At 59.8% G+C, this 57,671-nt stretch carries 50 protein-coding genes and 1 tRNA gene (1 of these 51 only partly in view); 26 read left to right on the top strand and 25 right to left on the bottom strand.

The window, feature by feature from the left end; genetic code table 11:
* Positions 1-45: 45 nt before the first annotated feature.
* The 8 genes from AB7783_RS03345 (at position 46) to AB7783_RS03310 (ending at position 11,688) form a co-directional block, all read left to right on the top strand.
* A complete protein-coding gene (locus tag AB7783_RS03345) occupies positions 46-1,248 on the top strand; it encodes a class I SAM-dependent methyltransferase (RefSeq protein WP_441276828.1) in 1,203 nt (400 codons plus the stop codon).
* A gap of 65 nt (positions 1,249-1,313) precedes the next feature.
* Positions 1,314-2,297: a GDP-mannose 4,6-dehydratase gene (gene gmd / locus AB7783_RS03340; RefSeq protein ID WP_441276827.1), complete on the top strand. Its 984-nt coding sequence runs from the start codon at positions 1,314-1,316 to the stop codon at positions 2,295-2,297.
* A 43-nt stretch (positions 2,298-2,340) separates the two neighbouring features.
* Positions 2,341-3,309 (top strand): GDP-mannose 4,6-dehydratase, encoded by a 969-nt coding sequence (locus AB7783_RS03335; RefSeq protein ID WP_441276826.1) that lies wholly within the window; start codon positions 2,341-2,343, stop codon positions 3,307-3,309.
* A 425-nt stretch (positions 3,310-3,734) separates the two neighbouring features.
* Positions 3,735-7,505 carry a glycosyltransferase gene (locus tag AB7783_RS03330; protein ID WP_441276825.1) on the top strand — a complete coding sequence of 1,257 codons (3,771 nt, stop codon included), beginning with the start codon at positions 3,735-3,737 and terminating at the stop codon, positions 7,503-7,505.
* Positions 7,487-8,722, top strand: coding sequence for a glycosyltransferase family 4 protein (locus AB7783_RS03325; RefSeq protein WP_441276824.1), 1,236 nt, complete (start codon positions 7,487-7,489; stop codon positions 8,720-8,722). Before AB7783_RS03330 ends, AB7783_RS03325 begins: the two co-directional genes overlap by 19 nt.
* Before the next feature lie 135 nt (positions 8,723-8,857).
* Positions 8,858-10,072 carry a glycosyltransferase gene (locus AB7783_RS03320; protein ID WP_441276823.1) on the top strand — a complete coding sequence of 405 codons (1,215 nt, stop codon included), beginning with the start codon at positions 8,858-8,860 and terminating at the stop codon, positions 10,070-10,072.
* Positions 10,073-10,095: 23 nt separating this feature from the next.
* A complete protein-coding gene (locus AB7783_RS03315) occupies positions 10,096-10,914 on the top strand; it encodes an ABC transporter permease (RefSeq protein ID WP_441279633.1) in 819 nt (272 codons plus the stop codon).
* A 3-nt stretch (positions 10,915-10,917) separates the two neighbouring features.
* Positions 10,918-11,688: an ABC transporter ATP-binding protein gene (locus AB7783_RS03310; RefSeq protein WP_441276822.1), complete on the top strand. Its 771-nt coding sequence runs from the start codon at positions 10,918-10,920 to the stop codon at positions 11,686-11,688.
* A gap of 1 nt (position 11,689) precedes the next feature.
* On the opposite strand, the gene AB7783_RS03305 is transcribed toward AB7783_RS03310, so the two are convergent.
* The 4 genes from AB7783_RS03305 to rfbF form a co-directional block, all read right to left on the bottom strand.
* On the bottom strand, positions 11,690-12,448 hold the full coding sequence (locus tag AB7783_RS03305; RefSeq protein ID WP_441276821.1) for a hypothetical protein: 759 nt from the start codon (positions 12,446-12,448) through the stop codon (positions 11,690-11,692).
* A 170-nt stretch (positions 12,449-12,618) separates the two neighbouring features.
* Complete coding sequence (locus AB7783_RS03300) at positions 12,619-13,863, bottom strand: class I SAM-dependent methyltransferase (protein ID WP_441276820.1); 1,245 nt, start codon at positions 13,861-13,863, stop codon at positions 12,619-12,621.
* A 43-nt stretch (positions 13,864-13,906) separates the two neighbouring features.
* Positions 13,907-14,968, bottom strand: coding sequence for a CDP-glucose 4,6-dehydratase (gene rfbG / locus AB7783_RS03295; RefSeq protein ID WP_441276819.1), 1,062 nt, complete (start codon positions 14,966-14,968; stop codon positions 13,907-13,909).
* On the bottom strand, positions 14,965-15,735 hold the full coding sequence (gene rfbF, locus AB7783_RS03290) for a glucose-1-phosphate cytidylyltransferase (protein ID WP_441276818.1): 771 nt from the start codon (positions 15,733-15,735) through the stop codon (positions 14,965-14,967). Before rfbF ends, rfbG begins: the two co-directional genes overlap by 4 nt.
* A 227-nt stretch (positions 15,736-15,962) precedes the next feature.
* On the opposite strand from rfbF, the gene AB7783_RS03285 reads away from it, so the two are divergent.
* From AB7783_RS03285 to AB7783_RS03275, 3 genes are all read left to right on the top strand, one after another.
* Complete coding sequence (locus AB7783_RS03285; RefSeq protein ID WP_441276817.1) at positions 15,963-16,361, top strand: GtrA family protein; 399 nt, start codon at positions 15,963-15,965, stop codon at positions 16,359-16,361.
* Positions 16,354-17,295, top strand: coding sequence for a glycosyltransferase family 2 protein (locus tag AB7783_RS03280; protein WP_441276816.1), 942 nt, complete (start codon positions 16,354-16,356; stop codon positions 17,293-17,295). The genes AB7783_RS03285 and AB7783_RS03280 overlap by 8 nt, the downstream gene beginning before the upstream one ends.
* A 75-nt stretch (positions 17,296-17,370) precedes the next feature.
* Entirely contained in the window at positions 17,371-19,263 is a 1,893-nt protein-coding gene (locus tag AB7783_RS03275; protein ID WP_441276815.1) for a hypothetical protein, read from the top strand.
* Between the two features lie 8 nt (positions 19,264-19,271).
* On the opposite strand, the gene AB7783_RS03270 is transcribed toward AB7783_RS03275, so the two are convergent.
* Positions 19,272-20,189 (bottom strand): NAD-dependent epimerase/dehydratase family protein, encoded by a 918-nt coding sequence (locus tag AB7783_RS03270; protein WP_441276814.1) that lies wholly within the window; start codon positions 20,187-20,189, stop codon positions 19,272-19,274.
* 56 nt (positions 20,190-20,245) lie between these two features.
* Here AB7783_RS03270 and AB7783_RS03265 point away from each other — a divergent pair, with 56 nt between their 5' ends.
* The 3 genes from AB7783_RS03265 to AB7783_RS03255 all read left to right on the top strand — a co-directional run bounded on the left by AB7783_RS03265 (position 20,246) and on the right by AB7783_RS03255 (position 23,547).
* Complete coding sequence (locus tag AB7783_RS03265) at positions 20,246-20,827, top strand: NUDIX domain-containing protein (RefSeq protein ID WP_441276813.1); 582 nt, start codon at positions 20,246-20,248, stop codon at positions 20,825-20,827.
* 475 nt (positions 20,828-21,302) lie between these two features.
* Positions 21,303-22,496: a CaiB/BaiF CoA transferase family protein gene (locus AB7783_RS03260; protein ID WP_441276812.1), complete on the top strand. Its 1,194-nt coding sequence runs from the start codon at positions 21,303-21,305 to the stop codon at positions 22,494-22,496.
* A 121-nt stretch (positions 22,497-22,617) separates the two neighbouring features.
* A complete protein-coding gene (locus tag AB7783_RS03255; protein WP_441276811.1) occupies positions 22,618-23,547 on the top strand; it encodes a glycosyltransferase family 2 protein in 930 nt (309 codons plus the stop codon).
* Positions 23,548-23,576: 29 nt separating this feature from the next.
* On the opposite strand, the gene AB7783_RS03250 is transcribed toward AB7783_RS03255, so the two are convergent.
* The 5 genes from AB7783_RS03250 to AB7783_RS03230 form a co-directional block, all read right to left on the bottom strand.
* On the bottom strand, positions 23,577-25,094 hold the full coding sequence (locus tag AB7783_RS03250) for a tripartite tricarboxylate transporter permease (protein ID WP_441276810.1): 1,518 nt from the start codon (positions 25,092-25,094) through the stop codon (positions 23,577-23,579).
* Between the two features lie 10 nt (positions 25,095-25,104).
* Positions 25,105-25,647, bottom strand: a complete 543-nt coding sequence (locus AB7783_RS03245) for a tripartite tricarboxylate transporter TctB family protein (RefSeq protein WP_441276809.1) — start codon at positions 25,645-25,647, stop codon at positions 25,105-25,107.
* Between the two features lie 163 nt (positions 25,648-25,810).
* Positions 25,811-26,818, bottom strand: coding sequence for a tripartite tricarboxylate transporter substrate-binding protein (locus tag AB7783_RS03240; RefSeq protein WP_120290508.1), 1,008 nt, complete (start codon positions 26,816-26,818; stop codon positions 25,811-25,813).
* Positions 26,819-27,005: 187 nt separating this feature from the next.
* A complete protein-coding gene (locus AB7783_RS03235) occupies positions 27,006-27,803 on the bottom strand; it encodes an enoyl-CoA hydratase/isomerase family protein (protein WP_441276808.1) in 798 nt (265 codons plus the stop codon).
* 111 nt (positions 27,804-27,914) lie between these two features.
* Positions 27,915-29,114, bottom strand: coding sequence for a pyridoxal-phosphate-dependent aminotransferase family protein (locus tag AB7783_RS03230; RefSeq protein ID WP_441276807.1), 1,200 nt, complete (start codon positions 29,112-29,114; stop codon positions 27,915-27,917).
* Between the two features lie 232 nt (positions 29,115-29,346).
* Here AB7783_RS03230 and AB7783_RS03225 point away from each other — a divergent pair, with 232 nt between their 5' ends.
* From AB7783_RS03225 to AB7783_RS03195, 7 genes are all read left to right on the top strand, one after another.
* Entirely contained in the window at positions 29,347-32,316 is a 2,970-nt protein-coding gene (locus AB7783_RS03225) for an FAD-binding and (Fe-S)-binding domain-containing protein (RefSeq protein ID WP_441276806.1), read from the top strand.
* Positions 32,317-32,328: 12 nt separating this feature from the next.
* Entirely contained in the window at positions 32,329-32,760 is a 432-nt protein-coding gene (locus AB7783_RS03220) for a GlcG/HbpS family heme-binding protein (protein WP_439089043.1), read from the top strand.
* Positions 32,761-32,767: 7 nt separating this feature from the next.
* A complete protein-coding gene (locus AB7783_RS03215; protein ID WP_441276805.1) occupies positions 32,768-33,733 on the top strand; it encodes a metallophosphoesterase in 966 nt (321 codons plus the stop codon).
* A gap of 113 nt (positions 33,734-33,846) precedes the next feature.
* Positions 33,847-34,860 carry a UDP-glucose 4-epimerase GalE gene (gene galE / locus AB7783_RS03210; protein ID WP_441276804.1) on the top strand — a complete coding sequence of 338 codons (1,014 nt, stop codon included), beginning with the start codon at positions 33,847-33,849 and terminating at the stop codon, positions 34,858-34,860.
* Positions 34,861-34,862: 2 nt separating this feature from the next.
* The gene (locus tag AB7783_RS03205; protein WP_441276803.1) at positions 34,863-36,425 is read left to right on the top strand and encodes a hypothetical protein; all 1,563 of its coding nucleotides are present in this window, start codon (positions 34,863-34,865) and stop codon (positions 36,423-36,425) included.
* A 154-nt stretch (positions 36,426-36,579) separates the two neighbouring features.
* Positions 36,580-37,572, top strand: a complete 993-nt coding sequence (locus AB7783_RS03200) for a glycosyltransferase family 2 protein (protein WP_231077516.1) — start codon at positions 36,580-36,582, stop codon at positions 37,570-37,572.
* A gap of 14 nt (positions 37,573-37,586) precedes the next feature.
* Entirely contained in the window at positions 37,587-38,270 is a 684-nt protein-coding gene (locus AB7783_RS03195; RefSeq protein ID WP_441276802.1) for a class I SAM-dependent methyltransferase, read from the top strand.
* On the opposite strand, the gene AB7783_RS03190 is transcribed toward AB7783_RS03195, so the two are convergent.
* From AB7783_RS03190 to AB7783_RS03170, 5 genes are all read right to left on the bottom strand, one after another.
* Positions 38,271-39,662: a hypothetical protein gene (locus AB7783_RS03190; protein ID WP_441276801.1), complete on the bottom strand. Its 1,392-nt coding sequence runs from the start codon at positions 39,660-39,662 to the stop codon at positions 38,271-38,273. It lies immediately after the preceding gene.
* A 148-nt stretch (positions 39,663-39,810) separates the two neighbouring features.
* Positions 39,811-40,590, bottom strand: a complete 780-nt coding sequence (locus tag AB7783_RS03185) for an enoyl-CoA hydratase/isomerase family protein (RefSeq protein ID WP_441276800.1) — start codon at positions 40,588-40,590, stop codon at positions 39,811-39,813.
* 45 nt (positions 40,591-40,635) lie between these two features.
* A complete protein-coding gene (locus AB7783_RS03180) occupies positions 40,636-41,286 on the bottom strand; it encodes a glutathione S-transferase family protein (protein WP_441276799.1) in 651 nt (216 codons plus the stop codon).
* 240 nt (positions 41,287-41,526) lie between these two features.
* Positions 41,527-41,730: a hypothetical protein gene (locus tag AB7783_RS03175; protein WP_441276798.1), complete on the bottom strand. Its 204-nt coding sequence runs from the start codon at positions 41,728-41,730 to the stop codon at positions 41,527-41,529.
* Positions 41,718-42,818, bottom strand: coding sequence for an acyltransferase family protein (locus AB7783_RS03170; RefSeq protein WP_441276797.1), 1,101 nt, complete (start codon positions 42,816-42,818; stop codon positions 41,718-41,720). The genes AB7783_RS03175 and AB7783_RS03170 overlap by 13 nt, the downstream gene beginning before the upstream one ends.
* A 268-nt stretch (positions 42,819-43,086) precedes the next feature.
* Here AB7783_RS03170 and AB7783_RS03165 point away from each other — a divergent pair, with 268 nt between their 5' ends.
* The gene (locus tag AB7783_RS03165; protein WP_441276796.1) at positions 43,087-43,269 is read left to right on the top strand and encodes a hypothetical protein; all 183 of its coding nucleotides are present in this window, start codon (positions 43,087-43,089) and stop codon (positions 43,267-43,269) included.
* A 164-nt stretch (positions 43,270-43,433) separates the two neighbouring features.
* Here AB7783_RS03165 and AB7783_RS03160 read toward each other — a convergent pair whose 3' ends face one another.
* Positions 43,434-45,215 carry an adenylate/guanylate cyclase domain-containing protein gene (locus tag AB7783_RS03160; protein ID WP_441276795.1) on the bottom strand — a complete coding sequence of 594 codons (1,782 nt, stop codon included), beginning with the start codon at positions 45,213-45,215 and terminating at the stop codon, positions 43,434-43,436.
* Between the two features lie 265 nt (positions 45,216-45,480).
* Between AB7783_RS03160 and cysK the strand changes: the two genes are divergently transcribed.
* Positions 45,481-46,536: a cysteine synthase A gene (gene cysK, locus AB7783_RS03155; RefSeq protein WP_441276794.1), complete on the top strand. Its 1,056-nt coding sequence runs from the start codon at positions 45,481-45,483 to the stop codon at positions 46,534-46,536.
* Between the two features lie 60 nt (positions 46,537-46,596).
* Here cysK and AB7783_RS03150 read toward each other — a convergent pair whose 3' ends face one another.
* Positions 46,597-46,821 carry a hypothetical protein gene (locus AB7783_RS03150; protein ID WP_441276793.1) on the bottom strand — a complete coding sequence of 75 codons (225 nt, stop codon included), beginning with the start codon at positions 46,819-46,821 and terminating at the stop codon, positions 46,597-46,599.
* A gap of 669 nt (positions 46,822-47,490) precedes the next feature.
* Between AB7783_RS03150 and AB7783_RS03145 the strand changes: the two genes are divergently transcribed.
* Positions 47,491-47,910: a hypothetical protein gene (locus tag AB7783_RS03145; protein WP_231077534.1), complete on the top strand. Its 420-nt coding sequence runs from the start codon at positions 47,491-47,493 to the stop codon at positions 47,908-47,910.
* A gap of 341 nt (positions 47,911-48,251) precedes the next feature.
* Positions 48,252-48,488: a hypothetical protein gene (locus AB7783_RS03140; RefSeq protein WP_231077535.1), complete on the top strand. Its 237-nt coding sequence runs from the start codon at positions 48,252-48,254 to the stop codon at positions 48,486-48,488.
* 354 nt (positions 48,489-48,842) lie between these two features.
* Here the strand turns inward: AB7783_RS03140 and AB7783_RS03135 are convergent, their stop codons facing one another.
* The 8 genes from AB7783_RS03135 to AB7783_RS03100 form a co-directional block, all read right to left on the bottom strand.
* On the bottom strand, positions 48,843-49,118 hold the full coding sequence (locus tag AB7783_RS03135) for a hypothetical protein (RefSeq protein WP_093760270.1): 276 nt from the start codon (positions 49,116-49,118) through the stop codon (positions 48,843-48,845).
* A 386-nt stretch (positions 49,119-49,504) separates the two neighbouring features.
* Positions 49,505-49,580: transfer RNA gene (locus AB7783_RS03130), tRNA-Lys, on the bottom strand.
* A gap of 173 nt (positions 49,581-49,753) precedes the next feature.
* Entirely contained in the window at positions 49,754-50,407 is a 654-nt protein-coding gene (locus tag AB7783_RS03125; RefSeq protein ID WP_441276792.1) for a Spy/CpxP family protein refolding chaperone, read from the bottom strand.
* 138 nt (positions 50,408-50,545) lie between these two features.
* On the bottom strand, positions 50,546-51,871 hold the full coding sequence (locus AB7783_RS03120) for a TRAP transporter large permease (protein ID WP_068738414.1): 1,326 nt from the start codon (positions 51,869-51,871) through the stop codon (positions 50,546-50,548).
* Positions 51,868-52,443 (bottom strand): TRAP transporter small permease, encoded by a 576-nt coding sequence (locus AB7783_RS03115; protein ID WP_068738416.1) that lies wholly within the window; start codon positions 52,441-52,443, stop codon positions 51,868-51,870. Before AB7783_RS03115 ends, AB7783_RS03120 begins: the two co-directional genes overlap by 4 nt.
* A gap of 143 nt (positions 52,444-52,586) precedes the next feature.
* Positions 52,587-53,588 carry a TRAP transporter substrate-binding protein gene (locus AB7783_RS03110; RefSeq protein WP_441276791.1) on the bottom strand — a complete coding sequence of 334 codons (1,002 nt, stop codon included), beginning with the start codon at positions 53,586-53,588 and terminating at the stop codon, positions 52,587-52,589.
* Positions 53,589-53,759: 171 nt separating this feature from the next.
* Positions 53,760-54,932, bottom strand: a complete 1,173-nt coding sequence (locus AB7783_RS03105) for an IS481 family transposase (protein WP_441276790.1) — start codon at positions 54,930-54,932, stop codon at positions 53,760-53,762.
* A 263-nt stretch (positions 54,933-55,195) separates the two neighbouring features.
* Positions 55,196-56,776, bottom strand: coding sequence for a 2-isopropylmalate synthase (locus AB7783_RS03100; protein ID WP_068738420.1), 1,581 nt, complete (start codon positions 56,774-56,776; stop codon positions 55,196-55,198).
* Between the two features lie 500 nt (positions 56,777-57,276).
* Between AB7783_RS03100 and AB7783_RS03095 the strand changes: the two genes are divergently transcribed.
* A protein-coding gene (locus tag AB7783_RS03095; protein ID WP_441276789.1) for a dihydrodipicolinate synthase family protein crosses the window boundary here: on the top strand, positions 57,277-57,671 show its start. 499 nt of this gene lie beyond the right edge of the window; the window shows 395 of its 894 coding nt (coding positions 1-395); the start codon lies at positions 57,277-57,279; its stop codon lies off the right edge, out of view.

Genomic DNA, 57,671 nt, shown 5'->3' with positions numbered 1-57,671 from the left:
AAGCAAATGAATAACGTTGGATATCGCCGAATCGATCGTTGCCGATTGAGTGGCAGCACGAATCTCGTTTCGGTCCTGAATCTCGGATCGCAACAGCTCACCGGCGTCTTCCCGAAGAATCGTGACACCGAGATCACCAACGGCCCACTGGAGCTGCTGTGGTGTCCGGACAGCGGGCTGCTACAGCTGGCCCACTCCTATGACGCCAACGAAATGTATGGCGATAACTACGGCTACCGGTCCGGCCTCAATCAGTCGATGGTTGAGCACCTGACGCGCAAGATTCGCGCGCTGGAACGGCGAGCCGATCTCAAGCCGGGCATGGCTGTCCTCGACATCGGCTCGAACGACAGTACATCGCTACGCGCCTATGAGACCCAGAATTTGACCCGGATCGGCATCGACCCCACCGGAGCGAAGTTCAAGCAGTACTATCCTGACGACGTCACCCTGGTTCCCGATTTCTTCACCGCCGACAATTACCGCAAGTCGACCGACAAGCCGGCTCAGATCGTGACATCGATCGCGATGTTCTACGATCTCGAAGACCCCATCTCGTTCGCGCGGCAGATCGAGGAAGTCCTGGCGCCGGACGGCCTGTGGCACTTCGAGCAAAGCTATATGCCGTCGATGCTGCGGATGTGTTCCTACGACACGATCTGCCATGAGCACATTGAATACTATTCACTCACGGCCGTCGAAACCATCGTCAAGGCCGCGGGAATGAAGGTCGTCGATGTCCAGATGAACGCTGTCAACGGCGGCAGTTTCGCGGTCACTGCTGCGAAGCAGAGCAGCAAGGTAGCAGTAAACCGCGCGGTGATCGACTGGATGCTTCAGCAGGAGGACCGCATGGGCCTCAAGACGCCGAAGCCGTTTCGCGATTTTGAAGAACGCGTCTATCGCCATCGCGAAGACCTCATGCGCCTGCTGGATGGATTGGTCGCAGACGGAAAGAAGATCGTGGGCTATGGCGCCTCGACCAAGGGCAATGTGATCCTGCAGTTCTGCGGGATCACCGAGAAACACCTGATGGCTATCGCCGAGGTCAATCCGGACAAGTATGGCTCGTTCACGCCCGGCACCAAGATTCCGATCGTGTCGGAAGCCGACGCCAAGGCGATGAATCCCGACTACATGCTTGTGCTTCCGTGGCACTTCAAGGAAGGGATTTTACGACGTGAGAAGGAGTATCTCGACAAGGGCGGCAAGCTGATCATCCCGCTGCCCGAGATTGAGATCATCTAGGCCGCCGCTCCTGACGGCCTTCCTCGTTCACAGATACCGCCGGCATTTTCGAATTGAGCAAAAACATGAAGCGCGCACTTATTACTGGCATCACCGGACAGGACGGCGCGTATCTGTCGCAATTCCTGCTGTCGAAGGGCTATGAGGTCCACGGTATCGTGCGGCGCAGCGCGTCGGCAGACGTGATCAATTCACGACTCGTCTGGATCGGCGTGGCGGACAAGGTTCACATTCACGACGGCAATCTGACTGACCTCGCAAGCCTGATCCGCATCGCCCAGGAGGTGAAGCCGGACGAAATCTACAATCTCGGCGCTCAGTCCTTCGTCAAGTCGTCGTGGCAGCAGCCATATCTGACGGGTCTGGTCACCGGCCTTGGTGCCACCAACATGCTGGAAGCCGCCCGGATCGTTTGCCCGGAAGCCCGCTTCTACCAGGCGTCATCGTCGGAAATGTACGGCTTGATCCAAGAGCGCATCCAGTCCGAGACGACGCCGTTCTATCCGCGTTCGCCTTATGCGGCGGCGAAGCTTTACGCCCACTGGATGACGGTCAATTATCGCGAAAGCTTCGGGATGCATGCGTCCAGCGGCATCCTGTTCAACCATGAGTCACCGCTGCGCGGCATCGAATTCGTGACGCGCAAGATCACGGACGGTGTGGCGCGCATCAAGCTCGGCATGCAGAAATCAATCTCGCTCGGCAATCTCAGCGCGATGCGCGACTGGGGTCACGCCCGTGATTATGTCAGAGCAATGTGGTTGATGCTGCAGCAAGACATTGCTGATGACTATGTGATCGCGACCGGGCGCACAGCTTCCGTGAAAGAGTTCTGCGATCTGGCTTTCAATCACGTCGGTCTCGTGGCCCAGGATCATATCGTCGTCGATCCACGCTTCATGCGCCCTGCAGAAGTCGACATCCTCCATGGCAACGCAGACAAGGCAAAGAACAAACTCGGTTGGTCGTGCGAAACTCAGCTGGAGCAATTGGTAGCCGAAATGGTGGATGCGGATATCGTACGTCTGAAGAAGCGGGAGCATCTCTGATCATCCGACCGACCAACGGCGCTCCGACTCGTGAAGATTTGACATGAAAGTTCTCGTTACGGGTGGAACCGGGTTTGTCGGCGGGCATCTGATCGGTTCGCTCAGGCAGGAATTTGGAACCGATGTCGACATCTGCCTGACGTCAAAGTCCGGCGAAGCGTCATTGTCGGATCTCCCCGTCGTGCCGCTGGATGTCACCGACGAAGCCGCGGTGATGTCGGCGATTGCGCGCTTTCGCCCCGATCATATCATCCACCTGGCCGGTCTTGCGGCCGTCCCCGCGGCGAGCGCCCAGGCGAATGTTGCCTGGCAGGTTCACGTGTTCGGAACGCAGAATCTCGCAAACGCGATCCTTCGTCATGCCCCTGAATGCACGCTCGTGTTTATCGGTTCCGGCCAGGTCTATGGATCCACGGCAAGGCTTGGACTGCCGCTGACCGAACAGGCCCTGCTCGCTCCTACCAACGACTATGCCGTCACCAAGGCTGCTGCGGATCTCGCGCTCGGCGCCATGGCAGAGCGCGGTCTGCGATGCGTCCGGATGCGGCCCTTCAATCATACCGGGCCAGGTCAAAGCGAGGAGTTCGTCATTCCGAGCTTTGCCATGCAGATAGCACGGATCGAATCCAAGCAGCAGCCGCCGGTTATCCATGTCGGAAATCTGGATGCGGAACGCGATTTTCTGGACGTGCGTGACGTCACCACAGCCTATGCCTGTGTCGTTGCCCGCGCCGCATCCCTGTCTTGCGGGACGATTCTGAACATCGCATCAGGCATTCCACGCCGGGTCGGCGATGTCCTAGACCGCCTCATTCAAATCAGCGGAACAAAAATATCCATTGAACAGGACAGCTCGCGGCTGCGGGCCGTGGATACACCTCGCTTTGTCGGCGACGCGACTCGTGCCCGAGATGTTCTGGGCTGGCACCCCCGTTTTGAGTTTGATGAAACTCTGAGGCAAATTCTGGAACACGCGCGCAAGACCGTCACAGCGACGTCCAACAAGCCGTAGTACATAGCGGTTGCCACGCGCGATCCGAAACCAGCATAATAAGAACAGTTATAGTATGGGCCAGAATCAACGTCGGCCTAGCGTTCTGACGCGGTAGTCCGTCGTTGGTGCATGTCGATATCTTTGGTTGAATTGGAGCAAGATGCCTTTGGCTCATCGACTAAACTTGGGAGGTATTCTGCGTCGGTGCGCGCAAGCGGCGCGATCGCGTGCGCCCGGGCTCTTTGGACGCATCGCGTCAAACCGAATTCTTCGCGGGGTCTATCGTCGTCTGGCACATCCGGGGCTGTACCGTTCCGCTGTCTATGCCGGGCAAGCCGGTCCGCTCCCCGCACCAGACGTCGATCAAACGACTGAAGCATACAAAGCCATGGTGATTTGCCTGAACCGAGAAACAGCCATCTGGAACCCGGGAAAGCGGATCGATGCGTGAAATCGATATTCGATCGATCCGCATTGCGTTAGACTTACAGGCTTGCCAGACGGCGGGCTCTGCCCACCGGGGCGTTGGCCGATATTCACGCTCTCTTTTCCTCGAAATGGTCCGCCAAGCCGGATATCGGGAATTTCTTGGGCTTGCAGCTCCGCATCTCCCATTCGCAGTGTCATGGCCGGAAATTGCCGAAGAGCGAATGATCCGCCCACCGGTCCTGCCTGAACTGGCGGGGCGACGCAGCTTCGAGGGTGGAGAACAGGACGCACTGGATGCTGCTCTATATGCGAGCGTCGTCGCCTCGGCTCTTCCGGACATCGTTCACGTTTCGCATCTGTTCGAGGGATATAGCGACCGAGTTGCGATCCCCTTCCTCAAGAACCGCCCAATCGGTCAGGTGTTCTCGGCGACGCTTTATGACCTCATACCGATGCGGTTCAGCGATTACTACTTTCGGGATAAGCGGTTTCAAGCCTGGTACATGCAACGCGTGCAATTGCTGCGGCATGCTGACCTGCTTCTTGCGATTTCGGAATCGAGCCGTCAGGACGCAATCGAATTGCTAGGTCTCGATCCGTCCAGGGTTGTCACGATCTACGGCGGCATCTCCGACCACTTCCGACCCGTCGTCGATGCGACAACTATCCGCGCACAACTCGTGGCGCGTTACCAGATCTCTCGGCCGCGGTTCATTCTCTACACTGGCGGCGACGATCATCGAAAGAACCTGCAGGGAGCAATCAACGGCTATGCCGAGCTGCCAGCCGAAACGCGAGCTAACACACAGCTCGTGATCGTCTGCGCGCTGACGCCCGACCGAAAACTGGCTCTGGAAGCCGCTGCAAAACAGGCAGGCCTCGCCGGCGACGACATCCTGTTCCTGGGATATCTCCCCGAGGAAGATCTGGTCGGCCTCTATTCAACCTGTGATCTCTTCGTCTTCCCTTCGCTCTATGAAGGACTGGGGTTACCGGTTCTCGAAGCCATGGCCTGTGGCGCTCCTGTGATCGGCGGCAACAATTCCAGCATCAAGGAACTGATCGACCGTTCCGATGCGTTGTTCGATTCCAGCAAGCCGGCAGCCACCGCCGAGGCAATGCATCGTGTCCTCAGCACGCCCGGCCTTGCTGCAGATCTGCGTCAGTACGGCACCAAGCGGGCGGCCCGGTTCAATTGGCCGTCTGCCGCCGGGCAGGCCATCGAGGCCTTCGACGAGGCGGTTCGCCGCAAACGGCACTCGGGCATTTCGTCCGCCGCCGCGGGCTGGTTGAAGCGCGGCCGTCTTGCGGTTCTGACGCCACTGCCCCCAGCCCGCTCTGGGATCGCGGACTACAATGCGCAGTTCCTGCCATTTCTGGCCGAGCATTTCGAGGTCGATGTCTACATTGTCGGCGACAACGTTACCGGGTCAGAACTCAATGCGGCATTCCGCATTTTCGACGCTGCCGACTTCGCAGCCAATGCCAAGGCATATGACGCGATCCTCTACGAGTTCGGGAATTCGGAATTCCATGCGCATATGCTGCCGCTGCTGCAGGAATTTCCCGGTATCGTCGGTTTGCATGACGCCTATCTCAGCGGCCTGTTTGCTTACCTCGACTACCATCTGGGTGAAACGAACCGATATCCGCACGAAATGCTCGAAGCCCATGGCGGAGTCGCGCGGAAGGCGTTTGCACCGGTGGTCAAGAACCCGGATCCTGTCGGCGAGACCGTCGTCAATCTGCCCTGCACGAAGAGCGTTCTGAACCAGGCGATCGGCGTCATTTCTCACTCGCCATTCAATCTGGAGGTCGCACGCCAATTTTATCCGGAAGGTTGCCGGGCGCCTTACCGCACCATTCCGCAGATGGTAATCGTTCCGGAGGCTTGGAGTTCCGCGCGCCGCGACGCAGAGCGCGCGAAGCTAGGCTTTGAGCCTAACGACGTCGTCATCGCAACATTCGGCCACGTGGCCTGGACGAAATGTGGCGACCGTCTGCTGGACGCTGTGCTGGATTCAGACCTCGCCGGCGATTCCAGATGTCATTTGGTGTTTGTGGGAGAATTGGCGAAGGACCACTTCGGATTTGATCTTGGCGATCGGATCAAGAAGTCAAAACTTGGCGAACGCATCAAGGTCACCGGTTTTCTGTCCGACGAGGACTACGCAACGTATATGCGTATCGTCGATATCGCGGTGCAACTGCGCACCAAGAGCCGTGGCGGCACGCCGAAAGGTGTCCTCGATTGCCTGGCTTACGGCGTGCCCGTGGTCGTGAATGAAGAAGCGAGTTACCGCGACTATCCGGACAACGTGGTCGTCAAACTGAGCGCAGATCCGGACGCCGCCGAAATCGCGCAGAGCCTTCTGACGCTTCGTCAGTTGCCGCAGCAACGCCGAGAGCTTGCCGGCAGGGCCCTGGATTATGTCCGCGCTCATCACGACCCTCGTCAGTGCGCTCAGGAATACGCGGCCGCGATCAATGAATTTGTCAGCCGTAACGCCGCAGCCAGGATCGAGGGACTCGCGACCGAGATCGGCCCTTATCTGGCGGCCACTCCTCAACCGGCGCGTGCGGCAGATTCCGTGGCAAAATTCGCCAGCGCCTTTAAGGCACCAGGGTTCCTTCGCCCTCGCTTGCTGATCGACGTCAGCCATATCGCAAAAAGCGATCATGGCACTGGCATTCCGCGCGTCGTCAGAGAAACACTGCGCGCCGCATATCTGCGCGGGCACAACGATTTCGACGTGGTCGCTTTTCAACGCGAGGGCAGCGAGATCTTCCCGGCGACGTCATGGCTCGAACAGCAGGGATTGACCCTGCCGTTCGAAGGGTCTCCCGCCATCCGAAAACCCATCACATTCAGGTCCGGAGACCGTTTGCTGATGCTGGATTCGTCGTGGGCCGAGTACGATCAGTTTGCGGAGATTTTTCAGCGCGCCCGCGCTGCGCATGTCCCCATCACGACGGCGATCTATGATCTGCTGCCCATTACGCTGCCGTCAACCGACGTCGTCAGCGGCGGCAAGATCTGGTTCGAGGGATGGGTACGCAGTGCGATTGCGGCAAGCGATAATCTGCTTTGCATATCGCGCACGATTGCCGACGAGCTGATTGCCTATATGACGCAGCACGATCTTGGAGCTCCGGGTCTGCAGGTTGGCTATTGGCATCTCGGGTCATTGCCGCCGCTCTCGCCCGATCAGGCGAAGCCGGATTCGACACTGGACGCCGCTCTGCCCTACGCGCTCATGGTCGGGACAATCGAACCCCGCAAAAACCATGAACTTGCCCTCAACACATTCGAACATCTTTGGCAGAAAGGTTCGAAACTGTCGCTCGCGATCGCCGGCCGCAAGGGTTGGCTTCTCGAGGAATTCATGAACCGGCTGCGCAGCCATCCAGCGCTTGGCACGACTCTGTTTCTTTTCGAGGATTTCGACGACGCCCAGATCGCCGAACTCTATCGCAAGGCATCGGTATTTCTGTTCCTGAGCAAGGGCGAAGGGTTCGGCCTGCCGCTCGTTGAAAGTGCAAGTTATGGCACGCCCATTATCTGCTCCGACATCGCGGTGTTCCGCGAGATCGCCGACGGACACGCAACCTTCGTAAAGACCGAAGATCCAAATGCACTTGCACATGATATCGAACAGTGGCTAGCCGCATCTGCGGCCAAAACATCTCCTTGTTCGACCGGCATGAAGCGCCTGACATGGGATCAAAGCACGGAAGCGTTGATCGAGGTCGTCGTGAAAAATAATTGGTACTGGAAAAAGTGACTCCAATATCGGTCGGCTTCGAAACGGACATCTTGCGCGGCTCGATGACCGGCATCGGCAACTACTGTTTTCATCTGGTGAAAGCCCTGTTGGAACAGAAGGCAGCGCTCGAATTCTATGAATTCTCGCACATGGCATGCCGCCCCTTCGGCCCGGAAGACCTGGCACGGATCGAGCAGATGCAGGGCAAGCATGCCGACAGCCAGAAGCTGTCGCTGCGCGCGTCGCTCACCCGCAAGGCCTCGCTCGCCTTGCGGGCCAAACTGGCGCAGGCGCCGACTGCGCGCCGTCTCTATCGCGAGTTTCAAGCCATCCGGTTTCAGCGAATTCCCCAGAATATATCCCTCGACGTATTCCATGCCTTTCGCTACGTGCCATTCGCCGACCTGAACGTCCCGGTGCTTCCTGTCGTCTACGACCTCTCTTTTGTTCGGTATCCCGACGCACATCCCAAAGACCGCCTTCGCCAATTGGAAAAGCTACCAAAGGTCGTGGAACGCGCCGCGGTCGTGCATACCATTTCTGAATTCAGCAAAGCCGAGATCGTGGATGTCTATGGGTGCGCGCCAGACAAGATCGTTGTCGCACCACCCGCTGCCAGCAGCATCTTTCGGCCGCTGGGACAGGCCGCGACCGAGCAGGCGCTCGTCAGGTTTGACGTATCCTACAAGGCCTATTTCCTGGCCGTAGGCACTCTGGAGCCCCGCAAGAACCTTCGGACGCTGATCATGGCCTACGCCCAGTTGTCTCCCGCGGAACGCCGCCGAATGCCGTTGGCAATTGTTGGCAACAGTGGTTGGGGGCAGCTCGAATTGCCACCGGAAACCCCAAACCTGGTAAGCGAAGGCAGCCTGCGTTTCCTCGGGTCGGTCTCGGACACCGAACTGCGCGCGCTGTATGAGGGAGCCGTAGCCCTGTTGTTTCCGTCGATCTACGAGGGCTTCGGTATGCCGGTCGTCGAGGCCCTCGCCTGCGGCACTGAGGTCGTCCATGGTGAAAATACATGCATGGACGAGATTACCCGCGGCCATGCCATCACAGTCGCGGCGACCGACGTTCACGCCTGGGTCGCCCCGATGCGCCGACTGATGGACGAGCCAACGAAGGATGACCAACGCGCGCAAGAGCGGATCGCACTGGCCAGCGCGTTCAGTTGGAGCGGGAGCGCCGAAATCGTCGCGGGCGCGTATAAATCTACTGTAAAATCAACCACCTAATAACCTTCCCGCGACATTCTCCCTTGGCCCGAAACGGTCATATCCATTGACAATAAATGACTTTACTTAGGACCGGCGTCGGCCCAATACCCCGGTTCAAAGACAGGTAGATCGCGCGCGGACGTCGGCAACCCGATGGCCACCGGTCTTGTCATTCGAATTCCGAGGTTTCTCCGCGCCATGAGCGCCGCACTGAAAGTCCTGCACAGCTACAAGGTTTACCGACCCGACGTGGACGGTGGGATTCCGTTCGCAATGGCGACCCTGAGCAGACCATCGCCTGCGGGCACGCAAAACGAGATCCTCGTCGCGCGACTACTCGGCATGGCCCGGAAATTCGAGCTCGATGGCGTGCCGGTACGTGCCGTGTCGTCACTGGGCAATCTGTTCTCGACACCGATTGCCCCCGGTTACCCTTTCACCTTGATGGACCGCGTCAAATCCAATGACATTCTGGTCCATCATGCGCCCTTCCCTATCGTGGACGTCACGATTCCATATCTGCCCCGCGAAAAGCCGCTGATCGTTTTCTGGCACGCCGACATCGTCGGCAGGGCGTTGCTGAAGAAGTTGTTATCGCCCTCGATTGTCAGGACGCTGGCGCGTGCGGACAAGATCGTCGTCGCCGACCAATCCACGATCGATGGCTCACCATTTTTGCCACCGTTTGCGGAGAAATGCGCAATCGTTCCGTACGGAATCGATATTAACTACTGGGCAACCTGCACGGCGGAAGAACAAGCCGAAGCGGAACGCCTGCGGCATAAGCACCCGCGCATGATCATCGCGACCGGCCGCCTGGTGTCTTACAAGGGCTTCGACGTCCTTCTGGAAGCACTCCGCCACATTGACGGGCATGTCGTGTTCATCGGTGAAGGACCGCTTCGCGAGGATCTGCAGAAGGTCGCGAACGAAACCGGCGTCGCAGAGCGTGTGACATTCGCCGGCCGCGTAAGTGCAGGCCATATCAAGGCCTATCTCCACGCGGCAAAGGTATTCGCCTTCCCGTCGGTGACACGCGCAGAAGCCTTCGGCATCGTCCAGCTCGAAGCGATGGCGGCCGGCTTGCCGATCGTGAATACGTCGCTCACCACTGCGGTCCCGCATATCGCGCGGCACGACCAGGAAGCCCTGACGGTGAAGCCGCACGATTCCCGGGGGCTTGCCGAGGCCATCAGCCGTATTCTGGATGACGCAGCCCTCGCTCAAAGGCTGGGCGAAGCCGGTAAGGCTCGTGCGCGCTCGGAATACAGCCAGGAAAGATATGTTTCGCGGATGGAAGAAGTCTACGAAGATGTTCTTCGTCAGAAGTCGCGTAACAGCATGCAGGACGAGACCGGATGCCCGTAACCGATAATGTCGAGTTGGCCACGATGCAGAAGCAACCTGTTATTCGTGGGCACAACAAGTCCTGGAGCCGCGCCTGGCTCGATATCAGGACCGGCCTTTCGCTGTGGCCGCTATGGGGGCGCCTCGGCTGGAACGACATTCTGCAGCGTTATCGCCGCTCGATGCTGGGCCCGCTGTGGCTGACGGCAAGCATGGCAATCATGGTCGTTTCTCTCGGCATCCTTTATGCGGAACTATTCAAGACGCCGATCAATGACTTTCTGCCGTTTCTTTGCGTCGGACTTCTCATCTGGAATCTGATGTCTACCTTTCTGATGGAAGGCGGCACGCTGTTCACGGGCTCGGAATCCTACATCAAGCAAGTCAGGCTGCCGTACACCGTCTATGTTTTTAGATCGTGCTGGAGCAAGCTGATCATCTTCTTCCATAACTTTCTGATTTACTTCGGCGTCATTTGGTATTTCGGCATCTGGCCGGGCGCGACCGCACTGCTGGCCATTCCGGGCCTCGCTATTCTCCTCCTCAACGGCGCGCTGACAAGTCTTACCCTCGGCATGATTTCGGCACGCTTCAGGGACATTCCGCAGCTCGTCAACTCCGTCGTACAGATTGTGTTCTTCGTAACTCCGATCATGTGGAAGCCGGAACTTCTTCAACATCGGACGTATATTGCGGACGCCAATCCGTTCTTTCACCTGGTCGAGATCATCCGCGGACCTCTGCTTGGCAGCGTACCGGATCCGAAACATTATCTGGCCGCTCTCATCATCACCCTGCTCAACCTCGTCGTTGCCGGCTTGTTCTTTGCCCGCTTCCGCTCTCGCATTTCGTACTGGGTCTGATTCATGACCAATCCATCGACCGTAACCGAGCTTGTCCTTCAAGACGTCAGCGTCTCGTTTCCGATCTATCACGGCGGCTCGCGCTCGCTGAAGAAGAGCCTGATGTTTCGCGGATCCGGGGGCCATCTCGCAACCGACGCCAGCCACCGCATCACAGTCGAGGCGCTGCGCAACATTTCGATGAACATTCAGGCTGGCGACCGGGTTGCATTGATTGGCTCGAATGGCGCCGGCAAGACCACGCTGCTGCGCGTCATGGCCGGTATCTACGAGCCGGTCTCGGGGACCGTCACGAGCCGCGGGCGCATCTCCCCGATGTTCGATATCGGCCTCGGCATCGACCAAGAAATCAGCGGATACGAGAATATTCGCTTGCGCGGACTGATCCTCGGGCTGCGTCCGGACGAGATCGAAGAACGGATGCAGGACATCATCGATTTCACCGAGCTTGGTGATTACCTCGATATTCCCGTGCGCACCTATTCATCGGGCATGATGACCCGCCTCACCTTCGCCGTGGCGACCTGCTTCGCCCCCGAAATCCTCTTGATGGATGAGTGGATCATGGCAGGCGATGCCGGCTTTATTTCCAAAGCCGAGCATCGCATCCAGCGCTTCGTTGAAAAAGCGAGCATCATGGTACTTGCCTCGCACAGCCAAGCGATCTGCCGCCGGTTCTGCAACCGCGGAATCTGGATGGAAACCGGCCAAGTACGCGCGATCGGTCCGATCGACGACATCCTCGACCAATACGCCGCCCATACCGGCCAATAATTCAAGCGAGCGAGAAGGTCGAGCGAGCCTCGATGTTCTGCCACAGCAACAGAACATCGTCGTACCAGACCGGGCCTCCGCTGCCGGGTTGAAGCAGAGGGTCGATTAGCCCTTGTAGCAGACCTACGCGGCTGTCGAGCGCATTCGGCGTCGCCATGCGGGCGTCGTCCCCGAATGGGTCACGATTGCTGAACAGGCGCTTCTGTGGACCGCGCGGCGACTGAGCCTGAATCACGAACTCCGTGACATCTGATCTGCAATCGACGACGAGCCGACAGTCCGGCAGGCCCTTGCCCGCGACCGTGGCGGTCCATCGCACAATTTCCTGCTCGCTTGGCCCGAATGAACGGCTTTCGGCGACCTCCCGATAACCGAGTTCAGCGAGAACTGCGATCAGTTGAATGCCATAGAAACGGATCGCGCCGCCGCCTTCCGGATGCGATCTTTTCCAGTTTGGCAGATCGTGCCGGTAGTGGTGTGCCAGGAACTGCCACTCAATCGCGAGCACGCCGCTTTGATCTTGAGCGACGAACTCGCGAATGTCGGCCGCCCACGGCGTTCCGCAAAATGTGTAGCCGATGCGAAACGACTTTCCACTTTCACTCAACAGCTTCTGTAATCGCAGGGCTTCGTCAGGAGTCTGCGCCAATGGTTTCTCAAACATCAGCCTTGCGAGCTCAGACTGCGCAACGCAACGCGGAATCCACGCGGCCTGATCGCCGGGTCGCAGCGCGACGACAACGCCATCGGCACGCGCCAATGCCGCCGCCTCGTCCGCCGCCCATTCGATATCCTCCGAAAATCGCGCCAGCTCCGTGCGCGCCAGAAAGCGCTCACGATATCGCTCTGGAAGAACGACGCGCTGACCGCAACCGATCAACGCCGGAAGATAGCCGTAGAGCCCGAAACCGGATCCGAAGATCGCGAACGTCACCGCCGCTCCAGAAAGTCTTCCGATGCGATGATGTCGATGATTGGACCGTTGAAGCCGCGCTGACGAAGATATCCTTTGATCTCATCTGCGATATGCCAAGCCAGATTGAGCAACGGCGCATCGCCGATCAGCTCCGGCGTAAACTCGTCGTCGGAGCAAATTGGAATCCGTGTACCCGGAATGTAGTGTCCAATCTTCGCGGAGGACGGCTTCTCATAGGCGGCCGAAATATGATCGGTCGACAGATTGAGCATCTTCACGGGAATCGCGGCACGTCCGGGAAATGCCTTGACGGCAAGCGGCCCGTACCTGGCAACCTCCGCCTGGATCTGCGCGTATTTGTTGTCTTTCCAGATGGAAACCTGTGCCGCCAGCTTCGTCAGTCCGTCGCCGAATCCGCTTTCCAGGCTGTCGATCTCTGCAAGCTTCTCGCGAACAGCCGCATCGCCCGATGCTGCTCGGAGAAACACGCGAACATTGCCGCCATAACGCTTGGGAAATTCGGCCAGCACGATTTCCATGCCAAGCGACTTCGCGATGTGAACAAAAGAAGTCAGACTGTAAGTGCGTGGATGCTCGTGATAAAATGTGTCGAACTGGTTTCGTTCGAGGATCGCGCCGAGATAATGGTTCTCAATAACGATCAGCGTTTTGTCATGCGCGGCGATTTTCAACGCGCGGATCACGCCTTTCAGGTCTTCGATATGGGCAAAGACATTCGTGAACGTGATGACGTCCGGCTTTCCGTTCTTGCGCACGAACTGATCCGCAACTTCTTCGGAGAAGAAATCGTTGATGACGACGTGCCCGCGCTCCGCGGCATCGGCGGCAGCACCGGTCGGTTCGATGCCGAATGTCTTGGCGCCTTTCTCTGCGAAAAAGGACAACAGACTTCCGTCGTTACAACCGATATCGAGTACTTTCTTGTCCGATAGATTTCCCAGCGTCACTTCGCAGGCAGCGACCAGATCCTTCATGCCGTTCAGCACGTCCATCGTATGACGCGAGCGATAGTGATAAGTGGCCGGAAACAGCTCTCGCTTCGGAATCTGAAAGCGCTGGTGCGCGGTACGGCACGAGCTGCAATACAGAATATCGATCGGATACTCCTTGCAGATATAATCATTACCAACAGGAACAAGATCATCGCACATTGGGTGCAGGCCAAGATCGATGGCGGAGCTCAGGTCCGAGCTACCGCATACTTCACACGACTTAATCTCGACGATGGAACCCAGCACCCTTAATCTCCTGCATGTCGTTTTGAGGCAGCCGTCAAATCAGTCAGCGGCCGTGGATTGTCTCGTTGATCTGGCGAAGGGTCAGCGCGCGCATATCGGCGCGCTCATGAAATGAGCGATACCATTCCGACGACAGTTGCAACGCGCGATCAAATTCGATCACTGGGCGCCACGCAAGGCGCGCACGCGCCTTGCTGCAATCCAGCTTCAGATACGCGGCTTCGTGCGGATTGTCACCCTTGTCCAGGTCCCATCGGGCATCCACTCCCCAATGCGCCGCAAGTTGCCGCACAAGGGTCGAGACGGGGACCTCGCTGTCCTCATGTGGGCCGAAGTTCCAGCCTTCGGCAAATTGACGACCGTCCTGAACCAGACATTGAGCCAACGTCAGGTAACCGATCACCGGATCCATGACGTGCTGCCACGGGCGCACCGCGTCCGGGTTCCGGATCCGAACCACCTGCCCCGCCATGAATGATCGCATGATATCCGGGACGAGCCGATCGCGGGCCCAGTCGCCGCCGCCGATCACGTTGCCGGCGCGCGCACTCGCCACCAGCGCCGACGAACCATCGTGGAAGAAGCTGCGCTGATAGGCTGCCGTGACGATCTCGGCGCATCCCTTGCTGCTGCTATAGGGATCGTATCCGCCCATGGCATCCGTTTCATTGTACCCCCGCAGCGTGCCAGTGTTCTCGTAACACTTGTCACTGGTCACCACCACGATGGCACGGACTTCTGGAACCGATCGGGCCGCCTCCAGAAGGTGCACAGTGCCCATGACATTGGTTGCATAGGTCTCGACCGGCTCATCGTAAGACAGGCGCACCAGCGATTGCGCTGCCATGTGGATCACGATTTCCGGCTTCGCCGTCCGTAACGAATCGCGCAAGAGCGGAAGGTCGCGCACATCGCCGATCTGGTGCTCCACATCGCTTTTGACACCGGCGACGTTGAACAGGTCTCTTTCGCCCTCCGGCGGCAACGCAAAACCAAAAACCTGCGCGCCGAGCGAGCGCAGCAGCAGCGTCATCCACGCGCCCTTGAAGCCCGTATGCCCGGTCAGAAAGACGCGGCGGTTACGCCAGAAGCCTGGATCGATCACCAAACTCTCCACTCGGCTTTCCCGCTAGTCCACTGCGATTCGAGGAACGTGCGGTCGCGAATGGTATCCATCGGATGCCAGAAGCCATGGTGGACGTAAGCGCGCAACTCATCAGTCCGCGCCAGCGCTTCCATCGGTTCCCCTTCCCAGACCGTACTATCGCCCGCGATCAGTTTGCCGACGCTCGGTGAGAGCAGAAAGAAGCCTCCATTAATCCAGCCGCCGTCGTCAGCCGGCTTTTCCTGGAAACTCTTGACGTGATCACCCTCGATCGAAATCGCGCCGAAACGCTTGGCGGGACGCACCGCCGCCACCGTGGCCTGCTTGCCGTGAGACCTGTGAAAAGCCAATTCGGCCGCCAGATCGATATTGGCGACACCGTCGCCATACGTCATCGCAAATACTTCTTCATCGCCGACATACGGCAGCACTCTCTTCAGGCGCCCACCGGTCATCGTCTCGTCGCCCGTGTCCACGAGCGTCACGCGCCAAGGCTCCGCGGTCTCGCGATGAACTTCCATGCGATTTTCGGCCAGGTGAAAGGTCACATCGGTCATGTGCAGGAAGTAATTAGCAAAATATTCCTTGATGATGTATCCCTTGTATCCAAGGCAGACGATGAAGTCGTTGAAGCCGTAGTGGCTGTAGATCTTCATGATGTGCCAGAGAATCGGCCTTGCTCCAACTTCCACCATCGGTTTCGGCCGGACGCTCGTTTCCTCAGCCAGGCGCGTGCCGAGGCCCCCCGCAAGGATGACAACTTTCATCGAACTACTTTCGAAAATGTTAGATAAATCGGGCTTTTAGGTTAAAGTAACTGCACGTTTCCAAGCGTTTTTGTCAACTGCAGCTTGGCCGCCTATTGTCGCTTGAATTCGGCCAATCCCTCCCATACAGAGTGAATTGTAGAATAGAATGGCAGCTCAGACAGGAACACGCACTTCCTGTCGAATGACGGCTAAAACCACCTCGTGTTGACGACTGGCGACATCCAATGATCCCTGCCGACCGCAGACGGACGGCTGGTCAATTTGCCCGTTTCCTGATCGTCGGTCTGTTGAATACTGCATTCGGCTATCTGGTCTATGCCGCGGGGATATTCGCTGGACTTGCTCCGGAGCTGGCGCTGTTTGTCACCGTCGTCATCGCCGTTGGGTTCAACTATATGACGACGGGCCGCCTTGTCTTTCGCGGCAATGGCGGTGGCAAGAACTTTCTCAAATTTGCGCTCGCCTACCTCGTCATCTATGGATTTAACGTCCTCCTGCTACGCACTGTGCTTGCCTGGGGCATTCACCCGCTTGTCGCACAGGCCCTCGTTTTGCCGCCTGTCGTGATCGGCACATTTTTGGTTCTTAAGCTATTCGTGTTCCGGAGTTCGCCACGTGCGTAAAACGATCAGCCTCGTGACACCATGCTTCAACGAAGAGGACGGGATCGCCGAGTGCTATCAGGCAATCAAAGACCTGTTTGCGCGCGAACTGCCTGGTTACGATCGCGAGCACATATTTTGCGACAATGCATCGAGTGACCGCACGGCTGAGATCCTGAAGGCGATTGCGGCAGAGGATCCATCGGTCAAAATCATCGTCAATTCCCGCAACTTCGGCATTCTGCGCAATACCTATAACGGCGTCCTCAGCACCACTGGCGACGCCATCGTATTGTTCGTGCCGGCGGACCTCCAGGACCCCCCAGAACTGATCACCACCTTTGTCAAACACTGGGAAGCCGGCAACGAGGTTGTGTTCGGAATTAGAGCGGAACGCGAAGAACCCATCTTGCTGCGTACAGCGCGGCATTTCTACTACCAGTTCATCAGCCGCATGTCCTACGTGACCTATCCGGCAGACGTCGGCGACTATCAACTCGTGGACCGTAAAGTTCTGGACGCCATGAAACGCTTCGAGGATGTGCAGCCCTTCATGCGCATGATGCCGTTCGACGCAGGCTTCCGATCGGTCGGCATTCCCTACAAGTGGCAGCCCCGCAAGCACGGGATTTCGCGGAACCGGCTCTGGCAGCTTGTCGATCAGGGCCTGAACGGAATCATCAGCTTCAGCAGCGCGCCGCTGCGTATCGCGTTTTTTGCAGGTTTCGGAATCGCGTTCCTGAGCTTCGTCTACGCCTTTACTCTGCTTGTCTTGAAGCTGCTCGGCTTTGACCTTGGTCCTCAGGGAACACCGACGATCGTCATCGCGATCTTTTTCTTCGGCGGCGTTCAGATGCTGTTCCTCGGCCTGCTTGGCGAATACATCGTCGCGATCTTCAATCAGGTCAGGCGCCGCCCGATGGTCATCGAACGCGAGCGTGTCAATTTTGACTAGCGCAACGTCACTCAGCGACTAACTCCCCCATCCAAGAAACCTGCCTTCGGCACACTCGAACCTGCAACAGGACTGATGCCCGCTTCGATGCAAGATATCCGTCAGCAGATAGCCGCGGTTCGCGCACGTCTGATACAGGCAATGTACTTCATCGGCATCGATGGCCTCGTCATAGCGCTTCTGCTTGCCTGCCTGTGTTTACGAGTCTGGGGCATGGGCCCGATGCACACTGACGACGCCGTCTGGGCGCTGCATGCGCATCAACCTGCAGGAGATCCGATCGGGGACTGGGCGCGAAGCCAAGGGCGCGTGTGGGCCTTTCCCATCGGAAGCCTGATGCTCGGCGCCCTGTTCTGGGAAGGCACTCCCTTGGAGAGCATTCTGAAACTAGGAAGCTTTGCTATTTTCTTCGTCAGTTTTTTCGCGGTTGTTTCATCCTATTGGGGCCGTCGAACGGCTGGCTTCACGGGCTGCCTGTTTCTGGGCCTGTTCGCACTACGTTGGGAAGGCTCAGCGTTCACCACCTATCCGCTCTTGGTGTGGCCTTCGGCAACCCTGTGCGCATTCGCGATTTTGGCGGGGCGCTACTATTTTCTTTCAGGCGCAAAGGCCCTCCTCGCGTTAAACATTTTGTTCTTGTTCGCGGCACTGTTTAACAACGAGGGCGTGGCCGTTTTAGTTTGCGTCCTGTTCGCTTGTAGTGTCTTGGGCAATCTGGCGATCGAGAAATCGTTCCTGGAATTCAAGATCAGCGACTTCACGCGCGGCCGCTTCCGCGACCTTACACTCGTCAGCATCGGTGTTCCGGCCGTATACGTGTTGCTTGCGGTCGGCTGGATGATCACACATCCTTCCAAATACGGTGGACATTCACTAGCCGCGTTCGATGTCGACAAAACTTCCTCGACGCTGTTGAACTTTGCGCTAAGCGGCTCGCTTCTTTACGACCTGATCATTCCCTATAAAGTGGTGTATGCAGACGCCCTGACGAACACGGGCACGGCCATCGTCTACTCCATCTATGATTACGTGTACGAATTGGCCGCCTATCCAGGCACGATCCTCATTGGCGCGATGACCGTCTACGCGGCTTTTGTCACTCTGCGGCGAATGCCCGAACGAGGCTTGACGGTCTGGAGATTCATCCCGCTCATCCTGGTCGGGGGCATTATCACTTTCTTGCCTATCCTGCCGGTGGCGATGACTGAAAAATATCAGACCTTGTGTCTGGAATACGGCATCAATTCATACGTCATGACTATTCTGTCGCACTTCGGCGTCAGCATGATGATTGCCGGAATTCTGATGCCGTTTGCTCCTCCACGGGGCCTTGGACTTGTGATCGCGCTGGCACTTGCGATACTGCTTGGCGCCTTCGCTACTGTCGGCAGTAGAATGAACGACGCAATTGCAGCGGACATGCGTCCGGAAGCTGGCCGTTGGCGAGTCCTTGCATTGGCGCTCAAGACAATTGACGCCACACGGCAAACATCGCCCATCATTTTCGCACCGAGATTCAGAAGCGGGACTTGGTTTACCGTCGTACCTGGCGATTACTGGACGACCTATGTCAGAGCGAAATACAAGCGCCCGGTCCAGATTTATACAAAGCCGTCCGAAATCGCCGCCTCAAGCGAGGACATTGCCGCGCTCGACTACCAACTTCTGGATAACGAGCGACGCTTCGTTTTCTCTATCGCGCACATTACGGGGGACACAGGCAATCGACATATCGACAGCATATCCGTGACCATCGAACGTATGGATCCGTCGGTGCTCGCCAACTATGTCCTGTCGTTTCAGGATCAGGACGGCATGCTCGTGCAGAAAAGACTGGTCGACATGCCAACGGTACCAGCGGACTTTCGCATACGCTTGATGTCCAACCTGAATGCCCGCCTGGATACGGTTCGGGTCACAAAGACATCGATACTGGCTGATTCAACCACCCCGGAAAAATTGAACTGAAGTAACCGTTATCGTAAGTCGAATGCGTCTTTGAATTGTGGATGAAAGCTGCGCGGATTCCAAGCAAAGTCCCTGACCGCAGCTGCGGGATCGAACACCATGTCCTTCGCCATGCGACTGCCCATTGCGGCATTGGCATTTGGCAAGAGCGGCGCAGCCAGTGCAAACGCAGCCTTCCACAACACAGGCGGCACCGCGACAATGCGCCGGGGCTTGCCAAGTCCATCGAATATCCGCCCCACCATCTCTCGATAGGCGATGGCCTCTGGCCCCGGCAGAGCATAGACATTGTTCTTCGCAGCATCGCTGGACGCAGCGTTCAGCGCACCGATCGCGAGATCTTCGGCGTGAACCGGTTGGCGCAACCCGGCGCCTCTGCCCGCGAGCGGCATCACGCCGACTTTTTGAATCAACCTTGCCAATCGAGAGACGTTGGCGTCACGCCCCTCGTCGTAGATCATCGTCGGCCGCAGCACGGTCCAGCCGACACCCATTCGGGTGCACATGTCGATCGTCTGTTGCTCGCCCTCGGCAAGCCGCTGCAAGCCTTCGCGCTCGGCGGGAATATCGGAATTGAGCTTGGTGACGATGCTGGTCGACGTAAACAGAACGACCCGCCGCAATTCGTCGCTGAACAGACTGGGCAGCGCCTTTGCCAGCAGGAGGGAATGCGCCGTGCAATAGACCGTTGTTATGCGCGGCAGTTGCAGGGCTTCTGGATGGGTTAAGTCCCCCTGAATCCACTGAACCCCTTGTTTGTCTGCGCGCGGCGATCGCGATATAGCGAGCGGGCGTTCGCCAGCCATCACCAGCTTTGAGACGATGTGGCCGCCGACGATGCCGGAGCCGCCCAGTACGATACTTTGCATTCCAGAAATCCGATCCCACCCGCATGATAGCAGCGTTACGACATAAGCTGCGTACAACCGACAGCGCAAACGACAAGTTCTGCAGAAATTTCGGGAACCTTGAAGGATAAACGATGAAGAACAGCATAGTGGACGTGCGGATCGTCGTGGATGGATGGATGAAGGTGTTTCTGGCAGACGTGAAGTCCGCGACAGGCCAGTTGTTCACGCGACACATCGAGCATCACGGCGATGCCGTCGCGGTTCTACCCTATGATGACGAACGCCGGGTCGCTCTTGTCATCAGCCAGTTCCGGACACCGGTCGAGCACGTATCGCCGGGGGCCGACAACATTATCGAGCCGATCGCCGGGGTGAACGACGATGGCGATGCCGAGGCCTGTGCCCGGCGCGAAGCAATGGAAGAGGCAGGCGTCCGCCTGGGCACGCTGGAGAAGGTTGCGAATTGCTGGTCCATGCTGGCTGTTTCGACTGAACGGCTGGTGTTGTATCTGGCGCCATACCGCGCCGCCGACCGGGTCGCGTCCGGCGGTGGACTCGCCCACGAGAACGAGGACATCGACGTCAACGAAATGTCGCTCGCGACGCTTGCAGATCACGTCCGGACAGCGTCGACCGTCGACATGAAATTGCTGGCACTTGTGCAAGCCTTGCAGATCAGGCGCCCGGATCTTTTCACACCAAAGCCCGCGTGAAGGCCCCTCAGCCGGCATTTGCGATCGCACAGAACACTCAGCGAGTTGCCTGGCCGTGAGTCGCCGTTTCGGCAGATAGCTCGCAACCATGGTCAGTCGTGCGGGCGTCGTTGTTGCAATGCGTCGTCCGACTGAATGAACTTGCCATGCAGCACGTCGGCTGTTCGGGCCATACACGCATCGCCAGCGTGTAGCCGACCGCGAAAACGAAAAATCCCAGAAGCCAGAAGAATAGGTTGAAACATACGCGCAACTCCAAATAATGCCTTAGCATTCAACCGCTTAATTCAGGGTCAGGCGATTGCGCGAGTTCTGCGCCCAATTGCAACCGGGTGTGACATCCCGGTTACATCGATTTTTGCGCAAGGTGGCGGGGATCCACGCCCCGCCGCGACGGCAGGGGCATGACAAGCCCGCCGGTTTGCGCGAAAGGTAGTGTCTCGGCCCAACCTTGCGTCATTCCGGAGCCCTCTGAATGCCCTTCCCGCGCGCCTCGCAGGCCCTCTCCCGCTTTACCGTGCTCGACCTGACCCGGATCCGCTCCGGCCCGACGGCTGTCCGGCAGTTCGCGGATTGGGGGGCCAATGTCATCAAGATCGATGCGCTGAGCGACGACGCCGCGGGAGAACAGCCCGGCGGCCCGCGGCAGGGCTCGGACTTCCAGAACCTGCACCGCAACAAGCGGGCCATGACCCTGAACCTGAAGGACCCGCGCGGTCTCGCCGTGTTCAAACGGCTGGTCGAGAAAGCCGATGTTGTGGTCGAAAATTTCCGACCGGACGTGAAGGCCCGGCTCGGCATCGATTACGAGAGCCTGAAGGCGATCAATCCCGGCATCGTCTATGGCAGCATCTCCGGCTTCGGCCAGGATGGCCCCTATCACAAGCGGCCGGGCTTCGATCAGATCGCCCAGGGCATGGGCGGGTTGATGTCGATCACCGGGGCTCCCGGCGAAGGCCCGATGCGGGTCGGCATTCCCGTGGCCGATCTCACCGCCGGACTGTTCTGCGCGCTGGGCGTCCTTACAGCGCTGCTGGAGCGCGACGTCTCCGGCCAGGGCCAGTGGGTCCAGACCTCGCTGCTGCAAGCGCAGATCTTCATGCTGGATTTCCAGGCCGCGCGCTGGCTGATGGAGCAGGACGTGCCGAAACAGGCCGGCAACAATCACCCGACCAGCATTCCCACCGGCGTGTTCAAGACTTCTGACGGCTACATCAATATCGCCACCACCGGCGGCAAGATCTGGGAGCGCTGCGCCCAGGCGATCGGCGCCCCCGAACTGATCACCCATCCCGATTACGCCACCGGCCCCGCGCGCTCGAAGAATCGCGACGCGCTCAATGCCGCGATCAGCGCCTGCACCGAAAAGCGCACCACCGAGGATTGGGTCAACGACCTCAATGCCGCCGGCGTGCCCTGCGGTCCGATCTACTCCGTCGACCAGATGTTCGCCGATGCGCAGGTCAAGCACCTTGGCCTCGCTCAGAACGTACCCAACGACCAGAACCGCAAGATCACGCTGGTCGGTCAGCCCTTCACGCTGTCACGCACGCCTAGCCATATGGCCGCCCGGCCGCCGGAAGTCGGCGAGCAGACGGAGGAGCTCCTCGCCGAATTTGGCTTCGGTACCGAAGAGATCGCCGAATTGCGACAAGGCAAGGTGGTCTGAGGCGGCGAGCTGTCAAATACTGTGAAAATTAACGCCATAGGCTGCATTAATCGGGAGCACATCTTCGTCCGGTGCAGTCGATCGGAGATCGTGCTGCGCCTCGAACCCGCCGGAAAGCTCCATGACCGCACCGCACCGCGTCGCTATCCTGATCCCCTGCTTCAATGAAGAGGTCGCAGTCGCAACAGTCGTGAACGATTTCCACAGGGCGCTGCCCGCTGCCACGATTTATGTCTACGACAACAACTCGACAGATCGCACACGCGAAGTCGCGTCGCAGGCGGGCGCGATTGTTCGCCACGAGAACCGCCAGGGCAAGGGTCATGTTGTGCGCCGCATGTTCGGTGACATCGATGCCGATGTCTATGTTCTCGTCGATGGCGATGCGACCTACGACGCGACATCTGCACCAGCCATGATCGAAGCGCTGCTAAAAGATCGCCTCGACATGGTGGTGGGCCGCCGCATCGAACAGCAGGTTGCCGCCTATCGCCTTGGCCACCGCACCGGCAACTCACTGCTCACCGGCTTTCTGTCACTCACGTTCGGTCAGAACTTCAAGGATGTGCTGTCAGGCTATCGCGTATTCTCGAGACGCTTCGTCAAATCCTTCCCGGTGCTGTCCGATGGTTTCGAGATCGAGACCGAACTGAGCGTTCATGCGCTGCAGCTCGCACTGCCGGTCGCTGAAATCGAGACGCCGTATTTCGCGCGACCGCAGGGCTCCACCAGCAAGCTCAACACGTGGAAGGATGGCTTCCGGATCCTCGGCACCATCATGAAGCTCTATCGTTCGGAAAAGCCGCTACGCTTCTTCGGCACAGTTGGCCTGTTTTTCGGCATCGTCTCCATCGGGCTCGCGATTCCCGTCACCGTCACCTATCTGGAAACGGGGTTGGTGCCTCGGCTACCCACCGCCGTGCTCTCGACTGGCCTGATGATCGTCGGCGTGCTCTCATTTTCGTCGGGCCTTGTGCTCGACACTGTCACCCGCGGACGCCGCGAGATAAAGCTGCTGGCATATCTGGCGCAGCCGTCACTACCGGATTAGGCCTCCATCCCGCCAGGCGCGAGCACGGCTTACGTCGTCACCGGCGTCGGCCGCCAGATGCGTGTCACGGCCGTAAAGGCACGATCGATCAGTGGCCAGAACAGCAGCGTAATCGCCAGCGTGGTGATGGTGCCGACGAGGCCATTGGACCAGAACACACCGACGCTGCCGCCGGAGCCGATCATCGCGAGACGGAACGCGTCTTCAGCGCGGCTGCCAAGCACGAGCGCGAGCGTGAACGGCGCCAAGGGAATACCGATCTTCTTGAAGACATAGCCGACCACGCCGAAGCCCAGCATCAGCCAGATGTCGAACATCGCGTTCTGAATCGCATAGGCGCCGATGGCGCAAGACACCACGATCATTGGCGCCACGGCCGCAAATGGCACGCGCAGGATCGAGGCGAACACCGGCACGGTCGTCAGCACGATGACGAGACCGACCACATTGCCGAGATACATCGAGGCAATCAGCCCCCACACAAAGTCCTTGTGCTCGACGAACAACAGCGGTCCGGGATTGAGCCCCCACACCATCAGGCCGCCGAGCAGGATCGCCGCGGTGCCGGAACCGGGAATGCCGAGCGCCAGCATCGGCAGCAGCGCTGCGGTGCCCGACGCGTGCGCCGCGGTCTCCGGCGCGAATACGCCTTCGATGCGCCCCTTGCCGAAGCTTTCGGGATCCTTGGAGAAGCGCTTGGCGAGATTGTAGCCCATGAAGGACGCCGCAATAGCGCCACCCGGTGTGATGCCGAGCCAGCAGCCGATCACCGACGAACGCAGCAGCGTCACCCAGTATTTCGGCAGATCCATCCAGACCTTGAGCACCGTACGCAGGCTGATCTTGGCGGCGTGTCCGCGCAGCGCGAGGCGCTCTTCCATGGTGAGCAGGATTTCGCTGATGCCGAACAGGCCGATCACCGCGACGAGGAAGTTGATGCCGCGCAGGAGATTGTCCGAGCCGAAGGTCATGCGCAGATTGCCCGACACCGTGTCCATGCCGATGCCGGCGATCAGCAGGCCCAGCGCCATCGAGATGACGGTCTTGTGCTTGGCCTCGCGGCCGAGGCCGACGAAGGAGCAGAAGGTCAGAAGATAGACCGCAAAGAATTCCGGCGGCCCGAATTTCAGCGCGAAGGATGAGATCATCGGCGCCAGGAATGTGATCAGCATCACCGCCACCAGCGACCCGATGAAGGACGAGGTAAACGCCGCCGTAAGTGCTTCCGCAGCCTTGCCCTGCTGCGCCATCGGATAGCCGTCGAAGGTCGTGGCCACCGACCACGCCTCGCCGGGGATATTGAACAGGATCGAGGTGATGGCGCCGCCGAACAGCGCGCCCCAATAGATGCAGGACAGCATCACGATGGCCGAGGTCGGATCCATGGTGAAGGTCAGCGGCAACAGAATGGCGACGCCGTTGGGGCCGCCGAGGCCCGGCAGCACGCCGACAAAAATGCCGAGCACGAGACCGACGACCATCAGCGAGATGATCTTCCAGGTCATCAGCACGGCGAAGCCGTGCATCAACAGTCCGAACGCTTCCATTTCAGTAGTCCTAGCGACCGAGAGCCGATTCGATCGGCCCCTTCGGCATGATGACGTCGAAGGCGACATCGAAGGTGACGAACATGATCGCGGTGAACACGAAGGCGGTGAGCAGCGACTTCCACAGCGCGATCTTGCCGACCATGCGCATGAAGCCGGCGATCAGCACGAAACTCGCGACATAGATGCCGAGAAACTGCGTGGCGAGACAAAACAGTGCGGTGGGAATGAACACCAGCGCCACGCGCCGCAATTGTGCGCGGGTGACGAAAGTGTCGGAACCGCCACTGCGGGCGAAGAACGTCGTGATCAGCCCGTAAAGGCTGGCGCCGCCGAGAATGACCGAGAGATAGAACGGGAAATAGCCGGGCTGAGGCCCGGTGGAATCCCAAGCGATGCCGGTGCGCCAGTTGTCAAAGCCAAGCACGATGGCCAGTGCCAGCAGGACCAGCGAGACGATGATCTCGACGGTGCGCGTGCTGACGACGGAGGGCGAGTCGTCCTCCGGAGCGGTCGGATCTTCGACGATGATTTCGAGGTCGGTGTTGGACATGGGCAAGGTTTCTGAGGATGGAGAAAGGATGCACACTCGTACATCAAAGAAACTTGTCATCACCCGCGAAAGCGGGTGATCCAGTATGCGGAGCCGTCAGTGGCTTTCTCGCTGTCGATGTTTACTGGATGCCCCGCTTTCGCGGGGCATGACAGTCATTGGCTTACTTCGCCACGAATCCCGCTTCGGTCATCAGCGACTTGTTGAGCGCATCGTCCTCTTCGAGGAACTTGAGCATCTCCGGCCCCTTCAGGAAGATCGGCTTCAGCGCCTGCTTCTCCATGTAGTCCTTGTATTCGGCCGTCTTGGTCACCTTCTCGAACAGGTCGACATAGAAAGCCTGCTGCTCGGGCGTCACCTTGCCGGGCAGGAACATGGCGCGCAGCATCAGATACTGCACGTCGAGGCCCTCTTCCTTGCAGGTCGGGATGTCGTTCCACGACTGCGTCTCGGTGACCTTGGTCTTGTAGGAGATGCGTTCCTTGTCGAACACGCAGAGCGCGCGCACCTGGCCGGCGCGCCAGACTTCGAGATTCTCGCTGGGGTTATTGACGTTGGCTTCGGTGTGATTGCCGACCAGCTGCGTCGCCGCCTCGCCGCCCGACTTGTAGGGCAGATAGGAAAACTTGGCGCCGGTCTGCTTTTCCATGAACACGGTCAGCACATGGTCTTCACGCTTGGATCCGGTGCCGCCCATCTTGAACGGCGACGATGCAGCCTTGGCCGCCGCGATGAATTCCTTCACCGTCTTGGCGCCACCCGCATTGTCCCACAGCACGAACTGGTCCATCGCGACGACGGACACCGGTGTGAGGTCGCGCCAGTTGAACGGAATCTTGGCGGACAGCGGCAGCATGTAGATCAGCGAATAGGCGATCAGCACCTTGTTGGCGTCGCCCTCGCTGGACTTCATGTAGATCAGCGCTTCCGCACCGGATGCGCCACCCTTGAGCGACACCACCACCGGCGCCTTCATCAGATTGTTCTTCTGGATCGCAGCCTGCATCATGCGCGCCATCTGGTCGGATGCGCCACCGGCGCCCGCTGCAACCACGATTTCGACGGGCTTCGTGGGCTCCCAGGCCGTGGCCGGCGACGTGGCCAATGAGAGGATGGGCGCGCTGGCGAGCACGGCTGCAAGCGCAGCTGTGGCCCTGATCGACTTGGACATTGGTTTCTTCCCTGTAGACGCGGACGTTGGCTGCCCGCCACTTTTCGTTGGTTCTATTGTGCGGGGTATTGACCGTGACTTCAAGCATGTCCCGCGCATGCGAAGGCCGACTTTGGTCAGGGGCCGGCACCCTGTTTAGCGGCCGGGCGGCGGAATGAGGCGATCGCCCGAGACCGCCGCCCGCCCGTTATTTCCCCTGCCACTTCGGCTTGCGCTTGTTCAGGAAGGCATCCATGCCCTCGCGGAAATCCTCGCTCATATAGGCCTTGAGCACGAGATCCTTGCCCTCCTCGCGGGTCAGGGTCGGGCGCAGCCGGCGCACGGCTTCCTTGGTCACTTCGAGGGTGATCGGCGCATGGCTGGCCACCAGTTGCGCGAGTTCCAGCGCACGGCGCTGCAGCGTCTCGACATCGGGCACGATCTCGTTGATCAGACCCAACGCCAGCGCCTCATCAGCCTCGATGAGGCGGGCGGTGAAGATCATGTCCTTGGTGCGGGCCGGTCCGACCAGCGCCATCACGCGGCTGATATTGGACATCGACAGGCAGTTGCCGAGGGTGCGGGCAATCGGGAAGCCCATGCGCGTGGCAGCCGTACCGATGCGCAGGTCGCAGCAGGCGGCAATGCCGGCGCCGCCCCCGGTGCAGGCACCGGCGATCGCGGCGATGGTCGGCACCCGGCAGGTCTCCAGCGCGGTGAGCACGCGGTCGATCCTCGCTTCGTAATCGAGCGCATCCTGGGCCGTCTTGAATTCGCGGAATTGCGAGATGTCGGTGCCCGAGGCAAAAGCCTTGTCGCCGGCGCCGGTCAGGATGATCGCCTTGATCGAGCGGTCCTCATTGGCCGCCTGACAGATCTCCGCCATCCGCTCATACATCGAGAACAGCATGGCATTGCGCGCCTGCGGGCGATTGAAAGTGATCTTCGCGATCCCGTTCTCGACGGAATACAGCAGGTCTTCAGCGGCGGGCGTTGGCGCGTTCATATGATTCGTCCTCTGGTGCAGCATTCCGCCGCAACATGTTGAAAAGGCTGGAGCGATTATGCTCCAGCCTCCAGTAGATTGTTAGGCCTCAAAGACGGGAATTCGCTGGCCTCAAGCCACCGCCGCCTTGGTCATCGGCACTACGCTTTTTCCGGTCAGCACATCCATCGCTGCCATCACGCCGCCAGCGCGGTGCGGGACCTTGGCGAGTTCGAGACCCATCTCGACGCCGGACAACGTGCCCATCAGCATCAGGTCGTTGAAGTGGCCGATATGGCCGATGCGGAAGATCTTGCCCTTCCACTTGTTGAGACCAGTGCCGAGCGACATGTCGAAGTTTTCGAGCACCACCTTGCGGAACACGTCGGCGTCATGCCCGTCCGGCATCAGCACAGCGGTCAGTGCCGGCGAGTGATCATGCGACTCGATGGAAACCGTCTCGAGGCCCCAGGCCTTGACGGCGGCGCGGGCGGCGGCGCCGTGGCGCTTGTGGCGCGCGAACACGTTATCAAGCCCCTCTTCCTCCAGCATCGCCACGCCTTCCTTCAGCGCATAGAGCAGATTGGTCGCGGGCGTATAGGGCCAGGAGCCGAGCTTGTTGGCGGCGATGATCTCCTCCCAGTCCCAATAGGACCGGAACGAACTGTTGGCCTTGGAGGCCGCCAGCGCCTTGTCGGACACGGCGTTGAAGCCGAGACCCGGCGGCAGCATCAGGCCCTTCTGTGAACCGGCGACGGAGACGTCGATGCCCCAGGCGTCATGTTCATATTCGAGCGAGCCGAGGCCCGACACGGTGTCCACCATCAGCAGTGCCGGATGCTTCACGCGATCGAGCAGCTTGCGGACATCCTGCGGATGGGTGACGCAACCGGTCGAAGTCTCGTTATGCACGATCATCACGGCCTTGATGGCGTGCGACTTGTCGGCAGCGAGACGCTTCTCGATCTCGGCGAGATCGGCGCCGTGGCGCCAGTCGCCCGGCACGAAATCGATATCGAGCTTGAACTTCTCGGCGAGACCCCGCCACAGCGTGGCGAACTGGCCGGTCTCGGCCATCAGCACCTTGTCGCCCGGCGACAGCGTATTGACGATGGCGGCTTCCCAGGCGCCGGTGCCCGAGGAGGGATATATGATCACCGGCTGCTTGGTCCGGAATACACGCTGCATCGCAGCAATGACGTGGAGGCCGAGCTCGGCGAATTCGGGACCGCGATGGTCCAGCGTGGGCATATCCATCGCCCGCAGCACCCGGTCGGGTACGTTGGTCGGGCCAGGAATCTGCAGGAAATGCCTTCCGGTGTGCACGGTCATGTCTCGTCCTTCCCAGGGAGTCCATTTTTATTGAAACGCCCGGATAGCACCTTTCAAACGGCTTGTCCCGCGTCTGGTATACCAGAGCGCCGAAGAAAAACGTGGGGCAGCCATGAGGATTTCTTATCCCTCCCGTATCTCCTTGTTGCGACTGCCGGAGCGCGGCACCGCCGGGTTGCCAAGCCGGAATCCGGATGCAAGACAGGACGATAGAGGGACAAGGCGGGAATCCATGGCGAAGGCGGCAATCATTCGAAGCACGGCTGCAGACAGCGCGCTGGCCGCAAAGCTCGCGCGTGAAGTCTCCGGCGATGTGTTCTTCGACCCATTCAATCGCGGCCGTTATGCCACCGATGCCTCGTTCTACCAGATCGTACCGTTCGGTGTGGTCGTTCCGCGCACCATCGACGAGGCGCTGCGCGCGCTGGCGATCTGTCGCGACGATGGCCGTATCGTTACGCCGCGCGGCGGCGGTACCTCGCAATGCGGCCAGACCGTCAATGACGGCATCGTTATCGACCTCTCCAAGCATCTCAACAAGCTCATCTCGCTCGACGTCGAGAACCGCACCTGCATCGTCGAGCCCGGCATCGTGCTGGACGATCTCAACCGGCAGCTCAAGAAACACGGGCTGTGGTTTCCGGTCGATGTATCCACCGCCTCCCGCGCCACCATCGGCGGCATGGCCGGCAACAATTCATGCGGCGGTCGCTCGCTGCGCTACGGCACCATGCGTGACAATACTATCGCGATGGATGCTGCGCTGGCGGACGGCAACCTGCTGCATTTCGGCGAAGTAAGTTCCAGGGACGATGCGCCTGCCCTGTTTCGCGACATGCTGGCGCTCGGCGAACGCGAGGCGACCGAAATCGCGGAGCGCTTCCCGCAGGTGCAGCGCCGCGTCGGCGGTTACAATCTCGATGCGCTCACGCCGCGCAACACCGCCAACAACATGGCGCATCTCCTCGTGGGCTCCGAAGGCACCCTCGCCTTCACCACGCAGGTCGAACTCAAGCTGTGGCCGCTCATCGGCAGCAAGGCGCTCGGTGTCTGTCACTTCGGCAGCTTCTATGAAGCGATGGATGCGACCCAGCATCTGGTCAAGCTCAAGCCCATCGCCGTCGAACTGGTCGACCGCACCATGATCGCACTCGGCCGCGACATCGCGATGTTCCAGCCGATCATCAAGAGCGCGGCGCGCGGCGATCCCGATGCGCTCCTGATCGTGGAGTTCGCCGAAGCGGATCAGGCCGCCAATGCCGCCAAGCTGAAAGAGCTGGGCGCATTAATGGGCGATCTCGGCTTTGGCTGGAATAACCCGCCGCGCAAATGGGGCGGTGTGGTCGACGTCACCGAGCCAGCGCTTCAGGCTGGCATCGCCGAGTTTCGCGCGGCCGGCCTCAATGTCATGATGTCGATGAAGCAGGACGGCAAGCCGGTCTCCTTTATCGAGGACTGCGCGGTGCCGCTGCCGCATCTGGCCGACTATACCGAGCGCCTGTCCGCGATCTTCAGGAAGCACGACACCACCGGCACCATGTATGCACACGCCTCGGAAGGCTGCCTGCATGTCCGCCCGGTGCTGAACCTGAAGCTCGACAAGGACGTCAAGGCGATGCGCGCCATCGCCGAAGAAGCCTTCGCGATGGTCCGGGAATACAAGGGCTCGCATTCCGGCGAGCACGGCGACGGACTCGTGCGTTCGGAATTCCACGCCGAAATGTTCGGCGAGCGGATCATCAGCGACTTTGCCGAAGTGAAGCATCGCTTCGATCCGCAGAACGTCCTCAATCCCGGCAAGATCGTCGATCCGCCCAAGATGGATGATCGTTCGCTGTTTCGTTACACGCCGGATTATCGCGTCGGCGAGCTCAAGACTGCTCTCGACTGGTCCGCCTGGCCCGGCGCCGGCGGCGGTTTCCAGGGCGCCATCGAAATGTGCAACAACAATGGCACATGCCGGAAGTTAGAGGGCGGCGTGATGTGCCCGTCCTATCGCGCGACGCGCAACGAGAAAGACGTCACCCGCGGCCGTGCCAACACACTGCGGCTGGCAATCTCCGGCCAGCTTGGCCCGGATGCGCTGACGTCGGATGCCATGGCCGACACGATGAAACTTTGCGTGTCGTGCAAGGCCTGCCGCCATGAATGCCCAACCGGCGTCGATATGGCCAAGATGAAGATCGAGGTTCTGGCCGCGCGCGCCACGAAGCATGGTCTCACGTTGCGTGATCGCCTTGTCGGCTATCTGCCGCGCTATGCTGCCCTGGCCGCACGCGCCGCCCCGCTGGCGAATTTGCGCAACAAGAGCCCGCTGCTGCGCAACCTGCTGGAACGCTATGCGGGCATCAGCGCCAAGCGCAGCCTGCCGGAATGGCGCAGCGATGTATTTCACAGGGATACCGAAGCCGTCGGCCCCACCGATGGCCGCGAGGTCGTGCTGTTCGCCGACACCTTCAACCGCGCTTATGAGCGCGAGAACCTCGACGACGCACTGCGCGTGCTCACCGCCGGTGGCTATCGCGTGCATCTGCCGAAGCCGGTGGATCGCAGCAGTCGTGCCCTGTGCTGCGGCCGTACCTTCCTTTCGGCAGGCCTTGTCGATCAGGCCCGCGCCGAACTCGACCGTCTCGTCGCCACCTATGCGCCCTTCGCGGCACGCGGCGTCCCCATCGTCGGGCTGGAGCCGAGTTGCCTGCTGACGCTACGCGATGAATTGCTGTCGCTACGTTCCGACGATACAGCCAGGAGCGTCAGCGCGCACGCTATGCTGTTCGAGGAATTCCTGGTCCGCGAGGCCGAGGCCGGCCGGCTGCAACTGCCGCTGAAGCCGATCGCGCCGAAGGCGATAGTGCATGGCCATTGCCATCAAAAGTCATTCGGTGCGTTCAAGCCGGTCGAACAGGCCTTGCGCCTGATCCCGGATCTGAAGATCGAGACCATCGAATCCAGTTGCTGCGGCATGGCGGGCGCGTTTGGCTATGGTGCCGACACCTATGATGTCTCGATCCAGATGGCCGAAGCGTCCTTGCTACCCGCCGTGCGCAAGGCCGACGCCGATACGCTGATCATCGCCGACGGCACATCCTGCCGGCACCAGATCGCTGACGGCGCCTCCCGTCACGCGTTGCATGTCGCGCGCGTGCTGGCCATGAGCCTCGACGGCGCGACAACAAACGTCCATTCTTCCACGCTCAACTAGGAAACAACCGATATGGCCGACCTCACCCTCGATACAGCCCGCAAGATCATCGATGGCGCTCTCGCCAAGGTGATCGAGATGAAGCTCAAGCCCATGGTCATCACGGTGCTCGACGCTCGCGGCTGCGTGAAGGCCACCATCGCGCAGGATGGCACCAGCCTGATGCGCGGCGAAGTCGCCCACGGAAAAGCCTATGGCGCATTGGCCATGGGGCTCGGCTCGAGGGCTTTGCTCAAGCGTGCCGAGGAACAGCCGTTCTTCATCGATGCCGTGAATACCATGGCGCGCGGCGCGCTGATCCCGGTGCCGGGCGGCGTTCTCATTCATGACGCATCGGGCAGCCTGCTCGGTGCCATCGGCATCTCCGGCGATACATCGGACAATGACGAGATCGCAGCCGTCGCGGGCATCGAGGCGGCCGGCCTCAAGGCCTCGACCGGCTAGATCGACGTTGACTCAGCCACCGCATCCCCCGATCGACGACAGCGCGCTGCGCCCGCTGATCGACCGTATCGGGGATGCGCATGTGAAGGCACGGCTGGAGATCGAGACCCATCGCGATCACCAGCTGTTCGGCCAGGGCCGCTTGTTCTTCAATCTGGAGAACTGGCTCACCGCACCACCGATCGTCCGCACCGCGTTGCAACTCACCGGCCTCTACGGCCGCGCCCGCCGCGAGGCTAACCGCGTGTTGGTCCGCGAGAATATCGTCGCCTCACCGCGCCTGCCCGCCGCGTTCAACGGCTTCACGATCCTGCATATCAGCGATCTCCACGTCGATCTCAGCGAGGACGCACTGCGCCACCTGATCTCCTTCGTCGGCGATCTCGATTACGACATCTGTGTGCTGACCGGCGACTATCGCGGCAAGACCTATGGGCCTTATCAGCGCGCCACCGAAGGTGTCGGCGAACTGCGCGCGAGGCTGCGCGATCCCGTCTATGGCGTTCTCGGCAATCACGACAGTATCCGCATGACGCCGGCGCTGGAAGGCATGGGCATCCGCATGATGTTCAACGAATGCGAGACCATCACCCGCGGCGATGATAGCATCTACATTGCCGGCGTCGACGATCCGCATTTCTATCTCGCCGACGACATCCCGAAGGTCGCGTCGCAAATTCCGACGGACGCCTTCTCGATCCTGCTGTCGCACACGCCGGAGACCTATGCCGAGGCGGCCGAGCACGATTTCGATCTGATGCTGAGCGGCCACACCCATGGCGGCCAGCTCTGCCTGCCCGGCGGCTACGCCATCAAGCTGGAGGCCGTGTTGCCGCGCCATATGGGCAACGGCGCATGGCGCCACGAAGGCATGACCGGCTATACATCGGTCGGCGTCGGCACCAGCCTGCTCCCGGTGCGACTGAACTGCCCTCCGGAAGTGACACTGCACCGGCTGAAACGCACCGGTTGATCCATACACACGATTTACCAACCAAGGCGGCTATCGCCACGAGCGGCCATTTATTAAGCTGACAGAGCTAATCTCAGTGCTCGCCGATGTTATCCAGGCAGGACAATTCCGACATGACGGTGATGATTACGGGCGGCGCCGGCTTTATAGGCTCGCATATCTGCGTGGAGCTGATCCAAGCCGGCCGCAAGGTCGTGATCTTTGACAATTTCTGCAACAGCCATCCCGAAGTCATCAACCGCATCCGGCGGATCACCGGCACCGCTCCCGAAGTGGTCAAGGGCGACGTGCGCGACGTCGAAGCGCTGATATCGGCGCTGTCGTCGCATCGCTTCAGCGCCGTCATTCATCTCGCCGGGCTGAAGTCGGTTGCGGATTCCGTCACCAGCTCGGCCGAGTATTACGACTGCAACGTGGTCGGCACGCTGAGGCTGGCGCAGGCGATGCAGCAGGCCGGCGTGCGCAATATCGTGTTCTCGTCGTCGGCGACCGTCTATGGCGAGCCGGACGTACTGCCCTTGCGGGAGGACCACAAGCTCGCACCATTCAGCCCCTATGGCCGCACCAAATTGCAGGCCGAGGAATTACTGAGCGACATTGCACATTCCCTGCCCCCGTTGAATGTCGCAATTCTCCGCTATTTCAATCCGGTCGGCAGCCACGAAAGTGGGTTGATCGGGGAAGATCCCAACGGCGTTCCGAACAATCTCATGCCCTATATTTCGCGCGTCGCGATCGGGCGACTGCCTGTGCTTAATGTTTTTGGCAACGATTACCCGACATCGGACGGCACCGGCATACGCGACTATGTCCATGTGGTCGATCTAGCCGCCGGCCATATTGCAGCCCTCGACTGTGTCGACAAGCAGCGGGTCCTTAAGGTCAATCTGGGAACCGGCCAAGGCACCAGCGTGCTGGAGTTGATTGACGCCTATACGCGTGCGAGTGGAAAGGTGATTCCTGTCACTTTTGCACCGAGACGCCCCGGCGATATCGCCAGCTACTATGCAAGCGCAGAGCTTGCAGCAGACGTTCTCGGATGGCACGCAAAGCGCGGCATTGCAGAGATGTGTCGTGACGCCTGGAATTGGCAGCGGAACAATCCCAACGGCTATCTCGACCAGTGAACATGATCACGCGAAATTCGAAGACCATGTCTGCGTGGACGCAGGCGGATCCCAATCGGTCTACAGGAATCATCGTTTTCGCACTGCTGACTGTGGCCTCGCTTCTTCCCACATTGCTGACTCCGATTCCGGCGATGGTCGATTATCCCAATCACCTCGCCCGCATGTATCTTCTGGCCCAGAATGGGGATCCAGGAGCCAATCCGTACTATGAAGTCCGCTGGGCGCTGTATCCCAATCTTGGGATGGATTTGCTTGTCCCACGGCTCGCGCAGTGGGTCGGCGTCGAGAGCGCGACCCGGTTGTTTCTGCTCTGCAGCCAAATATTGATTATTGGCGGCGCACTAGCCCTCGAACGAGTCGTGAAGGGCCGAGTTCAGATTGGCGGCTTCGTTGCGCTCTTGTTCGTCTACTGCCTACCCTTCAGCTGGGGTTTTCTGAATTTCGAATTCGGCCTGGGTATCTCGCTCTGGGGCATCGCCGCCTATCTGGCGGTGATCGAGCGTGCTCCGCTGATACGGCTCGTCGTCAATGCCTTTTTCGTCCCGGCACTTTTCGCGGTCCACTTCTTTTCGCTCGGCATCTATGGCGCAGCCATCGGTCTGTATGAACTTTGGCGCGCCCATCAGCGGAAGGTGCCCTATCGCGCGACTCTGTTGCGCCTCGTCCTTCTCGCACTGCCTGTGGTGCTCTTGCTGATCGTGATGCGCGCGACCTCCGGATCGGTCGGCAGTGACGGCACGGAGTGGCTGCTTCAGTACAAGCCAGTTTGGGTATTCCGTATCCTCAATGGCTATAACATGACGGTCTCCGCCATCAGCGTTCTGGTCCTGCTGGTATCGCTGTATCTGGCGTTCAAATGCGAGGTTCTGAAGATCGAACCGGTCGGCATCTGGCTTGTTGCCGGCTTTTCGTTTCTCTATCTCATCATCCCTTCGAAGCTTCTCGGCACATCATTTGCTGACCTCCGGATTATCCCCGGCGCGGTGATCATCGTTGCGGCCTTCTGCTCACTATCCCTGCCGGACCGGCGATCGCTCGCTGCCGCCTTGCTGGTGGTCAGCGGCGTCATCCTCGCCAATCTCGCAACCGTCTTTGCCGTCTGGCTCTCCTATCGCGCCGACTATGCGGCGCTGATCGCTTCGTTCCAGAAGCTTGATCGCGGTGCACTGGTTCTTGTCGGGACAAGCGGCAATGGCGATGACCCGCCGTTCAACGACCTGACAGAATATCCGATGGCCTATGCCCCGACCCTGGCCGTGCATTACGCCAATGCGTTCGTCCCCAACGTGTTCACCGAGACCGGCAAGCAGCCGCTTCGCCCCAGTGCCACCGTGCAACGTCTTGCCATTCCTTATGGCGGGCCCGTGCCGATGCGGTTGCTCAGTGCAATCGCCACCGGCAACGCGCCAGATGGCGCGCCGTCCTTCATCCAGACCTGGCACAGGGACTTCGACTATCTCTATGTGCTCGGTCCCGCTGCGGCGCCCCCGCTGCCCGACAGATTGCAAGAGGTGGACAGGTCTGCACGATTTGTCCTGTACAAGATTGACAGACGGCCATAGCCGAGCGAACCGCCACGCGGTCTGGTTCGCACCTGGGCCTGCCTCATGGAACCGCGCAAAGGCGGCCCAAGGCGCCTGATTTCAAGGCTCTTTGCAAGGCCGCCTTAACCATCAGGGCCTAGGATCCCGCCATTCAGCAGGGCGGAACTCCAAAATGGCGATTGATGGCGGGCGGATCATCTACAGCATCGTCGTGCCGGTCTATAACGAGGAGGCCGTGCTGCCTGTGTTGGTCCGCCGGCTGGGACTGCTGCTCGACCGCCTCGACGCGCCCGCGGAAGCCATCTTCGTGGACGACGGCAGCTGCGACACCAGCCCCATCGTGCTGCAGGCACTCGCCAAGAGTGATCCACGCTTCCGTTACATCGGCCTGTCGCGCAATTTCGGCCACCAGGTGGCCATCACCGCCGGCATGGACGCCGCGCAAGGCGACGCGATCGTCGTCATGGACGCGGATTTGCAGGATCCGCCTGAAGTCGTCGAACAACTGATCGCCAAGTGGCGCGAAGGCAATGACGTGGTCTATGCGCGGCGCCTGTCCCGCGCGGGTGAAAGCGCGTTCAAGCGCGCCACCGCCCATGTGTTCTATCGGGTGCTTGGCCGTATGACCTCAGTTCGTATCCCGGCAGACGTCGGCGATTTTCGACTGATCGACCGCAAGGTGCTGGACGCGTTGCGCCAGATGCCGGAGCGCGATCGCTTCGTGCGCGGCATGATCGCCTGGCTCGGCTTCCGGCAGGCCGAAGTGAGCTTCCATCGCCTCGAACGCGCCGCCGGCGAAACCAAGTATCCGCTGTTCAAGATGGCACGGCTTGCCATGTCCGCTGCGCTGGGCTTTTCCGACGCGCCGCTGCGGCTGGCGATCTGGTGCGGTCTCGTGGTGTCGAGCCTGGCTCTGCTGTATGGCGGCTGGGTGTTGCTGCTGTGGATGACGAACGACCCGCATCTGGTCGCGGGTTGGTCGTCGATCATCGTCATCGTGTCCCTGCTCTGCGGGTTGAACATGCTGATGACCGGCATCGTCGGCCTCTATGTCGGGCGCATCCACGCAGAAGCGAAACATCGTCCACTTTATGTCGTGCAGAACCGCGTCGGTTTCGACCGCGATCAAAGCGAAGCATCCTACCGCACCTCGCGCAGCGCCTGACGGAGCGGATTGTCATGAGCCAGCTGTTCGACAGCTACCGCAGCAACTACCGCGACGTCGTTCAATCCTCGATCGACTTTTCCGGCCTGCCGCATAGCTTCTTCATGCGCGCCAAGGCTAATCTATTGCGCGAATTGATCGCAGCGCGGCTTCAATCAAAAAAGCCCGACATGCTCGATGTCGGTTGCGGCGTTGGCAGCTTCCATCCACTGCTGCGCGGCATGGTCGGTCGGCTCAGCGGCATAGACGTATCCTCCGCCAGTATTGCGCAGGCACAAGTCGACAACCCCGATGTCGACTACCGAGCTTTCGACGGCAGCGTCTTTCCATTCGCCGATGCCAGCTTCGATCTGATCACCACGATCTGCGTCATGCATCACGTCCCGCCTCTCGAATGGGCGGGTTTCATGCGTGAGATGCGGCGCGTTGTGCGGCCAGGAGGGCTGGTCTGTGTCATCGAACACAACCCGTTCAATCCGCTGACCCGTCTTGCTGTCGCGCGCTGTGAGTTCGATCGCGACGCGATATTGCTTGGCGCGGGCAAGACGCAAAAGATCATGGCAGGCGCCGGCCTCCGCGACATCGCTTCGCGTCATTTCCTGCTACTGCCCTGGGAAGCGAAAGCCGCGCGGCGTGTCGAAAACGCCTTCAGTGGCCTGCCGCTTGGCGCACAATACGCCACTTTCGCCACGGCCTAATTACTTCGCCGTTGCATTCTGCCGCTTGTGGACCACCGCGACGTCATCGCCATAGACGCGCTTCCAGCCTGGCAGCCGATCGAGCAACGCCACCGCCGGAGTTTCCGGCTCCAGCAGCGTGGCATCTATTTTGTAATCGTCGAGCAGTTTCAGAAAATCATTCAGGTCCGCCAGCGATAGGCTGCTGTTGTAGCGATGAAGAAATCTGCCGCCATAGAGTTCGCCGCGACCATCGATGAAAGTGGGAATTCCCGCGAAGATCAGATAGCCGCCAAACGAATAATCGTTGAGCACGCGGTTCGCCGCGGTCAGGCCGGCGCCGGCCAGCGCGGCCTGCGGCGTGTTGCGTGCGGCGGGACTGATATCGCGCACCGAAGCGATTGCGGTCAGAAGGATCATGAGCCCGACAGCACCGACCTGCAGGCTCCGGCCAGAGCCGGTGTCATTGATTGCTGCCCATGTCTGAAACTGCTGCGCGATCGGCGCAGCCAGATAGAGCGGCGCCAGCATGGCAAGCAGGTCGACGTTGCGCACCTGCGCCAGAGCAAAATGCAACAGGCCGATTAAGACCAGAGCCCGCACCGCGGGAAGCGTCACGCCGCGCGACAGCGCAAAGATTCCCGCCAGCAGCAGGATCTCCAAGATCCCGATGCGGCCGAAATTCTGTGGCCGCCATTCGCCGATCCAGTTGAGCGCATCGCCAAGACCGAGCGTCGTCAGCGGCATCAACAGCGTGCCGGGCCCGTAAGGGGTCAGGCAGGATGCGGCAACAGCAAGAGCCGCGAAAGCGAGCCAATGGAGCACTTCGCGAGGCCGCTCGCGGAGCTTGTTTCGTATGAGGACTTCGAGGATTGCGGGTCCGATCAACCCCAGTGCCAGGATGACGCTGCCATGGAGATTGGCCCACAGAACCAGTAGGGGTAACGCCCAGTAAGGCGGCCGTGCACGCGTATCCATGGCACGAACGAGCGCGGTCGCCCATGTCATCATGACCGGCAGTGCCAATACATGCGGCCGCGCCAGCAGATGCGGCGCGAGAAGAACGACCACGGCTGTAACGATGATCAATACCGGCTTCGGCGCAAGTTCGCGCAGCAGGAACCGGGTCAGAATCCCGACGGAAAGCGCGATGGCCGCGGCAGCGAGCGCCACGACGCCATGCCAGCCGGCATACGTATAGACCGCCCCGTAAATGACCTCGGAGAGCCATTCGAAGGCAAGCCAATGACCGCCACGCATAGAGAAGGAGAACGAGTCGGTCGACGGAATGACGCCATTCGCCAGGATCCAACGGCCGATCGCGATATGAGAATAGCTGTCCGGATCGTTCAGGAGCTGCGGACCGAGCGCCAGCAGCAGGCCATAGACGCACGCGCCCACGAGCAAGGGCATCGTTGCCCGCACCGGGAACTGTTTGGCTGGACTGCTGATGGCTTGGTCGCTCACGGGCTCCGAGGGTACGGCGACACTGTTAATTCCACTTTAAGGCTGACGATGCGCCGGCTCGATGGTCTGCCGTGGCGCGCCACCGAGAGCCGCCCTATTTGCCTGGCCACACCGGTTTGCGCTTCTCGCCAAACGCCTTGAGGCCTTCTTTCGCATCCTCGGTCATCGACAGAATCGCGATCTGGCTTTCGGTATAGGCAATACTCTCGTCGAACGACATCGCGGCGATGGCGCGCATCGCATATTTGCCGCGGCGGATTGCCGTCGGCGACTTGTCGGTGATGCGCGAGATCAACCAGTCGACCTTGCTGTCGAGCTCGGCCGCCGGCACCACGTGATTCAACAGGCCAGCGCCAAGCGCGGTCGGCGCGTCGAACGGCTCGCCGGTGATGCACCATTCGTTGACCAGGCGACGTGGCGCAATGGACTGCAGCAGTGCCAGCACCTGCATCGGAAACACGCCGACCTTCACTTCGGGAAGACCGAAGATCGCGTTGTCCGCGGCCACCGCCATGTCGGTCATGCACAGCAACCCCATGCCACCGGCCATGCAGACGCCGTTAACGCGGGCGATCGCGGGCTTGGTGGCGTTTTGCGACAGCCGCATCAGATCGGCGAGATCGCCATTGGGCTTGGAGAAATCCATCGAGAAGGCCGCACCCGCATTCGCCAGATCAGCGCCGGCGCAGAACGCCTTCTCGCCCGCACCGGTCAGCACGATGACGCGCACGCCCGCGTCCTCATGCGCCATGCGATAGCCGTTGGCGATGCCGGCGATGACATCGCCATTCATGGCATTGCGCTTCTCCGGCCGATTGATGGTGATCCAGAGTGCGGCGCCCTTCTTCTCCAGGATTACGCTATCATTGGCCATCGGTCTGCTCGCTCGTTTTGAATATAGTTCGGTCGGTATAGCCGCTCAGAAGCGGCGCGCCAAACCCAGCGCGTCGCCGGCGCGGTTCTCGGACTCAACCGCACGCAGGTAGCCCTCGCGCTGCTGCAATCGCGCCCAATAGGCTGTGACACTCGGCCCGAATTGCGATGCAAGCCCGAGACGATTGGCCAGCAGCAGTGCATAGCCGACGGAAATGTCCGCCGCGGTGAAACGGCCGGCGCAGACATAGTCGTTGCCGGTTGTGATGGTCTCGATCATACGCAACCGTCCAAGAAAGAACTTCGAATAGTCCTCGACCACCTGCGGATGACGGCGCTCCTCCGGCTCGAGCTTCGAATAACGCAGCACCAGCGCCTGCGGGAAGGTCAGCGTCGCCTCGCCGAAATGCAGCCAGTTCAGGAAGGCGCCGTAGTCCGGCTCGTCGATGCCGACGGCCAGCGGCGTCGGACCGTATTTGGTCACCAGATATTGCGCGATCGCCGCCGATTCCGTCATCCGGATCTCACCATCGAGCATCAGCGGGATGGTACCGAGCGGATTGATGCCGAGATATTCCTTGGCAAAGACACGCGGCGGGAACGGCAGCATCTTCAGCTCATAGGGCAGCCCGAGCTCTTCAAGCGTCCATAGCGGGCGGAACGAGCGCGCGCGGGCGCAGTGATAGAGCGTGATCATCGGACGAGACCTCCAGGCTGGCACAGACTATCGCCGTGCTGCCAGCCAATGAGAAGCAGCCGCAACGCTTCGTCAAGTCTTGCCCTTCTTCGTCAAGACTCGCCCCTCGCTACATGGTCCCGGCAGACCGGTGTCACCCTTCCCGATCAACGACACCCATCTCCAGCGCACGTCACCGAGGCTGGTCACGACGGCTTCGCGTTTCGATTGCAACTGATGCGGCCGGCGGCGAAGCCGACATTATTTCGCCTGACTGCGACGAACTCCTGGCCAGATCGTCGTCTGCTGCGGAGGCTCGTCGACCGGTCTGGCGCGATCCTCCGGGGACAAAAATGCTGCGCGCGCAACCCCGGCGAGCCGGCCACCCTGGGTGACGTTTGCTCCCTTTGTGCTGACCGGTTCCAGCGGCCTGGTGCCGCTGAAATTCTGTTTCAGCTTCGCCATCGGATTTTCCAGCAGATAGTAAGACAGGATCGACAGACCAAGCGTAATGCCGAAAGCGATCGCGACCTGGAGGATCGGCACCTCGGTGCCATGGGTCGCAGCATCGTTGAGGCCGAGATAAAACAATACCGGCAGGTGAAACACATACATCGCGTAAGAGAGAGAGAGCCGAGCCCACGGAACAGGGACAGCGACAGGATCGCCGTCATCACACGCTTGACAATGCCGCGATCGAACACCAGCGTCGCGACGAAGGACACGCTCACCATCGAATAGGCGATCAACGCAAGTATCCAGTAGACTGGTTGCGAGGTGATGATGCCGAGGTCGCGGCCCTTGCGATCGATCACGAGGATCACCAACGCTGCGACCACGAGCGCTGCACAGCGCCAGCCGCGCAACGGCCGGTTCTCGAATTCGCGCAGCGCCAGCCAGCCGCCGAGCGACAGCGAAAGCATGCGGGTGAACAGCGACATATAGACGACGTCACCCGCCTCTCGCGGCTCGTGATTGATGAGCAGCAGCGCCATCAACAAACCGCTCGCCACCGCCAGCAGCGGAATCACCCGTCCGGTCACGACATTGAGCCAGCCCGGCGCCACGATGAGGATCAGGAGCGGCCAGAAGAAATAGAACTGCTCCTCCACCGACAATGACCAGGTGTGTTCCAGCGGGTTCGGCACCGCATGCAGCGGATGATAGAAATTGAACGTGTAGGTCAAAAGGCTCAGCATATCCGCTGGGCCTAATCTGAAGATGAAGTAGCAGGCGAGCACCGTGAGGTAATAGACCGGGAAGATGCGCAGCGCCCGGCGCATATAGAAGTCCTTGAAGGAAATGCGGCCGGTCTTGGCCCGCTCGCGCAGCAGCAAACGCGTGATGAAGAAGCCAGAGATCACAAAGAAGATGTCGAGCGCGATATAGCCTACACGTGACAGCTGATTGGCGTACCAGATTGCGTTGTAGGCGCTGCTGTCCAGCACCTGCGGGCAATGGGTGAACACGACCACCACCACGCCGATTCCCCGAAAGCCGTCGAAAGCCGGAAATTTCTCCAGCCGCTTGGCGACGTCTGCATTCTCCGACATTGCGATCTCCCCGTTTGAACCGGGGATAGCAACGGTGCGAATAACGAGGGTGAAGGCGATTTACATGCCTACCACCTCAGGCGAAATGTTCGGGCTTAACGTGAATGTCCGTTTGCGCGGGAGTATTACGGTTGACGCCGCCGCGTTTACCACAATCAGGACAATCTTCACTGCGAATCCAGCGCCGCTTACGGTCCGTTAAGCATCAGGGGACAGGCTGGGAACGATCGAAATTGACTCAACTTGTATCGGCAAGTGAGGGCAACAGATGACCAGGGTTCAGTATCTCAGGGAACAAGCGATCCGCGCCGAACGGTTGGCAAAGACCATTCTGGATGCCGTCACCGTCACGCGACTTGTCGAAGCATCGCACGCATACCGCCAGGAAGCCGATCGCCTTGAGCAACACGAGACGAGCGATCAGGCGACAACGATGTGGATGCCTCACTAGGGCGTGAACACATAAACTTGGAGCGGACGGCGGACGTCCGCTTAGGTGCCGATAACGGACTCAGGTCGGACATCGCCTCAGATCCGAAAGTGCCACAAGCGGAAGTCAACTCATCGAGATGTGCTCGGAAAGGTATCGATGCCGGCCGGCTCTCTCCGGTCGTTCTAGTCGGGCAACCCGAGCTTTCGGAGGTTTTCTGCCATACGGTTCAGAACAGCAGGCGAAAACACCATTGCCTGTTTGAATTTTGAAATCGTCAGATCGGGGTAAGTAAGCATCAACTCCTCGAATGCTTGTTTAGCTTCGCCGACCCGGCCGGCTCCCGACAGGACCGACGCCAAATTGCGATAAATCCAACTAGCGTTTGGCCGTTCTTCGAGGGCGCGCCGATAGAACGCGGCAGCCTTGTCGTATTCTTGCGCTACTTCATGCGCAGAGGCTATTCCCACATAATTGTTGAAATTCATTGGATCAATCGGGCTCAGGCGCAGAGCGCGCTCGAAATTGTCAATTGCCTTCTGAGGCTGATCGGCATAGTTCTCTAGCCATCCGAGCCTACTCCAGGCCCATGCAGCGTTGGGGTCGAGGCTGACGGCTCGCTCAAGCAGTATACGCGCGGTTCCATGGTTGCGTACAAATGTGTGCACTGCGCCGAGTACCGCCAGAATGATAGGGTCATCGCCACTCATCTCTGCTGCCCGCTCGGCGAGCGATCGCGCCATTGCCTGGCTTCCAACGATGTCGTCCGCCCAGTTATAGACCGAGCGCTGGGCGTGGCACCAACCAGCAAGCGACAAAGCTAGGGGATATTCGGGATCAATCGCGAGCGCCTTTTCGAGGAGTTCAATCGCTTTAGCGCTTTCTTCCTTCTCCAACGCCCAGACATGAGGCATCGCTCTCATGGTATAGTCATAGCTGCTCAGGTCTTGCGGCCGTTTGCGTCGCGACCGCTCAATCTCGGCAATGCGAATGGAAGGCTGTAGAGCGCCTGCCACCTGCTCCGTTATTCGGTCTTCGAGGTCAAAGAACTCGTCGACTGCGCCGTCAAAGCGTGAGCTCCAAACGTGTGCCCCTCCCTCGGTTTCGATTAGCTGAACGATAATGCGGAGGCGATTGCCGACTTTCTGCACGCTACCCTCAAGCAAATAAGCAACGCCCAACTCCTTACCAACGTTGCGCGCATTTATCGCGCGGCCCTTATAGGTGAACGCCGAGCTACGGGCGATGACGAAAAAAGAGCGAATGCACGAAAGAGCTGCGGTAATTGCCTCGACGATACCATCAGCAAGGTAATCCTGACCCGCCTCAGCGGACATGTTGTCGAACGGCAGGACGACGATGGACGGTTTGTCAGGTAGCGCTAGATCTCGAACTTGTTTCGCAGACGAATTTGACGGGATCGCAGGGGCGCTCTCGCGGGCAAGCCGTATGAGCCATACGCGCATTGGCTCGGCAATATTCTTTAAAGTCTGCTCGCCGATGTCGTCGAAGGCGACGTCGAGCTTGCCGCGAATTTGCCTGTGTGCATCATCGGAGATGCAGATGCCGCCTGGCTCGGCAATTCCCTCAAGACGGGCTGCGATGTTGACACCATCGCCGAAAATATCGTTGTCGTCGATGATGATGTCCCCAACGTGTACGCCGATGCGAAATTCAATCCTGAGTTCCGGCGGAACGGCTGCGTTTTGCTGAGCCATCTCTCGCTGGATTTCCACCGAACAGCGCGCTGCATCGACAGCACTTGCGAATTCGACCAGCATGCCATCGCCAGTGGTCTTGACGATGCGACCGCAGTGCGTGGCGATCCTGGGATCGACAAGCGTCTTTCGAAACGTCTTTAGCTCCGCAAGCGTGCGCTCCTCGGCATGACCCATCAGCCGGCTATAGCCGGCGACATCCGCCGCCAGCACAGCCGCCAGTCGCCGTTCCACGCGCTCGCCGGGCAAAAAACGCTCCCTGGCTCGGTGAAAAACTATCTGCCTCTACCAAAGCATAGGCGGTGGCTGTTCCGCTAGGTACAATGTCCAAAACAGGTCCATTTGCCGCGCTACGATCAATCAGGACGGGCGGTGAAGTCGGGTACGCCCTGAAAGCTAACTCTTGCGCGCCCAATGATTGTCCCCAATAACCGAGGGCAGCTTCGACGCAATGCATGGCAATTGGAGCCGCGATATTACTCGTCGCAAACAACGCAATGTCGGGAAATGCATCATGGGACGGAAATATCAAAGTATCGTCGAAACGATCGGTAATACGCCGGTAGTGCGGATCAATCGTCTGGCGCCGGAAGGCGTGAATCTCTTCGTAAAAATTGAAGCCTTCAACCCGCTTGGTTCAGTGAAGGACCGATTGGCTCTCGGAGTAATCGAGGCGGCCGAAAAATCCGGAGAGCTCAAGCCTGGTCAGACGGTAATAGAGGCGACAAGTGGAAATACGGGCATTGGTCTTGCCATGGTCTGCGCCGCCAAGGGATACCCGCTTGTGATCACCATGGCAGAGCCATTTAGCGTCGAGCGGCGTAAGCTCATGCGGTTCCTTGGAGCGAAGGTCATCGTAACTCCCGCGGCTGAGCGCGCCGTAGGCATGATCAACAAGACCATCGAGCTCGCCGGGGCGCATGGCTGGTACATGACTAGGCAGTTTGAGAATGAAGCCAATCCCGATATTCATTCGCGTACGACAGCGCGTGAGATACTCGACGATTTCTCCGGAGAACGGTTGGATTATTGGGTCACGGGCTATGGAACGGGCGGAACGTTAAAGGGCGTCGCGCGCGTGCTCGCAGAGGAGCGTCCCGAGACGAAGATAGTGGTGTGCGAGCCAGAGGATGCGCAGTTGTTGGCCAGTGGCACCCCGCAGTCGCGAAACTCAGATGGAACTCCGGCCGCCCCGCATCCGACATTCAAGCCCCATCCGATGCAAGGCTGGACGCCGGATTTCATCCCCAAACTCACCGACGATGCCGTCGCAATGAAGGTCATCGATCGCATCTTAGCCATCTCCGGTGCGGATGCCATTCGCTGCAGCAAGGATCTTGCTACCAAAGAGGGCATCTTTGTGGGTATTACCTCAGGCGCAACCTTTGCGGGCGCACTCAAGGTTGCAGCCGAGGCAGAGAAAGGGGCAAATATTCTCTGCATGCTTCCCGATACCGGCGAGCGCTATTTGAGCACACCCCTTTTCGCCGATGTGTCGGCAGACATGAACGAGGAAGAGCTTAAGATCTCACGCTCTACGCCGAACGGACAGCTCAAGCCTGGCTCTTGATTTGCAAAGATCGAATAAAAGAACATCCGACGTTATGAGGCCGGACCGGAACGCGATGCTCTACGCGCCATCAGTCGCCCGACAGACGTCTCGTTGCGCTTTGAAAGCAGCAATGAATAACTCGAGGCCGGCCGAGGTTAATCCGCTTTCGGTGATCAGATCGAGCCGCATGAGGTTGACTGTTTCTATCGGACCATCACCATAGGCTGATCCGCCGCCGAACAGCTTGTTCATAATTCGTTGTTCGCAGCGCGTTAGCTCGTTCCAGAGGATCAAATCATTCATCTCAAATGCCTCGCGAGAATCATTGCGTGACGTTGAGAGATTAGCCGATCGCTCGGAGGCGAAATCGTGGCGATTCAGTTGTCGCCATTGAAAGTAGATTCGCCGGCAGCGACTTCGAAGCAGGACATGCAAAACGCGTGCAGCGGACACCTTGTTGATCACGGCGATGGCCGTATGGCCGACGATGCTCAGCCAAGGCCACCACGCAATAGCGGCAGTCGATCAACTTTCGCTTTCACAGCGAACGCGACGGTTTGCGAGAGTACTACCAGTTATTTTCGCGGCGTCGCGGATGGCGGTATCTTCTACAGCTAATCGACCTCAATCCGAGATCGACGCCCGGCAACGAACGCACGACCCTGCCGGACTTCCGCGGACGTGCGTATCCGGGACCGCGCACCACTGCATGGGCAGCAACAGGCTGAACCATGCGGTCGCTCCTGCTCCATACTCACGAACGATGGCGCAGCACTTCGAGCAAACGCGTGAAGGCGGCGGTCGAACGTCGAAGCGATCCTGGACGCGCCCATCTGGACGTTAGGCTTGGAATTTTGGCGCGGTCAGAATGAGGTGACGCCTGGGCCGACAGCTTTTTTGCCCCGCGCTGCAACCAACGAGGTTCACGGATGTTGCAGCATTTGCTGGGTGGCCGTCCATAGGAGCGCATCCATGTGTGATTACAGCCTGCACGCGGTCGCCAACCGTCCCGCAGAGGTGGCGGATAGGTTGGTATCGGCAAGATTTCCTTCGACGACGACTAAAGGGTTCGCAAGCTTCGACGATCCAAACGTTGCGGTATGCCTTCGTCCTGGCACCGAGATCGCTTTTGAAGAAAACGTCCGAGTCGATGGATGGGTGTTTCGCCGCAACGTCAACGATCGACTAGCCCGGTTTCGTCAAATTGACATGGGCCAGTATCACAATCACCACGACGCGCTGGAATTCTCAAATGGCAGGATTGTTCTCGTCACTGACCTGAGGCCCGGGCAGAAGGCAATCGTGCTGCAATTACCGGTCAGCCAGGCAATCCAGAAAACCAGGACCGCTGCGCCTGCAGCGACGCCGCGGGCCGCTCGGACCACTCCCTGACGAGCCGTATCGCCAGTAGGCAGAAGAAACCCGCCGGCGCAGCTCGGCGGGTTTTCATTGCATTGGTAGGGTCTTGGCTATGCTCGACGTCTCGCGGCATATCGCCGAACCGCAGACCGCCATAACCCGCTCGATACCCGCGGGCGTTTTTTTTCTTTGACTCCCTTGAACCTTTCAGCCACGTCCATCGTACCAATTTGTGCTGGGGATTTCAGGACCCAGTGTTTAGCCAACGTCGCCGGGGCGATCATACTCCGCTCGGGGCGGCGTTGCGCGTGCGGTCTCCACCCGCCCTCGCCCGCGGGCTTTTGCGGACGCACGCCATCGGCTAGAATGCCGGAATGACCAACACAAAAGCATGGCAGTCCAAGCTGCTCGACGAACCCAGGATCGGCTTTGTTGAAGAGCACGGTTCGCGCGCGGCCAATGCCGAGCGCGCCATGGTCGCCGAGCGCCGGCACAAACCGACGGCATCCCCTCGGACGACTCCGAAACACGATCCTCTGGCGAAGATCCTGAACGAACCGCGCGTGGGCTTTGAGACTATCCACCGATCCGCCCCCAGGTCGCCAAAATGAAAGAGCCGCCCACTGAGGCGGCCTTACTGCTTGGGAAGCCTAAAACCAGATCGGTGCCGAAAATGAAAATACAGGCCGGCGCCTATTCCCAACACCCAGCATATCGTTGCGATGCCATGGATCATGTACTTCACCACAGGATGATCGTTGGGTATTCCGAACTGACTGACGCTCAGCATGAGCGCTAGACACAAGATTACCGTCGCCAGAATCCCGGCCGCCGACCCCGCGCAAAACCACAAAAAGAGCTTCATCTGCAGATAGTGGCCCGTCTGCCCCTAACGTTTCTTAAATTCGGCCACCGCGGTTTTCAAACCGGGCCACTGAGGTCGCAAACCGGCCGGGACGAATAGTCTAGAGCTTCGCCTGGACCGTCCAGAATGATGCATCCTTATCGGACAAGTCATTGTGGATGGTGCTGTCGCTCGGGGCGTGTGGACGCAGCCGCCAGGCCTCCGAATTGATCTCCAATTCGAGCTCGCTGTGCGAAGCTGAGATCACCTTACCTGACACCCGACTTTTGTTTGGGTATTCGAGCGCAAGCGTTTCTCCCGGCGCCACCGATTTGGCGACGACAGAAATCACGGTGCCGGTTTTGATATCTTTTCCGTTGATGAAGGCGCTGAGCATCGACAAACTCCCATTTGCTGCTTGGTGATTGGACTTGAATGCAAAGCGCGCCGCACGACGGCACCAGAATGCTGTTTCTCCACATGTAGGAACGTGCACGCATCCCGGCGGTTCCACCTGGCCACCTCCCACAGAGGGCTCGGGACCAATAGAAAAATTCGGTCCGCGTTTTCGCTCGGGTTCGCAAAGACCTCCGGAAAGGTCGCTACAGCGCGCGGAGGAGGCTCAACGGGTTTTCGACGTTTTGGGCCTTCGTGGCTTGGCCGTCCGGCTGATGGATGGCTCAGCGAAAGACCAAAAGCAGGTGCCACGTCAGAATGACGGATGATGTCCGGTCGGAACGACTGACCACCGAAATTCTAACAATCTGATTTGTTGAGATTTTATGGTGGGCGCACTAGGGCTCGAACCTAGGACCCGGTGATTAAGAGTCACCTGCTCTACCAACTGAGCTATGCGCCCGGATCCAGATCCGGATATCCCCGTGGGGACGGCGTCGTTTAGCAAAGCGATCCGGGGATGTCCAGCGACGCTGTCACAAAAATTGCACCGTTTTTCGCAATCGCAAAAATGCGAAAAAGCCGCTGGATTTCAGCGGCTTCTTCGTCATTGCGGCGGTGGAAAACTGCGTCGCGTCAGAGCCGTTCGGCGCCCGGTGCGGCGTCGTGGTCGAATCTGTCGCCGGGGCCGCCGGGACCGCGATCGTCGTCATCGCCGAAACGCGGGCGATCGACGCCGGGAGGGCCGAATCCCTCGCCTTCGAAGCTGCCGCGCTCGAAGCCGGGTCGCGGGCCGCGGTGACGCCAGCCGCCCTCCCCGCCGCCGAAGCCGCGGTCCATATGGGTCAGCACCGCCAGTCGCCGCTTCTGGCCGTCGTCGAGGGTCTTGTAGAGCGGGTCGGCAGCATCGGCGATTTTCTTCAGCGCGGCGGCCGTGGTGGCCATGTCGCCGGCGCGCTGCTGCAGGCGGGCGACCGGATTGTCCGGCGTGTCGGTCCGCTTCGCGTCGTCGTCGCGGTTCTTGCGCTCGTCCATGCGCGCATTGGCGCGGTCGATGCGCAGCTTGGCGAAATCGCGCACAGAGCTCTCCACCGCCGGCCACATCTTCTCCTGGTCCGGCGTCAGCTTGAGCCCGGCCTTCACGGCAGCGATGCGCGCATCGGCGAAGGCAGCGCGGTCTTCCGGATTCATCCGCACGTGATGATGCATCCATGGACGGTGCTGGGCATAGACCGCGGTGGAACCGGCGATCACGGCAACAGCGGCACCGGCGAGCAAGATCTTCTTCATGGCAACCTCCTTTGGAAAGTTACCCGAAGATGATCCTGCGATGCCGGACCTTCAACTTACGCTTTGGCCATATGTTTTCCGGATGTGTTCGTTTTCTGAATATGTATTCACGATGGAACACACTTCAGAATTCTTTTGTCACAGCATCCCGAGCAATCGCGGCAGCCACAGCGAGAGTTCCGGAATGTAGGTGATGAGGCCGAGGAAGATCAGCAGCGTGATCAGCCACGGCAGCACGGCAATGGAGAGTTCGGTGATCCCCATCTTCGCGATACCGGAGGCGACGTAGAGATTGAGTCCCACCGGCGGATGACACATGCCGATTTCCATATTGACCACAATGATGATGCCGAAGTGCACCGGATGAATGCCGAGCTTGACGGCGATCGGATAAAGGATCGGCGCCATGATCAGAACGATCGAGGACGGCTCCATCACATTGCCGGCGAGCAGCAGCAGCAGGTTCACCACCAGCAGGAAGGTGATCCAGTTGATGCCGCTGTTCGTGATCCAGTTCGACATCGCCTGCGGGATCTGCTCGCTGGTCATCAGGAACGAGAACAGCACCGCGTTGGTAACGATGTAGAGGATCATCGCGCTCATGCTGGCCGAGATCAGAAGAACCTTGGGCACGTCCTTCCACTTCATGTCCTTGTAGATGAACATCTCGATCAGGAAGGCGTAGACGGCGCTCATGGCGGCGGCTTCCGTCGGCGTGAACCAGCCGAGATAGATGCCTCCCAGCACGATAACGATCAGCGAAATGCCCCAAGCTGATTCCCGAAAGGCGTGCCAGCTCTCGGCCCAGGTTGCCTTGGGTATGCGCGGATAGTTGTTCTTCCACGCGCGATACCAGGTGGTGGCGGAGAGCATAATGGCAAGGATCACACCCGGTACCATTCCGGCCATGAACAATTGTCCGACCGAGGCGGAAGAGACCTTCTCGCCGGCAGGGCCAAAGTAAACCGCGCCGCTGGTCGATACTGCGTAGATCACCATGATGATCGAAGGCGGAATCAGATTGCCGAGCGCGCCGCCGGTGACGATGACGCCCGCGGCAAAGCGCTTCGGGTAACCGACCGACAGCATGGCCGGCAGCATGATCGAGCCGATCGCCACCACAGTCGCCGGCGACGACCCCGACACCGCTGAAAACAGCGCAGCGGCCATCGTGGCTGCAATGCCCAGTCCGCCGGCCCAATGGCCGATCATTGTTCGTGCGAATTCGATCATTCGCCGCGCGACGCCGCCATGCGTGAGGAAGTTTCCGGCGAGGATGAAGAACGGGATCGCCATGATCTCGAACTTCTCGATGCCGGTAAACAGCTTCAGCGCGACGGATTCGATCGGCACGTTGGTCATGAAAAACAGGAACGTCAGCACCGTGAGACCGAGCGCGATCGAGATCGGCATGCCCGTCAGCATCAGCACAACGAGTAGTCCGAAAATAATGGCAGCGATCATCGGATGATCCTCGCGGCGCTGGCGGCGGCGGCTTCGGGATCGATCCCCTCCACGTCGGTCTCGTCATGATGTGGGAGTTCGCCGGTGCGCCAGAATTTGCGAGCAACCTGCAGGAAGCGGAAGCACATCAGATAGGAGCCGAGCGGAACACAGAGATAGATGATCCAACTCGGCAGTTCGAGATCGGGCGTCACCTGATCGGTGTACATCAGCCCGTAGACGAATTTCGCACCCATGCTGCCGACCACAAAGGTGAAGAGCGCGCCGCAGAGCAGACCGAACATCACCACCGTCTTGCGCCAGGGCGGGTCGAGTTGGTTCACCAACACATCGACGCCGACATGGATGCCGGTCCGCACGCCGTAGGCGGCGCCAAACTTCGCCATCCACACGAACATCAAGATGCACAGCTCCTGCGCCCACGACAGGTGGATCGGGAACAAAAATGGATAGAAGAACGGGATCCCGACGAGGTAGCGATGTGCCACTGCAATGAAAATGATCACGGTCGCGGCCGCGATCAATGTCATGATCAGCAGTTCCTCAAGCCGATCGAGGATGCGAAGAAACATTTAGTCCCCCAGTGCGGGTCAATCGGCAATTGATCTGATCGCGGCGTGACCTTGCGCTAACCCCATTCCGCAGTCAGGCAACTGCGGCCCCCGGGCGTCAGTGGCTTCCGCACCCGAGGGCGCGGAAGCTCACATCGTCAATCCTAGTTGGTGGCGCCGCGCGTTTCCTTGAGAAATTCGTCGATCAATGGCTTGCCTACCCGGCCTGCCACATCGGTATAAACCGACTCCACCGCCTTGCGCATGCCGGCATCCTGCTCCGGCGTCAGTGTAACAAATTCGGTCTTGCCGCTCTTCTTCATCTCGGCGAGTGCGTCGTCGTTTTCCTTCGCCGACTGGCCGTTGCCATAGGCGGTGGCTTCCTTCATGGCCTTTTCCAGAAGGCCGCGAGTATCCGCCGGAATGCCATCCCAGAATTTCTTGTTCACCACCACCACGTAACCGATGTAACCGTGGTTGGTCAGCGTAGTGTATTTCTGCACCTCATGCATTTTCTGGGTGTAGATGTTCGACGGCGTATTCTCCTGACCATCGACCACGCCCGTCTGCAGCGCCTGGTACACTTCCGAGAACGCCATCACCTGCGGAATCGCGCCAAGCGTGCGGAATTGAGCTTCCAGCACCTTTGACGACTGAATGCGGAATTTCATGCCTTTGTAGTCCGCGGGAGTGAGCAACTTCTTGTTCGCGGTCATCTGCTTGAAGCCGTTGTCCCAATAGGCAAGGCCGGTCATGCCTTTGGAATCCAGCAGCTTGAGCAGCCGCGCGCCAAGCGGGCCGTCAGTCACCTTGCGCAGGGTGGTGAGGTCCGGAAGGATGTAGGGGAGATCGAAAACCTCGAACTCCTTGACGCCGATCGGCCCGAACTTCGAGTTCGACGGCGCCAGCATTTGCACCGCGCCGAGCTGCAAGGCTTCCAGCTCTTCCTTGTCCTTGTAGAGCTGCGAGTTCGGATAGACTTCGACCTTGACCTTGCCGTCGGTGTATTTCTCGGCGAGTTCCTTGAACTTCTCCGCAGCGAGGCCCTTCGGCGTGTTCGGCGCGACGACATGGCTGAATTTGATGATGATAGGCGCCTGCGCGGCGGCCGGTCCTATCAATGCAAGCGCGGCAACCGATGCTGCTGCGAAAATCAATTTGCGCATGTGTTTCTCCCGTATGACGTGGGAGCTCATTGAGCGGCTCCCGCTTGTATGCCAGTGCAGCAATACAGAGATCAATGCGCAAACGCCATTGCCCCTTCGCAGGGGTACAACATGAAATCGATGCTGCAACGCAAAACGCGGAGCGCCTGCTCCCTCTCCCCGTTCTGCTGTTCAGTCGGGAGACATGGTTGACACCTGTTCGGAGACATCACTGACACTTTTTGTGCCAGTCAAGTCGATTTCTGCGACTTTCCGGCTGCCGAAGAAAATCCCGTAGTGGCCATCGCTGTCCAAGGGGCGGATTGCCAGCCGTTCGCCGCGAAAGGCTTTTGGTACGCGCCATCGCCGGCCCTTGAAGTCGATGCGCGGATTGACTGAGACGCGGCGCACGATGTCATTGCTGGCATATTCGACCTCGACGATTTTGTCGGGCATCGGCCGCGTGCTGGGTTTGTAACGGGTAGCGGGAACGTCCATGCCGAGTGCTTCGTGGGGGCGTTGCAGATTGTAGACGGTGCGCCATGTATCGAAAGCGCGCTGTAGTTCGGCAAAGTCGCGGAACCGGCGTGCCGCGAATACTTCGGCCTTGAGGGAACGGTGGAAGCGTTCGTTCTTGCCGCGGCTTTGCGGGTGGAACGGCCTTGCATAGATCGTGTCGACGCCAAGCTTGAGCAACCAGACCCGCAGGGCAGTCCAGCGCGAGCCGCCGCTGTCGCCCCAAGGCGAGCCGTTGTCGACGAAGAACGCGTCCGGCAGACCATAGCGCCGGAAAGTCTGTATCAGCCGCTGCTGCACGGTTGCACTCTGTTCGTTTGCGCAGGCCTGGATGCAAAGTGCATAGCGCGAGTGGTCGTCGATTACGGTGAGCGGATGGCATGCTGCGTTGTTGGCCAGCGGCATGCGCCCTTTGAAATCCATCTGCCATAGCTGGTTGGGCGCCTCCTTCTCGAAGCGCTGCAGCGGCTGTGTTGCGCCGCCCGGCGGCAGGATAATGCGGCCGTTGCGGTGCAGGATCTCATGCACGGTGGAGATCGCCGGCGGTGTCATCCCGTCACGCTGCAGGCAGTACGCAATCTTGCGCGCGCCCCAGGCCGGATGGGCATCGCGCACCGCAAGCACCAGCGTCTCGATTGCCGTATTGCTGCGTCGTGGGCTGACAAGCGGTCGCCGCGACCGATCGGCCAGTTCCGCATCGCCGGCCTCGACCCGCGCCAGCCATTTGTAGCCGGTCTGCGGGCTGATCCCGAACCGCCGACACAGTTCTCGCCGATTGACGCCCTCCTGCATTGCCAAAAGGGCAAACTCCCGCCGCTGATCCATTGCCGACACCTCGCGCCATGGCATGGAAACCTCCTGAAAAGGAGGACTCCAGCCAATCTGAATGTGTCAACTATGTCTCCGAACACCTGTCAGCGATCTGTCCGGACTGAACATCTGCACGGGGAGAGGGGCGGGGTGAGGGGCGAGGCAATGGCCTAACAGCGTGGGGAATCGTGCGGGTGCGACCCGTCAGTAAGTGAGGGATGAGAGGACAACGAACCGCCCCTCACCCGCGCGTAAGACCGCGCGACCTCTCCCCGCGCAGAGCGGGGAGAGGTTATCCGAGATCAGCTCGCGGCTGCAACCGGCGCCGGCATGTCGCGTGCGCGCTTCATGACGATCTTGTTCAGCCCGCCGAGATAGGCCTTGGCCGAAGCGACCAGCGTATCCGGATCGGCGGCGCGCGAGGTCATGGAGCGGCCTTCATGGGCCAGACGCACCGACACTTCCGCCTGCGCGTCGGTGCCTTCGGTGACGGCGTGAACCTGATACAGTTCCAGCTTGGCCTCGTGCGGGACCAGCGCCTTGATGCAGTTGAACACCGCATCGACCGGACCATTGCCCTCGGCCTCCTCGATCTTCACCACGCCGTCGACGTTCAGCTTCATCGTCGCGCGCTGCGGACCGTGCGTGCCAGCGATCACCGTCAGCGACACCAGCTTGATGCGATCATGGGCGGCGGTCATTTCCTGATCGACCAGCGCTTCCAGATCTTCGTCGTAGATGTCCTTCTTGCGATCGGCCAGGGCCTTGAAGCGCACGAAGGCGTCTTCCAACTGGTTCTGACCCAGCTTGTAGCCCATCTCCTCCAGCTTGTGGATGAAGGCATGGCGGCCGGAATGCTTGCCCATCACCAGCGAGGTCTGCTTCACGCCCACCGTCTCCGGCAGCATGATCTCGTAGGTCTGCGCGTTCTTCAGCATGCCGTCCTGATGGATGCCGCTCTCATGGGCGAAGGCATTACGACCGACGATCGCCTTGTTGTACTGCACCGGGAACGAGGTTGCGGCGGAGACTTCCTTCGAGGCGCGCATCAGCATCGTGGTGTCGATGTTGTTCCAGTACGGCAATTTGTCATTGCGCACCTTCATCGCCATCACGATCTCTTCCAGCGCAGCATTGCCGGCACGCTCGCCGATGCCATTGATGGTGCATTCGATCTGCCGCGCACCGCCGCGGATGCCGGCCATCGAATTGGCGACGGCCATGCCGAGGTCGTTGTGGCAGTGAACCGAGAAGATCGCCTTGTCGGAATTCGGCACGTTCTCGCGCACGCGCTTGAACAGGTCGTAATATTCCTCGGGCACCGAATAGCCGACGGTGTCGGGGATGTTGATCGTGGTCGCACCGGCCTTGATCGCCGACTCGACGCAACGGCACAGGAAGTCGAATTCGGTGCGGGTGCCGTCTTCCGACGACCACTCGACGTCATCGGTGTGGTTGCGGGCACGGGTCACTGACGAGATCACCAGATCATGGACCGCGTCGGGCTCCATCTGCAGCTTGTACTTCATGTGCACCGGCGAGGTGGACAGGAAGGAATGGATGCGGCCGCGCTTGGCCGGGCGGATCGCCTCGGCGCAGCGGTCGATGTCCTTCTGGCCGGCGCGGGACAGGCCGCAGACCACGGCATTCTTGGTGCGCTTGGCGATCTCGTTGACCGCTTCGAAGTCGCCGTCGGAAGCGATCGGGAAGCCGGCCTCGATGACGTCGACACCCATGGTGTCGAGCATCGCGGCGATCTCCAGCTTTTCCTCGAAGGTCATGGTGGCGCCGGGGCACTGCTCGCCGTCGCGCAAGGTGGTGTCGAAAATGATGACGCGGTCCTTGTCGGACTTGTCCTGAACGGACGGGGTGGTCGAAGTCATGAGATATTCCTTAGGTCGGGGCGCATCTGTCTGGGCGCCAGAGGGAGCTGATGGTTCTGAATGTCATGATCCCCTGAGTACCCAGGCCAAACGGCCCAGACGGCGCTCAGGGGCAGATAAGCAGAAGCAGCCCGCCAAGAAGGAGGTTCGAGCGCAGCGCAGCCGGAATCGCGTCGGGACCAGCGGCAACAGCCACTCCCCCGGAAACTCCAACCATGTCGCTGCGAATCAGCATTGCCACACCTTCAGGCCCACATCCTCGGCCAAAACCAGTCTCAAGGAAAACCCTTGATGGTTCGTTGCCGACGAGGGCCTGCGGTCGTTCTAGACGACAAATGCGGGGCCCTGCAACGGCTAAGAGGGTCAGGAAGACTGACCTAAATCCTCCTCGGAAGCGCTCGGACGCGTGGCCGACTGGCCTAGCCAGAACATCCCCAACTGGACGTTTTCGCAGCCACCCTTTTGCCCTAAGACCGAACGGCAATTGCGAGGACAGGACGATGACTTTCGCCAGGGGATTATCCGCTTTCCCGATCACGCCGATGAATACAAATGGCAGGGTCGATACGCCCGCGCTGCGGCGGCTGGTGGCGCCGCTGGCGACCGCCAAGGTCGATTCCATCGGGCTCCTGGGCAGCACCGGATCGTATCCGTTTCTCAGCCGTGACGAGCGCCGGCGCGCCACTGAAGCCGCCATTGCGGAGGTCAACGGCCGCGTCCCCGTGCTGGTCGGCATCGGCGCGCTCCGCACCGACGAGACGATCGAACTGGCGCGCGATGCCAAGGCCGCCGGCGCCGCCGCCGGCCTGCTGGCGCCGGTGTCCTATACGCCGCTCACCGAGGATGAAGTGTTCGAGCACTTCAAGGTGGTTGCCGAGACAAGCAAACTGCCGAT

Source organism: Tardiphaga sp. 172_B4_N1_3 (genome assembly GCF_052076035.1).
Classification (GTDB): domain Bacteria; phylum Pseudomonadota; class Alphaproteobacteria; order Rhizobiales; family Xanthobacteraceae; genus Tardiphaga; species Tardiphaga robiniae.
The sequence above is the reverse complement of the archived record's forward strand: the minus strand, read 5'-3'. Positions and strand labels throughout refer to the sequence as shown.

Excerpts from the sequence above, each read along its gene's own strand:
- galE (WP_441276804.1), top strand. The coding sequence starts at position 33,847 with ATGACGGTGATGATTACGGGCGGCGCCGGCTTTATAGGCTCGCATATC.
- AB7783_RS03185 (WP_441276800.1), bottom strand. The coding sequence starts at position 40,590 with ATGGCCAATGATAGCGTAATCCTGGAGAAGAAGGGCGCCGCACTCTGG.
- AB7783_RS03100 (WP_068738420.1), bottom strand. The coding sequence starts at position 56,776 with ATGACTTCGACCACCCCGTCCGTTCAGGACAAGTCCGACAAGGACCGC.
- AB7783_RS03110 (WP_441276791.1), bottom strand. The coding sequence starts at position 53,588 with ATGCGCAAATTGATTTTCGCAGCAGCATCGGTTGCCGCGCTTGCATTG.
- AB7783_RS03125 (WP_441276792.1), bottom strand. The coding sequence starts at position 50,407 with ATGAAGAAGATCTTGCTCGCCGGTGCCGCTGTTGCCGTGATCGCCGGT.
- rfbF (WP_441276818.1), bottom strand. The coding sequence starts at position 15,735 with ATGAAAGTTGTCATCCTTGCGGGGGGCCTCGGCACGCGCCTGGCTGAG.
- AB7783_RS03140 (WP_231077535.1), top strand. The coding sequence starts at position 48,252 with ATGACCAACACAAAAGCATGGCAGTCCAAGCTGCTCGACGAACCCAGG.
- AB7783_RS03150 (WP_441276793.1), bottom strand. The coding sequence starts at position 46,821 with ATGAATGATTTGATCCTCTGGAACGAGCTAACGCGCTGCGAACAACGA.
- AB7783_RS03240 (WP_120290508.1), bottom strand. The coding sequence starts at position 26,818 with ATGTCCAAGTCGATCAGGGCCACAGCTGCGCTTGCAGCCGTGCTCGCC.
- cysK (WP_441276794.1), top strand. The coding sequence starts at position 45,481 with ATGGGACGGAAATATCAAAGTATCGTCGAAACGATCGGTAATACGCCG.
- AB7783_RS03330 (WP_441276825.1), top strand. The coding sequence starts at position 3,735 with ATGCGTGAAATCGATATTCGATCGATCCGCATTGCGTTAGACTTACAG.
- AB7783_RS03320 (WP_441276823.1), top strand. The coding sequence starts at position 8,858 with ATGGCCACCGGTCTTGTCATTCGAATTCCGAGGTTTCTCCGCGCCATG.
- AB7783_RS03105 (WP_441276790.1), bottom strand. The coding sequence starts at position 54,932 with ATGCCATGGCGCGAGGTGTCGGCAATGGATCAGCGGCGGGAGTTTGCC.
- AB7783_RS03225 (WP_441276806.1), top strand. The coding sequence starts at position 29,347 with ATGGCGAAGGCGGCAATCATTCGAAGCACGGCTGCAGACAGCGCGCTG.
- AB7783_RS03310 (WP_441276822.1), top strand. The coding sequence starts at position 10,918 with ATGACCAATCCATCGACCGTAACCGAGCTTGTCCTTCAAGACGTCAGC.
- AB7783_RS03190 (WP_441276801.1), bottom strand. The coding sequence starts at position 39,662 with ATGCCCTTGCTCGTGGGCGCGTGCGTCTATGGCCTGCTGCTGGCGCTC.
- gmd (WP_441276827.1), top strand. The coding sequence starts at position 1,314 with ATGAAGCGCGCACTTATTACTGGCATCACCGGACAGGACGGCGCGTAT.
- AB7783_RS03175 (WP_441276798.1), bottom strand. The coding sequence starts at position 41,730 with ATGGCGAAGCTGAAACAGAATTTCAGCGGCACCAGGCCGCTGGAACCG.
- AB7783_RS03200 (WP_231077516.1), top strand. The coding sequence starts at position 36,580 with ATGGCGATTGATGGCGGGCGGATCATCTACAGCATCGTCGTGCCGGTC.
- AB7783_RS03180 (WP_441276799.1), bottom strand. The coding sequence starts at position 41,286 with ATGATCACGCTCTATCACTGCGCCCGCGCGCGCTCGTTCCGCCCGCTA.
- AB7783_RS03145 (WP_231077534.1), top strand. The coding sequence starts at position 47,491 with ATGTGTGATTACAGCCTGCACGCGGTCGCCAACCGTCCCGCAGAGGTG.
- AB7783_RS03230 (WP_441276807.1), bottom strand. The coding sequence starts at position 29,114 with ATGACCGTGCACACCGGAAGGCATTTCCTGCAGATTCCTGGCCCGACC.
- AB7783_RS03245 (WP_441276809.1), bottom strand. The coding sequence starts at position 25,647 with ATGTCCAACACCGACCTCGAAATCATCGTCGAAGATCCGACCGCTCCG.
- AB7783_RS03250 (WP_441276810.1), bottom strand. The coding sequence starts at position 25,094 with ATGGAAGCGTTCGGACTGTTGATGCACGGCTTCGCCGTGCTGATGACC.
- AB7783_RS03220 (WP_439089043.1), top strand. The coding sequence starts at position 32,329 with ATGGCCGACCTCACCCTCGATACAGCCCGCAAGATCATCGATGGCGCT.
- AB7783_RS03115 (WP_068738416.1), bottom strand. The coding sequence starts at position 52,443 with ATGTTTCTTCGCATCCTCGATCGGCTTGAGGAACTGCTGATCATGACA.
- AB7783_RS03255 (WP_441276811.1), top strand. The coding sequence starts at position 22,618 with ATGACCGCACCGCACCGCGTCGCTATCCTGATCCCCTGCTTCAATGAA.
- AB7783_RS03275 (WP_441276815.1), top strand. The coding sequence starts at position 17,371 with ATGCCCGCTTCGATGCAAGATATCCGTCAGCAGATAGCCGCGGTTCGC.
- AB7783_RS03260 (WP_441276812.1), top strand. The coding sequence starts at position 21,303 with ATGCCCTTCCCGCGCGCCTCGCAGGCCCTCTCCCGCTTTACCGTGCTC.
- AB7783_RS03265 (WP_441276813.1), top strand. The coding sequence starts at position 20,246 with ATGAAGAACAGCATAGTGGACGTGCGGATCGTCGTGGATGGATGGATG.
- AB7783_RS03285 (WP_441276817.1), top strand. The coding sequence starts at position 15,963 with ATGATCCCTGCCGACCGCAGACGGACGGCTGGTCAATTTGCCCGTTTC.
- AB7783_RS03170 (WP_441276797.1), bottom strand. The coding sequence starts at position 42,818 with ATGTCGGAGAATGCAGACGTCGCCAAGCGGCTGGAGAAATTTCCGGCT.
- AB7783_RS03195 (WP_441276802.1), top strand. The coding sequence starts at position 37,587 with ATGAGCCAGCTGTTCGACAGCTACCGCAGCAACTACCGCGACGTCGTT.
- AB7783_RS03205 (WP_441276803.1), top strand. The coding sequence starts at position 34,863 with ATGATCACGCGAAATTCGAAGACCATGTCTGCGTGGACGCAGGCGGAT.
- AB7783_RS03165 (WP_441276796.1), top strand. The coding sequence starts at position 43,087 with ATGACCAGGGTTCAGTATCTCAGGGAACAAGCGATCCGCGCCGAACGG.
- AB7783_RS03120 (WP_068738414.1), bottom strand. The coding sequence starts at position 51,871 with ATGATCGCTGCCATTATTTTCGGACTACTCGTTGTGCTGATGCTGACG.
- AB7783_RS03135 (WP_093760270.1), bottom strand. The coding sequence starts at position 49,118 with ATGCTCAGCGCCTTCATCAACGGAAAAGATATCAAAACCGGCACCGTG.
- AB7783_RS03235 (WP_441276808.1), bottom strand. The coding sequence starts at position 27,803 with ATGAACGCGCCAACGCCCGCCGCTGAAGACCTGCTGTATTCCGTCGAG.
- AB7783_RS03315 (WP_441279633.1), top strand. The coding sequence starts at position 10,096 with ATGCAGAAGCAACCTGTTATTCGTGGGCACAACAAGTCCTGGAGCCGC.
- AB7783_RS03335 (WP_441276826.1), top strand. The coding sequence starts at position 2,341 with ATGAAAGTTCTCGTTACGGGTGGAACCGGGTTTGTCGGCGGGCATCTG.